Genomic DNA, 56,637 nt, shown 5'->3' on the forward strand with positions numbered 1-56,637 from the left:
TTGCCCGGCAACTCAACGAACGGCCAAGGAAAACGCTCGAATACCAAACACCCGCAGAGCGCTTTCAAGCCTGTGTTGCCGCCACCCGTTGAACCCACCACACAAAGCGGACAGTCGTTTAACGAACACCGGCTTCTGCCAGGCGTTGAATCAACCGGATTTGCGCTTGGCCCTGACCTTGGGAGCAGGCAATTCCTGGAATGTGATACGAACGATCTCGGCAAGCCACTCACTGTCATCCCACTGTTCCGCGTCGATCAGGAGACAGGGCTTTGCACCGGGATACGGAGGTGCTTCTTCCGCGCCGGCAGCGAATGCCGCCCTCCAACCGTGGACTTTACGAATAGGTGGTCGTCGCAGACCAATGCGACCATTTTCCCATCACAATAAATGCCGAATTCGCCAAACATCGCCTTGGCTGTAACGGTGCCCCCGCCTGCCATCTGCTCAACAAGGAATTCGACGGTTTTACGATCAGACGCCATAAGGCGATATCGCTGGTCCTGATGGAAAGGTCGAGGGTCAATCGACCCTTTGCGGCCACTCAGGGTGCAAATCCTGATCGCCAAGTGCGGAAGGTCCGGTATCGCTGAAACCCGCCATTCGTTCATTGGATGGTGAGCAACGGCCGGAAAGACTGACATTGGGACCTCGGGCCTACGCAGTTTTGCGGTTTCCAACGCAGGAAAGCAAACCATCCAAGATTGAAAAACCCCGAGCCGAAAGGCTTCGGACGTTGGGTGTTTTAATGATCCGGAACTTTAAACCTTCACGATCAGCGCCCTGGTGTGCGATCAGCATGTTCAGGTTTTCGCCGCCATGACTGCAAGCGGCCATGAGGACGTACGAAGTCGCCTGCGCCGGCGATACGGTCCACTGCTTGAGGATGAGGCGATCGTTCGGGCAGGGTTTGATTGGAGCGAGCCATTGGCGTGCGCGATGGTCTCGGCGAGCAGCTCGCGGTAATAGCAGTACCGACCAAACTAGGTCGTTCATTAGAGGTGCGAATGTCGGGATCGGACAGGAGCAGTGGCGGGACCTAGGGACGCTTCCGCCCGGCAGTTATCTGCGGTTGACGCGGATAGCTGCGGATCAGTAGTCCCGCAGGTAGCTACAGCTGCTGATGTTCCTTCCTCTCGCGTAACCTTTCGTTATGGTGGAGAAATGGACATTGAGCGACGCACCGTACTCACGGGCATGGTGGCATTCTCGGCAGTTGGACCAGCTGCCGCAGCAGAAAAAGGGGACGCCATGTACGGATTGATCAGCAAGATGACTGCACGCCGCGGGGAGTGGGACGCCCTTTCGGCGATTCTGATAGCCGGCGTTGCCGGAATGCCCGGCTGTTTAAGCTACGTCGTCGCCGCTGATCCGACGAATTCGGACATCATCTGGATCACTGAGGTTTGGGAATCGAAGGACCTGCACGCGGCTTCCTTGGCGCTTCCCTCGGTGCGAGACGCGATCATGAGAGGACGTCCCCTCATTGCGGGAATGGAGAGGGTAGCCGAGACGTCGCCGGTTGGCGGCTTCGGCCTCGGTACCCAAAGGTAGCAATGAACTACGGCAGGTCATTTGCCCTGCTTGCATCGACAGCCCGCTGATGAGTGGCGGCGAGTGCCTCATCTTGACGCGCAATCTTGATCGCCGCAGGGCGGCCGGCAATCCGCGCAGCATAGGAACGGAAAGTGTCGTTGCCGGGTATCAGCTTGAACGCGATCATCCAGTTCAATGCGCCGCCCCACAATATGTCCGCAGCGCTGAAATCGTCCCCAAGCAGATACGGCCCGCTCCGCAACTGTTCTTCCAGCGTGTTTACGACATGATCGTAGTCGCCATAGGGTGACATTGCTGAGGGCCCGGGCTCGCGGCCTAGTGCCTTGTCGGTCACTGCAGGTTCAAGGCACGCAGCATAGTAGACGAGCCACCGGAGGTAGGAGCCTCGGCGACTATCGTCGATGGCTGGAGCCAGCTTCGCATTCGGGAACAGATCGGCAAGGTAGATAAAGATCGCAACTTGCTCCGTTACGAGCACCCCGCGATGCAGGATCGCAGGCACCTTGCCGAGCGGGTTGACCGCGAGGAAATCAGGTTTTCGTTGCTCGCCTGCTTTGATGTTCAAAATGGCCAGCTTATAGGCCGCGCCGAGCTCCTCCAGAAGCGTTAGAACGCCGGCGGAGCGCGATTGTGGCGCGTGAAATAGGGTAATTGGCTCGATTGGGTTCATGGCGGGTTTCCTGATCGGTGTCGACAAGCCGTTATCGAACCGCCAAGCTGACATCTTCTGTCAGGTATGCGGATAGTTTTAAACGATGCGGGCGACCCGGCTGCTTAAGATCCTTATGACCCTTCAGGCACGGCGCCGGGTGTCGGCCTCCGCACTTGCCGAAGAGTGCGAAGTATCGGTCCGGACGATCTACCGCGACGTGGATGCACTCAGTTCGGCAGGTGTACCGATTTACGCCGATCGTGGTTCGGAAGGCGGGTATCGGTTGCTTGAAGGGTATCGCACGCGCCTGAACGGCGTGTCGGAGCGGGAGGCGCAGGCAATGTTCCTGTCGGGACTTCCCGGGGCAGCCGACGCTCTCGGACTAGGTGCAACGCTGGTGACCGCACAACTCAAGCTGTCGACGGCGCTACCGGAGTCGATGCGGTCGTCAGCGGATCGTACGCGGACGCGGTTTCATCTCGATGCGCCGGGGTGGCTCGATAGAGGCGAAACGCCCGAGCACCTGCGGACCGTATTTGAGGCAGTGTGGCACGATCGGCTTATCGACATCCGCTACCGGAGCTGGAAATCCGAGCGGCGCCGACAGGTAGCGCCACTTGGTCTCGTCTTGAAAGCGGGCGCCTGGTATTTGATCGGATCAGTCGGGGCGAGCGTTCGCACTTATCGTATCAGCCGAATTTGCGAACTGGCATTGCTCGACGAGCATTTCGAACGGCCTGCGGCTTTCGATCTTGCCGATTACTGGCGAGAGAGCACGGCAAGGCTGGAGGAAGAGCTTCATTCCGCCTCGGCCGTCGTCCGACTGACACCGGCAGGCATCAAGATGCTGCCGGCGTTCCTATCCCCGTATGCGCAGTTGGAGATGGTACTCGGCGATGAGGATGACGCAGGTTTTCGGGTTGCCACGCTTCCAGTCGGCTCTATCTCCCATGCCTGCTCCGAGCTTCTACGATTTGGAACCGATGTCGAAGTGATTGGGCCGCCCGCGCTCCGGGAACATATGATAAAAGTGATCGATCAGCTCGGCCGGTCATACTTGCGACCCTGATTGACGTAAAATGGATTTCCCATATTCTGTTGGGTTTCACGGCGCGCTTCGCGCGACCGCTCTTCAGCATTCCAGACATGGAGCGCGGTGGCGGTGGGCTGAGTTGCGGGTATCTCCACGATCCGATCGTCAAAGTGGCCGTCTGAAGAACGCTTTGGGCCTGAGTAGCAGGAGCGCCTTGAGGCACCTACCGATACAGACGTTCCAGCTTCACCGGCGGAATGACCAACTTTTCACTAAAACCGGGCATTTTTTTGGGCCTTCCGTCCGCGATCCCACTTATGCTGCGCGCGGCTGACAGGCGCCATGAGAGCCATTTAGGCGATGCGCGCCGAGCTCGATCAAGGGTAGCGACGAATGCTCTTGAAGCGGCTGAGCGATAGCCGCGCTCTTCGCGCAAAGGTCCACGCTGACGCGTTTCCGTGGGGCGTCTGTTGCGATGCGGACGGCGCCATTGTCGATGCGTCGCAGAACTGGGCGGCGGCCTAGGTCGAAGTCAGGAGCGCGCCGTGGTCTTTCAGGTGGGTGCGGAAACGCGCGCGATAGGCCGCCATTACTACGTCGCGGACGCTAGGACGCTCTTTCACGGCGCGTCGCCATGATGCGACACGGCTCAGGCTGCCGAAAATGTCGTGAAGGACACCGTCTCCCAGGATGTCGAAGTAGCGAAATACTGGGGCGGTTACCGCATCGACCATGCTGAAGCCAGCGCCGGCGAAATAGGGTCAGTCCGACAGAACTGCCTCGAAGCGCTCCAGCTTCTTCCTGAAATCAGCGGCTTTGTTCGTGGCGACGGTCTCATCGACGGCGTTCAGATATCCCCAAGCGTCCATCAGCATCGCAGACGAGAACTCGATCCAGGCGCGGTGTTGCGCGCGCGTCAAGGGATCGGTTGGATGAACGGGGTGATCGGAATAGACCTCCTCCAGGTATTCGCAAATGGCCATGCTCTCAAACAGTACGACCGGCCGGTCCTGGTCGCGCTCGACTTTGAGCAGCGGCACCTTGCCGGCGGGGGAGATGGCGAGAAGCCAGTTGGGCTTGTTGTTGAGATCGATCTGAATCTGCTCGAAGGGAATGTTCTTTTCTTGCAGTACGATGGCGACCCGTTGCACGAACGGGCAGAGCGGATGACTGATCAGCGTCAGACTTGAGTTCGTCATGGCGACTTCCTGTAGAGAGAAGGGGCGGCCCGGCTCGAGGCAGATCAAGCCGGCCGCCACGGCCAATTACTGCGCCACGAATTCTCGCGTGGTGATGGCGTTGGCATAGAAAGTCGCGATCTCGGCCACAAAGTCATCATGCTGCTTGCGGCTGTAGCCGGCTGAAGCGTCGTAGATGACGTTGGTGTTGTAACCGAGGTCGTGGGCGTTGCGCATCGAGGATTCGACGCACTGCCGCAGCGAGAAGTCAGCGAGATAGATGTCGAAAATGCGATTATTGCGCAGATAGTTGTCGAGCGTGGTGCCGACGAAGACGCTGCTCCCGCAGCCGCGCTCGCGGACGACGAATTCGCCCTCCGCGGGCTCGAAGCCTGGGAAGAAGGCTGCCTGCTCGCCCAGGAACGATCCATAATCGCGCATCATCTTGCGCAGCCCATATTTGCCCTCGCCCAGCACCTTGAACTCGGGCTCGAACTTCAGCGAGGCGTGGATCACATGCATGCCGCGACGGCGGGCCTCAGTGAGCGCGACCTTCGAATTGGCGATCGCGACGTCAACCTGCTCACGGTCCTCGAACGAGGGATAGATTCCGCCTGTCGGCGAAAGCCAGTCATTGACATCTTCGATCAGGATCAAGGCGCTCTTGGGTTCGGTGTTCAGCCGTTCAAGGTGCGCCCGCCGTCGACGATGATCTCGGCGCCCAGAGTCCAGGCGGATTCGTCGGAGGCGAGGTAAAGCACCGCCTTGGCCACTTCCTCGGGCGTGCCGAAGCGGCTGAGCGGGATGCTGGCTGCGATCGCCTGGGTCGCCTGCTCGCGATGGGCGTCCGGAATCCCCAGCTTGTCGTAGAGCGGGGTTTCGACAGGGCCGGGGCTGACGGCGTTGAAGCGCACGCCCCGGCCGATCAGCTCGGTCGAGAGCGTCTTCGAGAAGCTCAGGAACGCGGCCTTGGTCGCGGCGTAGACCGAAGAGTTCGTCATGCCGATATGGGCGTTGATCGACGTGTTCAGGACCACGGACGCGGGATTGGCGAAGACCGGCAGCAGCGACTGGATCAGGAAGTAGGGACCCTTGACGTTGATCGCGAAGGATCGGTCGTAGGCATCTTCGGTCCACGCCTCGATGGGCTGCCAGACCGACACGCCGGCGTTGATGAAGGCGACGTCGAGTTGGCCATATTCGGCGGCGATGGCGGCGGCAAGCTCGCGCTGCGCTTCGACGCTGGAGGAATCGGCGGCGAGCACAGTGACGTCCGAGCCGAACTCGGCCCGGGCGTTGGCCAGCCTGTCGCGGTTTACGCCCGTGATGATGACGCGCGCGCCCTCGGCGAGGAAGCTCTTGGCGGTGGCGAGGCCGATCCCGCTCGTGCCGCCAGTGATGAGAGTGCGTTTGCCGGAAAGGCGAGACATCGGATGCTCCTTGAGAAACAGCGAGGCGATTGGGTTCGGCTCGGTGATCTCAAGATGCATTCATGCGCGATATATGATAAGTCAGTCGTTCCGCATATAATTCATACTGTTTGCGCATGATCGGACGAGATGGACCGTCTACTTTCCATGGAGTGTTTCGTCAGGACGGTCGAGACCGGCGGTTTTTCGTCCGCCGCGCGCGACCTCGGGCTGAGCCAGCCGAACGTGAGCCGCAATGTGGCGGCCCTGGAGACGCATCTTCGGCAGCGGCTCTTGCAACGATCCACCCGCAAACTGCACCTGACGCCCGAAGGCGAACGCTACTATGTCGAAGCTCGCCGCATCCTCGACGCCGTGAACGAAGCCGAGTCTGCGCTGAAGAGCGAGGCCAGTCCCTCTGGTCTGCTCCGCGTCGCTTGCCCAACGGCCTTTGCTCACGCGTTTCTGATGCCCCAAGTCCCTGAGTTTCTGCGGACCTACCCGGGTCTCGATCTCGACCTGCAGATTTCCGATCGTTTCGTGAACCTCATCGACGACGGCGTCGAGCTGGCCCTGCGGATCGGACACCTCAGCGACAGCGCCTTGCGCGCACGGCGTGTCGGCCTTTTCACGCGCATTTGCGTGGCGGCGACGGATTATCTCGACGCGCGCGGCACGCCCGAAACGCCGGGCGACCTGATCAACCATGACTGCATCGTCTATTCCCTGCTGTCGACGGGCGCGACCTGGCGCTTCGCCGACTTGGAAGTTACGGTGTCCGGCCGACTTCGCGTGAGCGCCCCACAAGGCGCGCGCGAGGCCGCCCTGGCCGGCCTGGGCGTCGCCCTTGGGCCGCATTGGCTGTTCGAGGACGGCCTCAGGAGCGGTCGCCTCAAGCGGATCCTCACCGGATATGAGGCCACCCCCGTTCCCATACACATCCTCTACGTCGCCAACCGCCTTCTTCCGCGTCGCGCCACGGTGTTCATGGATTTCATGGCCGCAGCGTTTTCCAAGGTCGAGACGCTGAACGTCGACCGTTTGCCTTCCGGTTGCGGTGACGACCGGTGGCCCGCCGTCTCGGAAGCGGACAGGTAACTAGCGGCCCAGTTCCGGTCGCAATTCGCGCCCAGCGAGCCGACCGTTGAGTGACGGCTTATGGTAATGAACCAGCCGCTGGACTCTCCGCGGAACGGAAGAGTTGTCCCAGGCCTTGCCCATCACAGCGGACCCTTTATCGTGGTTCAGCCATCAATTTTCCAACCTCAAGTCAGGATGTTCCGCGTTCTCGATTGCTGCCGCCCGCGCCGCATACAACGGTAGGCACACCATCACTCCGGCGTGTCGTCATTTTCGACCTTGGCCTGCGCTGCGAGTTTTGCGTCGATCGCTTCCAGCGCTTTGATGAAACGCTCATGCGCCAATTGCGCCTTCGGCATCAGCTTTGGGCTGATACCCCCGGCGGCGAGAATCTCGGCGCGAACCTCCATCATCTTTTGCGCCTTCTTAATCGCATTGACCGCCACCAGGTCTTTGGAGATCGAGACGTAGCGGGTCGGTAGCCCAAACCGAGGATGGGTGCGAATTGCCTTGTCATCCGGCACGAACACGATGCGCGGTTCCCCACCAACCGTAGGGGTAACGTCGCGCCGGGTGCCGTCCTGTTGCTCCCATATCGCGTGGTGCTCTGCCTCCAGCCATACGCCAGGCTTTTCCCAAATGATCCATCCCATGATCGCCTTGCCACCATGAGCGCGGATCGCCCGATCGACGTTATCGAAGCACTCGGTTTGCATGCTTCCCTCTAGAGGCTCCACCTCGATCCACTCGGGCACACCCTTGAGTGCGATGCGAGCAAAGCGGATGACCTGGTCGTCGATTTGGGCAGGAGCGATCGGTTTCATGGTCGGGCATCTATGCCTCACTCACATTTCCAGCAAGACGCACTCGCCAGACTGAAAGGGCGCCTGGCAGACCTGTCGACTCTCAAAGGCTTGATGCCGTGCTCGCCGTTCCGTGCTCGCCCCTGCCCGGTCGTTCAGCACCCAATTTTACGCTCTCAGGTGCGGACTGGCAGCTTTCCCATTTTGGATGCCTTCGACTGGCCGATAGGCGACCGTCGGGTACTGGGCCTGGTTGTGGAGATAGCTAACGCTTAGGCGGCGTCGGCCGCCGACCAAAAAAGTTATCCTGAAGGGGCGGTATGAATGAAGGGTTTCACCGAAAATGGCCGCCGCCGTCCCACTTGCCTGGCAATTGCCTCACTACGCCTCAACGTGAGGGGGCCACAGGTTGCTTTCACAAGCGGCTCATCGGAAAATCTGCGACTGACAGTCTAAAGAGCCGAATTTCGGTGGCGATCAACCCGCGGCGCTCCATCCTCCGCCAAGGGCACGAAACGATGCAATCGCGCCTCGCGTTGCTGCGGCGCGCGCCTGGATCGCGCCATCGCGGGTTTCGAGCAGGCGACGGTCGGCATCCAGCACCTCGATCAGGCTTGCCATTCCGCCCTTGTAGGCGGCCATGGAAGCGTCTCGCGCCCGTGACAGCGAACCTTCGCCCTGGACGAGGGCCGTCGCGCGCGCTTCCTGTTGCAGCAGTGTGGAGAATGCGTCCTCGACATCCTGCGAGGCGCGCAAAACCGTCAGGCGGTAAGCCGCCAGCGCTTCGACATTGCGTCCCTTGGCGGCCTTGATCTCGGCGTCGACCCGCCCGAAATCAAACAGCCGCCAGCGCAGGCCAAACACGCCATTGGCCTGCGTGGCATTTCCGGTAAACAGCCCGCCTGCAGCCGTGGTCGCCGTTCCCAACAGGGCGCTCAGAGAGAATTTCGGATAATATTCCGATACCGCCACACCAATGCGCGCGTTGGACGCCGCAAGCGTGCGCTCCGCAGCTATGATGTCGGGGCGACGGCGCAGCAAGGCGGCCGGCCCTCCGGCCGTCGAGATCGCAGGCGGTGCTGGGACTGGCGTCGAGGCTGCAAGTTCGGGGCGTGTCGTGCCGGGCTGAACGCCGATCAACACGTCGAGTGCATTCATCGCCATGTCGAGCTCGTTCTGCAGAGCCGGGACGGAGGCGCGGACCTGCGCCAAAGCGCCTTCCGCTTGCCTCAACTGCAATTCGGCAGCCACACCCTTGCGATATTGGAGCGCCACAAGGTCGACCAGCCGCTGCTGGGTTTCGAGTTGCAAACGCGCGACATCGAGCCGCGCCTGCAACATTCGGATGGCAACATAGGTATCGGCGATTTGCGCCGCGACGGATAGGCGCGCGGCAACCGCGCCGGCTTGTGACGCCTGCCAGTCGGCGCGCGCCGCATCGCGAGCTGCGTCGCGCCCTCCAAACAGGTCGATTTCCCAGCTGACACCGAGGTTCAGCTCATAGGTCTCGGTCGACCGCTCGAACTGGGGAAAAGCACTGCCGATCCGTCCGATAGGCGTGTCACGGGACTGATAGACCTCACCGGCCTGTCCGCTGACCTGACCCGAGGGCATCAGCGCGGCATCCGCACCCTTAAGCGCCGCGCGCGCCTGGACGACGCGTGCGGCCGCCTGCTGGAGATCAAGATTCTGCGCCAGTCCCCGTTCGACAAGACTTGTAAGCAGCGGATCATCGAACGTGCGCCACCATGCAACCAAGTCTGCGGATTCCGATGCGGACGATCGCGCCTCGACCGCAGGTCCGCTCGTAAAGGCGGCCGGCTGTATCGACACCGGGGCTACATAGCGTGGCCCAACTCCGCAGCCGGCAAGAAGGACGGAGCCGCCTACGGCGGAAAGAATCGAGTTCAGGGGACGCATCGCTTCCTCAGGACGCAAATGGCAAGATATGACTGATATATATAATGGTCACTCGTTGTCAATCATGGCCTATGTCATTATGCTTGAGCGATGAGCAGCAGCACCTACACCAATGACTCCCCGGTCCGAGGGCCCGCAGAACATGCCGTGCGCGACCAGATCATCGCGGCGGCGCACGAATGTTTTGCCCGCTATGGCTATGCCAAGACTACCGTGGCCGACCTCGCCAAGGAGATCGGATTCTCAAAAGCCTATATCTATCGCTTCTTCGAGTCGAAGCAGGCGATCGGGGAAGCAATCTGCGGTTCGCGACTGGAGCAGATCTTAACAGAGGCGCGCGCTGCGATCGATCAAGGCAACAGCGCGACAGATCGTCTTCGTCGCATGTTCAAAAGCTTGACAACCCGAAGCGTTGACCTTTTTTTCCATGATCGCAAGATTTATGACATCACGGCCCATTCTGCCGCTGAGCAATGGGGTTCGTCCCTGGCATACAAGCAGACGCTCAACCACATGCTTGCCGAAATCATCAAGAGCGGCCGAGAAAGCGGCGAGTTCGAGCGCAAGACGCCGCTCGACGAGACTTGCAGGGCGATCTTCCATGCCATGACGCCCTTTGTCGATCCGCTCCATCTCGAGCGCAATCTCGACCTGCTTCCCGAAGCTCCATCTGAAGTGATGAGCCTCATTCTGCGCAGCCTCGCGCCGTGACAATGACTAGTGACCCATTGACATAATGGTTACACGACAACAATGCTCCTCCAAAGTTTGGAGGATCCAGCCTTGTCGAGTCGTTTTCTAGGAGCAGGCCTTTGCGTCCTTGCTCTCCCGCTTTCCCTCGCAGCATGCAGCAAGGCGGATGGCGACCCGCGTACGGAGCCGCCCCTGGTAAGGGTGATGACGTCCGCGTCGCAGGGCGGAATCAATCGCGAATTCACCGGCATCGTCGCAGCCCGTGTGCAGAGCGATCTGGGTTTCCGGGTCGGCGGCAAAGTGATCGAACGCCTCGTAAATGCCGGACAGTTCGTCCGGCGCGGCCAGCCGCTTATGCGGATCGATCAGACCGATCTCGCGCTTGCAACGCGGGCATCGCAAGAAACGGTGCAGGCCGCGCGTGCACGCTCGGTGCAGACCGCAGCTGACGAGAAGCGTCTGCGCGACCTCGTCGGCGCGGGAGCGGTCTCGGCTTCCACTTACGATCAGGCAAAGGCCGCAGCGGATTCGGCCCGTGCTCAGCTCGCGGCGGCGGAAGCGCAGGCCCGGGTTTCGCGCAACGAAGCGAATTACAGCCTCCTCATGGCCGATGCCGACGGCACGGTCGTCGAGACGCTTGCGGAACCTGGGCAGGTGGTGGCAGCAGGCCAGATTGTTGTCCGGCTGGCCCGGTCCGGCCCACGCGAAGCCCTGGTGCAATTGCCAGAGACGATCCGACCGGCGACCGGCTCGACGGCCCGTGCCCGCACTTATGGCGGCGCGACGGGGCCGGCGCGCCTGCGTCTTCTTTCCGATGCTGCCAATCCGGCGACGCGCACCTTCGAAGCCCGCTACGTTCTCGAAGGCGCACCGGCGGACGCTCCGCTCGGATCGACGGTTACTGTTTCGCTGGCGCAGCCCGGAGATGCGTCATCGACCGTGGTGCCGCTCGGCGCAATTCGGGACGAGGGCAAAGGTCCCGGTGTCTGGGTGATCCGCTCCGGCTCGCCCGCGAGGCTCGCGTGGCGGCCTGTGCGGATCGCGGCGGTCGGTGAGGAGACTGCGACGATCGCATCGGGCCTCAAGGCAGGTGAACGCTTCGTTGCCATGGGAGCCCACATGCTGCACCAGGGTCAGGCCGTGCGCACTGCGCTGGTGCCGGGAGCCGCGCAATGAGCGAGCATGCGCCCGAAAAGCGGGGTTTCAACCTCTCCGCGCTCGCCGTGCGCGAGAAATCCGTTACTCTCTTCTTCCTGATTGCCATCGTCGGTGCAGGTATCTTCTCCTTCCTCAGCCTTGGCCGGGCGGAAGATCCCAGCTTCACCATCAAGGTCATGACCGTGGTTACCGCTTGGCCTGGCGCGACCGCACAGGAAATGCAGGACCAAGTCGCCGAGCCACTCGAGAAGCGGTTGCAGGAACTGCGCTATTACGACCGCAGTGAAACCTTCACGCGGCCCGGCCTTGCCTTCACCACGCTGACGCTGATCGACAAGACGCCCCCGAAAGAGGTGCCGGAGCAATTCTACCAGGCCCGCAAGAAGCTGGGCGATGAAGCCGCGAAGCTGCCTCAGGGCGTGGTTGGACCTTTCATCAACGACGAATATGGCGACGTCACGTTCGCTCTTTACGCGTTGAAGGCAAAGGGCGAACCGCAGCGGCTGCTCGCGCGCGAAGCGGAGAGCCTGCGCCAGCGATTGCTCCACGTTCCCGGCGTCAACAAGATCAACATCGTCGGCGAGCGTCCCCAGCGCATCTATGTCGAGTTCGCCCAAGAGCGTTTGGCGACCCTGGGTGTATCCCCTCGCGATATCTTCACGGCGCTTGCGAGCCAAAATCTGATCACCCCTGCCGGCGCGATCGAAACGAAAGGTCAGCAAACCCTGGTGCGCCTGGATGGCGCCTTCGACGACCTGACGAAGATCCGTAATGTGCCGATTGTCACCAATGGGCGGACACTGCGCCTGTCCGACATCGCCAGTGTGACGCGCGGCTATGAGGATCCGGCGACATTCCTGGTTCGCAGCGAGGGCGAACCCGCCATTCTGCTTGGTGTCATCATGCGCGAGGGCTGGAACGGTCTCGATCTTGGCAAGTCGCTCAACGCCGAGATCGAGAAAATCTCGTCCGAGCTTCCGGTGGGCATGAGCCTGACGCCGGTGACCGATCAGGCCGTGAACATCAGCGAAGCCGTCGACCAGTTCATGCATACATTCCTGGAGGCGCTTGCGATCGTGATGATCGTCAGCCTCGTCAGCCTCGGCTGGCGGGTAGGCATCGTCGTCGCGGCCGCCGTGCCGCTGACGCTTGCGGTGGTGCTGGTCATCATGTGGGCGACTGGCCGGGTCCTCGACCGCATCACGCTGGGCGCGCTCATCCTCGCGCTTGGCCTTCTGGTCGATGACGCCATCATCGCCATCGAGATGATGGTCGTGAAGATGGAGGAAGGTTACGACCGCATCAAGGCCTCGGCCTATGCCTGGAGCCACACGGCCGCACCGATGCTGGCGGGCACGCTACTGACGGTCATCGGCCTGATGCCGGTTGGGTTTGCCCAGTCCACGGCTGGGGAATATGCCGGAAACATCTTCTGGGTAGTAGGCTTTGCCCTCATCGCCTCCTGGTTCGTGGCGGTGATCTTCGCCCCTTACATGGGCGTGAAGCTGCTGCCCAATATCAAGCCGGTCGAAGGCGGGCATTCCGCGATCTATGAGACGCCGCGCTACCAGAAGGTGCGCCGGGTCATAGGTTGGGCGGTGCGCCGTAAGAAGCTGGTCGCACTGGCGACCCTTGGCGCATTCCTTGTTGCCGGCGCGGGTATGCCGCTGGTGAAGAAGCAGTTCTTTCCCGCTTCCGACCGGCCCGAAGTGCTGGTCGAGGTGCAGATGCCAAAGGGCACTGCGATCGCCCAGACGGCGAAATCCGCCCAGGAGGTCGAGGCCTGGCTGCGCAAGCAGCCGGAAGCCAAGGTCGTCACAACCTATGTCGGACAAGGCGCTCCGCGCTTCTTCATGTCCCTTTCGCCTGAGTTGCCCGATCCGTCGTTCGCCAAGATCATCGTGCGCACGCCGGATGAGGAATCGCGTGATGCGCTCAAGATCCGCTTGCGCCGGGCTGCGGCAGATGGGCTCGCGCCTGCCGCACGCGTGCGCGCGACGCAGCTCGTGTTTGGTCCCTATTCGCCGTTCCCTGTCGCCTTCCGTGTCAACGGACCCGATCTCGCAACGGTCCGCTCCATCGCGGCCAAGGTCCAGAACGTCCTTCAAGCCGATCCCATGATGCGCACCGTCAACAGCGACTGGAGTGAGCGGGCGCCCGCGCTGCACTTCGTGCTCGACCAGGATCGTCTGCGCGCGATTGGCCTCTCCTCCAGCGACGTAGCGCAACAGCTTCAGTTCCTCTTGACCGGCGTCACCGTGAGTCAGGCTCGCGAAGACATCCGTACCGTCGATGTCGTAGTGCGCTCTGAGGGGCCCGATCGGCTCGATCCGGCGCGTATCGGCGACTACACCCTCACCGGCGCGGACGGGCAGCGCGTCCCGGTCAGCCAGATTGGCCGGATGGAAGTCCGTATGGAGGACCCGATCCTCCAGCGCCGCGACCGGGTACCGACCATCACGGTGCGCGGCGATATCGCCGATGGGCTTCAGCCGCCCGACGTATCGGCGGCGATGGCGAAGAAGCTGCAGCCGATCATCGACGATCTGCCGGTCGGCTATCATATCGACATGGCGGGCTCGATCGAGGAGGCTGGCAAGGCCAATGCCGCGCTTGCGCCGATCTTCCCTATCATGATCGTGCTGATGATGATCGTGATCATCCTTCAGGTGCGCAGCCTGTCGGCAATGTGGATCGTCCTGCTGACAGCGCCGCTCGGTCTGGTTGGGGTGGTGCCGATCCTGCTGCTGACGGGCCAGCCCTTCGGGTTCAACGCAATCCTGGGGCTCATCGCGCTCGCGGGCATCCTGATGCGAAACACGCTGATCCTCATGGGCCAGATCCACGACAACGAGCATGCCGGACTGTCTCCTTTTGATGCGGTGGTCGAGGCGACGGTCCAGCGCTCGCGTCCCGTCATCCTGACAGCGCTGGCTGCCGTGCTGGCGTTCGTGCCGCTGATCAGTTCGGTGTTCTGGGGATCCATGGCGGTGACGCTGATTGGCGGCACCTTGGGCGGGACCGTCCTTACCCTGTTGTTCCTGCCCGCGCTCTACGCACTCTGGTATCGCATCGCGCCGCCATCGGGCGATGACCGGTCGGCGACGCAGGCCACCGCGCACGGCCCGGCGCCACGGGAACGCCTGGCATGAGCAGCGCCATCTTCAGGACGAGGTCCGGTCTATCGAGAGATGTTCCATGGCAATAAGTGAAAGGTTGCGCAGCACTTGGTCGAGCCTCTGGCGCTATCTCGAGGTGCTCGACCACGCCGCTGCCTATGATCCACTCGAAGAGCAGCGGCGGTGGATCGCCGGTCTCGAGGCCCGCATTGCAGAGGTTGAGGCGGCGCTGTCGTCGGGACAAGAGGGGCCATTCCCGCCGTCTCAGCCAATATCCTGGCGCGTAGGCTGCGCGAGCTCGAAGAAGCCGAGATCATAAGCCGGCGGGCGCTGACAGCCCCTGCTGGCTGTAAGGTCTATGAACTGACCTCGCTTGGCGAAGCGGCGCACCCGGTCATCGGGACAATCGATCGATGGGCATCGGTGCTTGTCCGGCTAGGGTAGTTTGAACCAAGGTCTCAGAATAATCTGCCGAAAGAATAGCCTTTATGGTGTTATTATCATCGGAAGCCATCCGACAGCACTCTGCTCGGCCTCGGTCGATGGACACTAGCATTACAACTGGCCGAAGGGTCTGCTTTGGCTAGGTCCGGTCATAATCTGAATGTCCGCTCCCAAGCCTGCGAAAATCTCGGTCGAACGGCTTGGTTGGGCGCTATGCAGGTGTTTAATCCGAGGCGGCCTGGATGGGCATGCTTGCCGAAGCTTGTGCGGGGAAGCGCAAGGTTACCCGCAGGCCCGGTGCCGCGTCGGCAAATTCGATTCTGGCACCGTGGACCTGGGCGATGGCGGCGACCATGCTCAGGCCGAGCCCTTCGCCGGGAATGCCCGCCGAGCCTTCCGCACGGTAGAACGGCTCGGTCACGCGCGCGCGGTCGGCCGGGGCTAGGCCCGGGCCGTCGTCCGCCACGCTCAGCACCACCTCATCCGCCCGCCGGACTGCGCGGACTTCCACCCTTCCCCCGTCAGGCGCGTGCTTGAGCGCGTTGTCGAGGAGGTTCGAAATCGCCTGAAACACCATGTCGAGGTCGAGATCGGCCACCAGCGGGCGCCGCGCGAGAAGCTCCAGCTCGATCTCTCTCCGCTCGGCTTCCGGCTGGTAGAATTCGACCACGTCTTCCAGGAGTTGCACCAGATCGGTGCGCTGGAGCCGCACCGTGGCCCGGCCGCCTTCCAACCGGGAAATGCGGATCAGGGCGGCGAATATCTGGCGGAGCCGGTTGGCCTCCACGATGGCCTCGCCGATGGCGATGCGGGCTGCCGGGTCGTGGCCGAGATCGTGTTCCAGCACTTCGAGCTTGCCCGCCAGACGCGCCAGCGGGGTGCGCAGTTCGTGCGCGGCGTTGTCGGACACCCGGCGGACCGCGTCGAACAGGCTCTCGATCCGCGAAAGCATCAGGTTCAGCGTTACGCAGAGCCGGTCGAAGTCGTCGTTCGTGCCCCGCACCGGCACACGGCCGGAAAGGTCGCCTTCCATCACCTGCAAGGCCGTGGACGTGATCGTGTCGATCCGCTTGCCGATGGTGTGGCTCATCAGCCAGCCGCCGGTAAGCCCCAACGCCAGCGTGCCGCAGAGCATCCACAGCGCGCCGGTGCGCAACATGTCTTCATCGTCCACGATATCCTCGACATCGCGGCCCACGATCAGGCGCCCGCCGTCCGGCATCGTCTGGTCGCGCACCAGCGCGGAGTGGTCGATCTCGAAACCGTCCACGAACCTGTCGGCCTCGATGATGGACAAGTGCCGGTTCGGTACCGGCGCCCAGCTCGGCAGGTTGGTGGCGAGGATTTCGCCGTCCGGCGCGATCAGGGCATGGAACGGGATACGCTGGTCCGCGCGGTGCGAGCGTCGCTCCAGCGCCGCCCGCGCCGCCGCGATCCCGTGCGCGCGGTAGATCGCGGCGATCTCGCTTGCCTCGGCCTCCACCACCGAACTGACCTGATCCATCGGCCGCTCCACGCGGAACCAGTAGCCCGCGCCGATCATCAGCCCGACGGAAAGGCTGAACAGCACCGCGTAAGTCAGCGCGAGCCGGAACGACAGGCTGCGCAGCAGGCGCTTCATGGCCTTGTCACTCCGGCCGCATGACGTAGCCAAGCCCGCGGATCGTGTGGATCAGCGGCGCCTCGTCGTCCTGCGCGATCTTCTGGCGCAGCTTGGAAATGTGCTGGTCGATGATGTTGGTCTGGGGATCGAAATTGTAGTCCCACACGTTCTCCAGCAGCATCGAACGGGTCACCACCCGCCCCGCATTCCGCGCGAGATAGGCGAGAATCCGCAGTTCGCGCAGGGTCAGGTTGATCCGCCGGCTGCCCCGGGAAACCACGTGAGCAACAAGATCGATCTCCAGGTCGGCCACCCGCAAGAAGTCGCTCGGCTCGGTGACGGCGGCGCCGCGGCGACCGAGGCTTTCCACCCGCGCCAGCAGTTCCGACATCGCGAAGGGCTTGGCCATGTAATCGTCGCCGCCCGCGCGCAGGCCGCGCACGCGCTCGTCCACATCGCCCAGGGCGCTGACGATCAGGACCGGCGTGGCGTTCTCCGTCGCGCGCAGCGCCGCCAGCAGCTTGAGCCCGTCCAGCGAGGGGAGCATCCGGTCCAGAACGATGACGTCGTAGGTCTCGCAAGTGGCCTGGATCAGCCCTTCGCGCCCGTCCGCCCGATGCTCGACAATGTGCCCGGCCTCGCGAAGACCCGCCGCGACATGGGCAGCCAGACTGGCATCGTCTTCGACAAGCAGGATCTGCATATGCGGTTATCGTCGGCCCGTGATCGCAGGAACATGTGCTCGTACCGGCACCGCGCGCCCACGTCGAGTGCGGCGAGCCGAATGCAACATGGGCAAATCCAAATGTTTCCGCAATCATGGCGAGACACTGGCGCGGCATAGGCCGAGCATGAACGCAACTGTTGCAGCCGCATCGCAAGTCGTCCTCCCGCCTCCGGCCACCACCCTGAAGGGCGCCGCGCCGCGCCTGATCCATGTACTGGCAATCGGCGGCGCGCACCAGTTGCCGCATATCGTACCGGTGGCTTGCGAACTGGAACGGCGCCATCCCGGCAGCGTGACCATATTCGTCCCCAAGGCCGCCGACGTGCAGGCCGTGCGCGATCTCGCGGCGAGAATGGGCATGCCTCTGCCGGCGCTGGTGGAAATGCGCCTGCCTGCCCCGCTGAATGCACTCGTTCCCGGCTTCGCGCGAAAGATGGCGCGGCTGATCTACTGGTCGCCGCTGCTGCGCGATGCCGAACTGATCCTCTGCGCGATGCCGAACTGATCCTCTGCGCGGAACGCACCTCCACGATCCTGCCGCGCCTCTGGAAGCAGTGCCCGCCGCTGGTGCACATTCCCCATGGCGCCGGCGACCGGGCGGTCGGCTTCGAAAAACGCTTCGAACTGTTCGACCATGTGATCGTGGCGGGCGAAAAGGACCGCGACCGGTTGCTGGCTGCCGGGCTGGTGACGCCGCAACACTGCACCGCCGCCGGGCCGATCAAGCTGGCTGCGATGCTGCGCGCCGGGCTCCATCCCGCGCCGCTGTTCGACAATGGCCGCAAGACGATCCTCTACAACCCGCACTTCACCAAGAAGCTGAATTCCTTCGACGCCTTCGCCGCGAAACTGATCGATGCGATGGTGCGTGACGGGCGCTACAACCTCGTGGTCGCGCCCCATGTGCGGATGGCGGCCCGCTGGTCTGCAAACCGCCGACGCGAGTGGGAAGCGCTGGCAGTGCCGGGGCAAGTGATCGTCGACCTCGGCTCGCCGCGCTGCAACGACATGACATATACCTGCAGCGCCGATCTCTATCTCGGCGATGTCAGCAGCCAGGTCTATGAGTTCCTGATCCGCCCGAGGCCGTGCCTCTTCGTCAACGCGCACGAAGCGCAGTGGCAGGACTGCGAGGACTACGCGATGTGGCACTTCGGTGATGTGGTGGCGCCGGACGCCGATCCCGTGGCGGCCATCGACCAGGCCTTCGCCGACCACCGCGCCTATGTGGCCTGGCAGAAGGAGCGCATGCGCTATTCGATCGGCGGGCTCGACTGGAAACCGGACGGCACGCCCTTCATCGCCTCCCAGGACCCGATCCGCCTTGCCGCGGACATCGTCTCCCGCGTCGCCGGGCTTTCACCGGCCCTGGCCTGACCGCAGCTTTCGCCGTCCTTGCGCGCGGCGCGCCGCACGCAAGGAGGTAAGTGTATGCGAACCTAGCTCATGCCGCCCATCGCCCGGACATAAGCGACATTGGCGCGCAGCCGCGCCGTCTGTACGCTGATCCACGAGCGCTGCGCGTCGAGCGCGTCAGTCTGGGCGGTGACCACTTCTAGATAGTCCGAAGCGCCGTCGCGGTAGCGCGACAGGGCGATCTCGCTGGTGCGCTGCGCGGCCTGCGCCGCATCGCGCTGGGCCCCGGCCTGCGTCTCCAGGTGGTGCATCGCCGCGATCGCATCCTCCACGTCCTGGAACGCGCCGAGCACGGTAGAACGGTAGCTGGCCGCCACTTCCTCGTACTCCGCGCGAGACATCTTCACTTGCGACTTGCGCGCGCCGCCGTCGAACAGCGTCAGCAGCGCCGAAACCGGGCCGAGCGACCAGAAGGTGTTGGGCGTCCTCAGCAGGTCGCCATTCGTGGTCTGCCAGCCCCCGGCCGCGCCGAGGCCGATCGAGGGGAACCACGCCGCCTTGGCCACGCCGATGCGGGCATTGGCGGCAAAGACCCTGCGCTCGGCTGCGGCGATGTCGGGACGGCGCTGGAGCAGTTCCGAAGGCACGCCCACGGCAACGTCCGGTACGTCGAGCGGCTCGCTGCGCATAGGCAACGAGAATTCCGAAGGAACCACGCCGACCAGCGCCGCCAGTTCGTGCTCGGTCGCCGCACGCTCGTTGGCGATGGCCGAGACTTGCGCACGGGCATTACCCAGCACGGTGCGGGCGCGATTGACGTCGATGCCCGAGGCGATGCCGCCCGAATGCCGCGTGTCAGTGAGCTTGAGCGCGCGCTCGAACGCCTCGACCGAACGGCTTAGCAGGTCCGCCTGTGCATCGAGCCCCCGCAGCCGCAAGTAGGCATCCGCCACCGAGGCCTGGAGGCTGAGCCGCGCCGAGGCGAGATCGCCGCCGGATGCCACCGCCTCGGCATTGGCGGCTTTCACCGAATTGCGAACCCGGCCCCACAGGTCGAGTTCGTAGGACAGACTGCCGCCGACCACGTAGTCGTTATAGGTGCGTGCCGTACCCGTCGATAGCGGGCGGCCAGCCGAAACGCGGTCTCGCGATGCCTCCGCGCTGGCACCGACCGTCGGATAGAGATCCGAGGCGGTGACACCGGCGGCGGCGCGTGCCTGATCGTAGCGGGCGAGCGCTGCGGCCAGCGTCGGGCTGCAGTTTCGGCCCGCTTTTCCAGGTCGTCCAGCGTCGGGTCGCCGAACATCGTCCACCACTCGCCGCGCGCCTCGGCATCACGCGGGGCGGCCTGCGACCAGCCCGCCACTTCGCGGAAAGCCGGCGGAGCGGCGGTTTCGGGGGCGTGATAGTCGGGCGCCATCGAGCACCCGGCCATGGAACACCCGGCGAAAAGCAGCGCTGCGGCTGCGCGCAGCCTAGCCGCCATGAGCGGCGCCCTTTGCAGCCGCAGGGGCGGCAGGCTTCGGCGCGGCCTTCTGGATCTTCACCTGGTCGCCGCTGCGCATCGAATCCGGCGGGCTGTCCACCACTCGGTCGCCCTGCCTGACGCCGACCGAAACCACCACCGTCTTGCCAAGATCGCGCGCAATGGTGACCGGGCGCACGGTAACGCGGTCGTTCGCGCCGACCACGGCCACGCTCGGACCCTTGTCCGTATAGAGGATCGTGCTGCCCGGCAGGGTCAGGCCCTGCACGCCGCCCGCCACGTCGAAGTGGGCTTCCACGAAGGCGCCCGGCTTCAGTGCGCCTTCGCTGTTGTCGGCCTGGACCTCGACGAGGACCGCGCCGGACTGCGCATCCACCGCGCCCGCGCTGCGGGTAACGGTGCCGGGGAACTTGCGCCCCGGGAACTCGGGCAGGGTCAGATCGACGTTCACGCCCTGTATGACCTGCGCCGAATAGATCTGCGGCACCCGGACATAGACGCGCATGCGGTGCACGTCGGAAACGGTGAACAGCGGCTGCGCAGCGGCATTGCCCGCCACTACCAGCGCGCCGATCTGCGCCGAACGGCTGGTCACGACACCCGCGAACGGGGCTGAGAGGCGGGTGAAGCCGCGCGTGGCTTCCAGTTCGCGAACGCTGGCGAGCGCGGCATTGGCGAGCGCGGTCTTCGCGGCGAGATCGCCCGCCTTCTCATCCACTTCCTGCTGCGAGACGGCGTCCTGCTTGAGCATGGCGCTCCAGCGCTTCGAGGTCGTGGCGGCGAGCCGCTGGTTGGCCAGCGCGGTCTGATAGTCCGCCTTGGCCTGCGCCAGCTGCTGGTCGACTTCGGGCGCATCGAGCACGGCGAGCGTCTGCCCGGCGCCCACCTTGTCCCCGATGTCGGCCTGCCAGCTGCGGACATAGCCGTTAGTGCGGGCATAGATCGCGGCGCTGTTGAACGCCTGCGCGGTGCCCGGCAGCGCAAGGCCGCCCGCGTCCGCCGCGCTCGCCGGGGTAACGACGGCGACGGTGGGCACGGCGGCATCCTCGGCCACGGCTTCGAGATCGCGCGTGGCGCTGAGACGCGTGGCGATGCCCGCGCCGACCACGGCCAGCGCGATCACCGCGGCGCCGATGCCGACCCGCTTCAGCGTGCGGGTTTCCGGCCCCGTGGGCTGGGCGGCGAGTTCAGAGGTCGAATCATGCATGGGCGGCCTGCACTTCCTGGGGGGGCAGCCTTCTCGCGGCGACGGCCGTGGACGAAGGCAAAGACGGTGGGAACGAAGAGGAGGGTTGCGATGGTGGCACAGATCAGGCCGCCGACGACGGCGCGGCCGAGCGGGGCGTTCTGCTCACCGCCTTCGCCGAGGCCGAGCGCCATGGGGCCCATGCCGATGATCATCGCCAGCGCAGTCATCAGCACCGGGCGGAAGCGGACGAGGCCCGCCTCCATCGCCGCCTTCACCGGGTCTCCCAGCTCGGCGAGCTTTTCGCGCGCGAAGCTGACGACGAGGATCGAGTTGGCGGTGGCCACGCCCATGCACATGATCGCGCCTGTCAGCGCCGGGACCGACAGTGTGGTCCCGTCGCGAAGAGCATCCAGACGATACCCGCGAGCGCAGCCGGAAGCGCGGTGATGATGACGAAGGGATCTAGCCAGGACTGGAAGTTGACCACGATCAGCAGGTAGATCAGCACGACCGCCGCCAGCAGGCCCCAGCCGAGGCCGGAGAACGCGGTATTCATCGTCTGGTACTGGCCGCGGATAGTGATCGTCGAGCCCTTGGGCGCTTCGGCCTTCAGCTCGTCGATCGCCTTCTGCACGTCACCCGCCACGGCGCCGAGATCGCGGCCCTGCGGAGTGCCGTAGATGTCGATGACCGGGGCGATGTTGTAGTGCGAAAGGACCGGAGCCGTGGTCGAGCGATTGACCGTCGCCAATGCGCCGAGCGGTTGCGGACGGGTTCCGGCCGCAGCGCCGGAAACCGGGAGGTTCGACAGCTTGCTCATCGAATCCACCGCATATTCGGGCGCCTGTGCGACGACCGCGTACTGCACGCCGTTGTCGGGGTTCACGAAGAACACCGGCGCGGTCTGCGAGGTTCCCGCCAGCGAGTTGCCGAGGCTGGTGGTCACGTCGCGTTCGGTGAGGCCGTACTGGCCCGCGCGGGCGCGATCCACGTCGACATCGAGCTGCGGCGAATTGGCCGGCTGCTGGAGGCGCATGTCGGCAAGGCCGGGGATGCGGGCCATCTTGGCCATGAGCTTCTGGGCATAGACGCGCGAGCCTGCCAGGTCCTTGCCGGCGATCTGCACGTCGATCGGCGAAGGCGAACCGAAGTTCAGGATCTGGCTGGTGATGTCGGCAGGCAGGAACGAGAACTGGGTGCCGGGGAACAGGCGCGGCAATTCGCGGCGCAGCTTCTCGACGTAATCGCCGGTCGGCGCGTGGTCCTTGTTCAGCGTGATCAGCATGTCGCCGTCCTGCGGGCCGATGGTGCCGCTGTTGTTGTAGACGGTGTTGATCGAGCTGACTGGCAGGCCGATGTTATCGGTGATCGAACCGACTTCGGTGCGGGGAATGAGCTTGCGCACTTCCGCCGAAATCCGTTCGAACCGCAGCGCCGTCTCGTCGATGCGGGTACCCACCGGCACGCGGACGTGCATGGCGATCTGGCCGGAATCGACGGTCGGGAAGAAGTTGCTCCCCAGGAACGGCATCAGCCCGAACGAGATGACGACGATCGCGAGGAAACCCATCATGAAGGCCTTCTGGCCCTGCAATGCGCGGTGAAGAATGCCGAGGTAACCGTCCCGCAGCTTCTCGAAGCGGGCTTCGAAGCCGCGCTGGAACCGCACGAGGGGGTTGTGCGATTCCGGCGTTCCGGCGTTGTGCGGGTTCTCGTCGTGGGTCGTGTGCGGCTTCAACAGGTACATCGCCAGCGTCGGCACCAGCGTGCGCGACAGGACGAACGAGGCGATCATCGCGAAGACCACCGAAAGCGCCATCGGCACGAAGAGGTAGCCCGCGACGCCGGGCAGGAAGAACATCGGCACGAAGACGATGCAGATGCAGAGCAGCGAGACGAACGCCGGGGTGACGATCTGGGCGGCGCCGTCAAGGATCGCCTCCATCACCCCCTTGCCCTGTTCGAGGTGCCAGTTGATGTTCTCGATGGTCACGGTCGCGTCGTCGACGAGGATGCCCACCGCCAGCGCCAATCCGCCCAGCGTCATCACGTTCAGCGTCTGCCCGAACACAGCCAGCATGGCGATCGCGGCCAGCACCGCAAGCGGGATCGACAGCGCGATGATGACGGTCGAACGCCAGGAACCAAGGAACAGCAGGATCATCAGCGAGGTCAGCGCGGCGGCGATGGCGCCTTCGTGGATCACCCCGTTGACCGCCGCCTTCACGAACAGCGACTGGTCGCCCACCGGCAGGATCTTGAGGCTGTCCGGTAGGGTCTCGGCGATCTTGGGCAGGGCTCCCTTCACGCCCTCGACGATGGAAAGCGTCGAGGTCGCGCCGTTCTTGAGCACGGTCAGCAGGGCCGAGCGGCGGCCTTCGACGTGGACCACGTTCTGCTGCTGGGCGCTGCCGTCGCGGACATAGGCCACGTCGCGCATGTAGATGGTCGCGCCGTTGACGACCTTGACCGGCAGTTCGTTCAGCGCCTCGATGGAATCCGGCGTATTGTTGAGCCGCACCGAGTACTGCGTCGCGCCTATCTTGACGAAGCCGGCCGGGTTGATCTGGTTCTGCGAGGCGATGGCATTGCCGACATCGACCGCGGAAAGACCCTTTGACTGAAGCGCCTGGGGATCGAGGTCGATCTGGACCTGGCGCTGGCGGCCGCCCGAGGGGAACGGCATGGCAAGGCCCGGAATGGTGACGAGGCCGGTGCGGATCTGGTTCTGGCCGATGTCGAACAGCTGCTGCTCGGTCATGCCCTCGCCCGACAGCGCGAGCTGGAGGATCGGCACGGTCGAGGCGCTGTAGTTCAGGATCAGCGGCGGGGTGATGCCCGGCGGCATCTGACGCAGCACCGTCTGCGAAACCGAGGTCACCTGCGCGGTGGCGGTGCGAATGTCGGCGCCCGGCTGGAAGTAGATCTTGACGATGCCGGTGCCCTGAAGGGACTGGCTCTCGATATGCTCGATATCGTTGACCGTGGTGGTCAGCACGCGCTCATAGGGCGTGACGATGCGGTCCGTCATGTCCTGCGGCGCAAGGCCCGCATAAGTCCAGGCGACGGCGATGACCGGCACCTTGATTTCGGGAAAAATGTCGACCGGCGTGCGGAAAGCCGCGAGCAAGCCGCCGATGGCGATGATGATGGCCATGACGATGAAGGTCAGGGGGCGGTGCAGCGCGGTCTTGACGATACCTAGCATCGAGAACTCCATAGGCCGCCCCGCACGCAAGACGCGCGCAGGACAGGCGAATTCCTCTCCGGTTCATTTTTTGGTTGGGTTTCCCCCGCTGCGACCCTCTGCTGCACGTGACATCAGAAACGGACGGGAAATCCTGCTGGAATAGTTCAGCCCCTAACGACCTGATCCCCGTTAGAAAAATGCGCTGGACGGGATACTCTCATGAATCAATTTCATGATTGGCGGTCATGCATTCCTGGAAAGGGCGGGCCGGGTGAAGGTTATATGTGCTTTTCCGCCGGTTGCAGGAAGACAACCCGGAAATCGCCGCGCTCAACGTCCGCAAGGGTATGCTGGGTGAAGCGTATCATACCTTCATCGGGGTGGCGAAATGTTCGTGTTCCGCCTTCGCGCGCGAGCACGCTCTGCCCGTCCCACGATTCGCGAAAATCGGGACTGTTCTCCTGAAGCCATTCGACCACCCCGCGCACACGCGGATCTGCAAGGGCATGGCTGTAATCCCGGCGGAATTCCGCCAGCAGGCGCGCCGCGCGCTCCTTCCAGTCCGGCAGCAGGACGCGGGCGGCGGGATGGGTGAAGACATAGCGCAGCAGGTTGGGGGCGGCATCGCCCTCGAACAGGCCCACGAACAGGCGCCGCGCCGCCTCGTTGGCCGCGCAGACCGCCCATGCCGGGTCGAGCGCATAGCAGGGCCAGTCCAGCCGCTCGACGAGCGCCGAAATGGCGAGCGGTGCGGCCTGCCGGGCATGGGCGAAGGGATCGACCGGATCATGCCTGCCGGCCAGCGCGAACAGATAGTCCCGCTCCGCCACCGAAAGACTGAGGCCCACCGCCAGCCGCGAGAGTGTTTCGGCGGAAGGGCGCACATCCCGGCCCTGTTCGATCCACGCCACCCATGTCGTGCCGATCGCGGCACGGGCGGCAAGCTCCTCCCGGCGCAGCCCCGGAGTGCGGCGGCGGCGGTCATGCCCTTCAGGCGCCATGCTCTCACGGCGGGTGCGAACGAAGGCGCCCAGTAAACGTCGCTGCTCGTCGGTCTGCATGGTCAGCTTTATAACAGGATAACAATGTTCATTGTAACAGGCTATAATCCGGGCGAACGGGACTTCGCAAGGAGATTACCCCATGACCAACGACAATTCCCGCCAAACAGCGGCACCGCAAGACCGGCACGAACTGGTGGAAAGCCAGTTCGGCACCACCGCCGCCGCTTATGTCACCAGCAAGGTCCATGCCTCGGGCGCCGACCTCGACCGGATCGCCTTGCGCGCCCGCGAGGCCGCGCCGCGCCATGCCCTCGACCTCGGCGCGGGCGGCGGCCATGCCGGATATGCCATCGCCCCCCATGCCGGAGCCGTGACCGCCAGCGACCTTTCGCCCCGGATGCTGGACGTGATCGCGGCCGAGGCGGCCCGGCGCGGGATCACCAACATCGCGACCCGCGCGGCTCCCGCCGAAGCCCTGCCTTTCGCGGACGACAGCTTCGACTTTCTCGCCTGCCGTTTTTCCACCCACCACTGGCGCGATGCCGAAGCAGGACTGCGCGAGGCCCGGCGCGTGCTGGCACCCGGTTGCCCCGCGATCTTCATCGACGTGATCGCGCCCGCCGATCCCGCCGCCGATACGCATCTGCAGGCGGTCGAACTGCTGCGCGACCTCTCCCACGTGCGCGATTATGCGGCGGCGGAGTGGCTCGCGATGCTGGCACGCGCCGGGTTCGCCGCGAAACGGATGACCACGGCCCGCCTGCGCATGGATTTCGCGGACTGGACCGGGCGAATGCGCACCCCGCCGGAACAGGTGGCCGCGATCCGCGCCTTGCAAAGGGCCGCCAGCAGCGAGGTGTCCGCGCATTTCGAGATCGAAGCCGACGGCTCGTTCACAATCGACACGGTCCTCATCGAGACCTAGGCGGCGTAGACCGACAGGCTTGCGCGCCGCCAAAATCCGATTGCGATGGCGCCGCTCCGGACCTAAGCGAATTCTCCCTTTTAGGCCGAGACGAACGATGACGCTCCAGACCTGGTGGCTCTATGCCTTTGCCGTGTTCCTGCTTTCGGGACGCCCGGCCCGAACATGCTCCACGTCATGACACGCAGCGTCGAGTTCGGCTTCCGCCGCGCCATGGCCGCGATGGCGGGATGCATGTTGGCGATCACGCTCGTGCTCGCCGCCTCGGCAGCCGGCCTTACCGCGCTGCTCAAGGCGATCCCCGGCGCCTTCGAGGTGCTGCGCTACCTCGGCGTCGCCTATCTCGTCTATCTCGGCATCAAGTCCTGGCGCTCCGACGTTTCCCAGATCGAAGAAGGCGACGACAGGATCGACCGGCGCAGTTCGCCCTGGGCGCTGTTCCGTGGCGGCTTCGCCATTGCGATCAGCAACCCCAAGCTGCTGCTCTTCGCCGCCGCCTTCTTCCCCCAGTTCATCAATCCAGCCGAGCCCAAGGCCCCGCAGTTCGCGGTGCTCGTCAGCACTTTCGCGGTGATCGAGATGCTCTGGTACTGCACTTACGCCATGGCCGGCGGTTCGCTCTCGCGGCACTTGCGCAAGCCCTCGGTGAAGCGCGTGTTCAACCGGGTGACCGGCTCCATCTTCGTCGGCTTCGGTGCCGCGCTGCTCACTTCGCGGACCGCCTGAGTGAAAGCCTCGGCCGGTCCACGTACCGGACGCGAGGTGTTTCAGCCCCGGTGACGCGCTTCGGCGAGATCGAGTTCGCGGGTCAGCTTGCGGATGGTCTCGCTGCCGACCCGACGCTCGCGGATGAGTTCAGCCAGCGCGATCCGCTCCGCCTTGACGCCGACGAGGCGGAAATCGCGGAACAGCAGTTCCTGCGCACGGGCCGCGTCGCTTTCGTCCTCGCTCAACCCTTCGATGCGTTCGCGGTAGAAGTCCATGACGCGGCCGCCGGCGGCGGCATAACGGTCGGCATCGCCGCGGTTTTCCGCCAGCGCGTGCGTGTGCCGCTCGATCGCGCAGATCGCCGCCTCGGCCGTGGCGATGCGCGCGGCATCCTCCTCCGCCTGCTTCGACGGTTCGGCCGGCATCGTCAGGTCCTTGAGCAGGACCGGCAGCGCCAGGCTGGCAACCACCAGCGAGACGATAATGACCCCCGCCGCCAGGAAGATCGCCAGATCGCGCGCCGGGAACGGGCTGCCATCGTTCAGCGCGAGCGGCAGGGTCAGTACGCCTGCCAGCGTGATCGCGCCGCGCACGCCCGCGAACGACATCGCCGCCACCAGCCGCCAGTTCGGGCTGCTCAAGCTCACGCTTTCACCCGCCTGACGCTTGCGCAGGATGGTGAACTTGAGCGAAAGCCACACCCAGGCGAAGCGCAGCGCCGCAAGGCCCAGCACGATCGCGACGACATAAAGCCCCAGCCAGCCCGGCTCGGTATGGCCGGTCATCGCGACGGTCCGCTTGGCGCCTGCGAGAATGGCGGGAAGCTGTTCGCCCAGCAGCACGAAGATGATGCCGTTCAAGGTGAACTGGATCGTGTCCCACACCGAGTTGCGGCGCATCCGCGTGACCGCCATGGCCTGGCGCGAGATTTCCGCGAACGTCATGGTCACGCCCGCCGCCACGGCGGCAAGGATGCCGGAGGCGTGGAAGTGCTCGGCCAGCATATAGGAACCGAAGGGGATGAGCAGGCTCACCAGGATCTGCGAGCCGGTATCCTCGCCCCAGCGGCGATTGACCCAGGTCTTCGCGCGCGAGACGACCACGGTGACGGCAACGCCGATCGCAAGGCCCGCGCCCGCCACCCACAGGAAGTTGAGCGCCGCCGCGCCGGCGGAGAACGTCCCGGTCAGCGCCGCCGCGATGGCGAAGCGAAGGCAGACCAGCCCGGAGGCGTCATTGAGCAGCGATTCCCCTTCGAGGATGTGCATCATGCGCTTGGGGATCGGCACGCGCGCAGCGATGGCCGAGACCGCGATCGGATCGGTCGGGGAAACCACCGCGGCCAGCGCGAAGGCCACAGCCAGCGGAATGGCCGGGATCATCCAGTGGATGAACAGGCCCATGCCGACCACCGTAGTCAGCACGAGCCCCAGCGCCAGTTCGACGACGGTGGAGACGTCCTTGAACAATTCGTCCTTGGGAATCCGCCAGCCGTCCAGGAACAGCAGGGGCGGCAGGAACAGCAGCAGGAACAGTTCGGGATTGAGCGACACGCTGTAGGAGGTCGAGAGACCGATCACCCCGCCCAGCAGGATCTGCACCAGCGGTGTCGGCACCGACCATGGCAGCATCCTCGATATCGCGCCGCTGACGACAACTGCCAGCAGCAAGAAAAGTACGACCGAAACTGACTCCAAACCTTAATCCTTTCCTGTTTCTGCCGGGGACCATGGCGGCATGCGTTAAGGATTGCAAATCCTGCATCCGTCTTTTTGGCCCTCCGTGCGCCGCGGAAACGGTTTGAAACAAAGTTGCCGTAACCGCTTCCATCCGGGCGCCTTGGGCACTCGACGGGAATCGCGCGAGCATCTACTGCTCTGGAAAATGACATGCGCATGTCGCCGGGCCGCAAGGCCGGTGCGGCAGGCGCCAATGCCGGAACCCATACGAAAGCGCGCCGTGACGACGAAGACCGCCCTCATCATCCGGCACGTTCCCTATGAAGGCGTGGCCGGCTACCGGCAGCCGATCGAGGCCGCCGGCTACGACGTCGATCGCATCGACGTGACCGATCCGGCCTTCTCCTCGCTCGACCTGCGCGAGCCCGACCTGCTCATCATGATGGGCGGCCCCATGGGCGTCTACGAACAGGACACCCACCCCTGGATCGCCTGCCAGATGCGCCGTCTGGCGTTGCGACTGGAAGCCGGGCGGCCGACCCTGGGGGTCTGTTTCGGCGCCCAGATGATCGCGGCGGCCATGGGCGCGGATGTCTATGCCGGGCCGCACAAGGAAGTGGGCTTCCATAGCGTGACGGTCCACGAACACGTGCCTGACAGCCCGCTGCGCCATATCGCCAGCGTGCCCGTGCTGCACTGGCACGGGGACACCTTCTCGCTGCCGGACAACGTCGAACTGCTGGCCTCGAGCCACCTCTACGACCATCAGGCGTTTCGGCGCGGCCCGAACATCCTTGCGCTCCAGTTCCATGCCGAGATGGGCATGGACCCGCGTTTCGACGCCTGGATCGAGCAATGGCCGGAATCGGTGATCGAGGCGGGAGGAGACGAAGCCTCGCTCCGCGCCGCGCATGACAGCCTTGGCCCGAAGGCCGTGGCCGCCGGTCAGGGCATGATCGCGCAGTGGCTAGAAGGGCTGCGCTGAACCTGCCTCCGGCTGCGGGCCATCCGCGCCCTGCTCCTTGGGCGGCTCCGGCGGGCGAACCTCGATCTCCACGCGGCGGTTCCGGTTCCGCCCTTCGGGATCGTCGCTCCCGTCCAGCTTGCGATTGGGCGCGATCGGCCGCGCTTCGCCCATCGCGATCACCGTGATCCGCTTGCGATCGACACCCTTGCCCGCAAGGTAATCGCGCACCGCTTCCGCGCGGCGGCGCGATGCCGCCAGGTTCTCGGCGTCGGAGCCGCGCGAATCGCTGTGCCCCCAGAGTGTGACAGGCCCGCCGGCCTGGAAGGTCGGCGTGGCAAGCAGCCCATCGATGAGCGCGCGCCCGGCATCGTCCGGCTTCGCGCCCTTTGCCGGGAACGGCACGACAAGATGCACCGCTTCCAGCGGCGGCGCCTCGGTGGGGCCGACCGCCACATCGTCGCGGATGATCGATTTCTTCGCCTCGTCGGCCGCCTGCACGACGGCCTCGCTGGCGGTGGATTCGGAAATGAGGGCAGGACCGGCTTCATCCGTCCCGCTTGCTCCCGGTGTGCCTTCGCCCTGCCCGCACGCGGAAAGCGATGTGAGCAGCAGCGCCGGCAGGAGAGAGGGGAGGACCTGATACTTGGGCGCGATATTCATGCGACCGCCTCCTTGTCTTGAGTGCTTTCACGCGGCCCTTCCGGATCCCCGTGACGGGACGGGCCGTAGGAAATGATCGTGTCGCCGGGCTGGGGGGTGGGGCGCGAGGCATGTGTGAAGAAGCGGATCTTGCCGTCCTTTCGCAGGAGGAACAGCATGTCCGCCTCGTCCGGCAGTGCAGCCTGGGCATCGGCGAAATCGAACTGCTCGCTGATCCGGGTCTTGCGGAAGGTCCAGCCCAGACGCTCGCGTTCCGCGATCTCGGCAACGCCGAGGCCGGAAGCGAACATGGCGCGCCCGCGCAGCGCCTCGGGAAGGCTGCGGTGGTCCTCGTCATCCCCCATGCCGCCAAGCTGGTAGACGGAATCGCGGCCGATATCGGGCGCGAACTCACTGCAGACGAGCGCGTTGTAGGCTTCGCTGTCGGTCGTGGCGACGAGAACCTGGAACTGGGCCAGATCGAGCCGCTCCTCGGTCGATTCCGCCAGGATCTCGCCGTGATAGGTGGATATCCCGGCCTGTCGCGCCGCCGAAAGCCGCTGCCAGCTCGTATCCGCGATCATGACCGGCACGTCGAGCTGGCGAAGCTGGTCCGCCAGCGACAGGCTCCACGGCGTGCTGCCGACCACCAGCAGCCCCTTCTTGGTCGCACCCGTGACCTTGAGCCAGCGCGCCACGAAACGGATGCTGAAACCATGCGCCACGATCGTCGCGACCACCACGGAGAACGACAGCGTCACCAGAATGCTGCCGTCGCCGTAGCCGAGTTGGTCCAGCCGGAGGGCAAAGAGGCCGGACATCGCAACCGCCACCACGCCGCGCGCGCTATCCACGCCACCAGCAGGCGCTCGTTCCAGGGAATCTTGCTGAAAGACAGGCTGAGCAGCACGGTCGCCGGGCGAACCAGGAACAGCAGCGCCAGCAGGTAGGCGATGAAGCGCCACTCGAACTGGCGCAGCACACTGAAATCGAGCGAGGCCGAAAGCAGCACGAAGACGCCGGAAATGAGGAGAACGGTGACGTTTTCCTTGAACGGATGAATGTCGCGCAGGCTGTCGAGCCGCATGTTCGCTATCGCCACGCCCATCACCGTCACCGCGAGCAGGCCGGTTTCCTGCTGGATCAGGTTGGAGAGGACGAACGTGCCGATCACCGCCACCAGCAGGACCGGGGCCTTCAGGTACTCGGGTACATGGCCGCGCGGGAAGGCCCAGGCGATCGCGCGGGCAACGGCATAGCCGATCAGCCCGGCGACGACCGCCGCGGCCAGCAGCGCGGCAAGGACCGAAAGCAGGGTTCCCCCCTCGTCCACCCGGCGCAGATATTCGTAGGTTATGACGGCGCAAAGCGCGCCGAACGGATCGTTGACGATCGCTTCCCACTTGAGGATCGCGCGGGGACGCGGCGCCACGTTGCTCTGGCGAAGCAAGGGGATGACCACGGTGGGGCCAGTGACCACGAGAATGCCCGCGAACAGGATCGCCACCGGCCAGACCAGCCCGGCCACGTAATAGCACGCCAGCGTCCCGAGGACCCAGCCGACCGGGATGCCTATGACCATGAGACGCGTCACCGCGCCCTCGGTCTTCCTGAGTTCGCGGAAATTGAGACTGAGGCCGCCTTCGAAAAGGATCAACGCCACGGCGACGGAAACCATCGGTTCCAGCAGGTCGCCAAATGTATGTTCGGGAACGACAAGGCCGGTGACGGGACCCGCAAGGACACCGGCGGCGAGCATGAGGGCGATGGCCGGCCAGCCGGTACGCCACGCGATCCATTGCGCGCCGATACCGAGAATGCCGATCAGCGCGAAGACAAGTGCTTGCTGCTGCATGGGGCCCTATAGACAGCCCAGAAGCCGCCGCGTCCACCCCCTGTGTCCGAAAGCCTTTTCGAAACGCCGCGTCTTTCCCGCCGCTATACCCGCCCCGCGCTGCCGCCCCAATGCAGGATCGTTGCGCAAAGGGCGTCTATCGCCGGGTTGGTCCCGCCCGGTCCGATCACCACGAACTCGATCAGGGGAAGCACGGGAAGGCCCTCGCGCGGCGCGAGGATGGACAGGCCGGGCGGCATCAGCCTGCCGGAATGCGGCATCAGGCCGATACCCGCGCGCGCCGCCGCGCTCAGTCCGGTGAGGCTGGCGCTGGTGAAGGCCACCCGCCAGCTTCGCCCCGACCGCTCCAGCACGTCCAGCGCCAGCGCGCGGGTTACGCTGGGCGGCGGATAGAGCAGGAGCGGCAGCGGCGCGTCCGGAACGAGAGGGAATTCGGGATGGCCCACCCAGACGATCGGCTCCTGCCATACCGAAGTGCCCCGCCGATCGCCCTGCCTCCGCTTGACGAAGATCAGGTCCAACTGGCCCGCGTCGAAAGCGTCGTAGAGATCGTCGCTCAGGCCCGCGCGCAGTTCGAGATCGACGTCGGGATGGCGCCGCGCGAAGGCGGCCAGCACATCGGGCAGCGCCGAAAGGACGAAGTCCTCCGATGCGCCAAGGCGAAGGCGGCCCCTCAGCGGTGCGGCGGAAAGGTGGTTCTGAAGCCGCCGGTGCCCGTCGAGGATCACGCGGGCATGGGCGAGCAGCACTTCGCCTTCCGGCGTCAGCATGACCCGGTGCGTGGTGCGGTCGATGCACCGCCGGCCCGCCCGCTGTTCAAGGCGCTGCACATGCTGGCTGACGGTGGACTGCCTGATCCCCAGCATCCGGGCAGCACCCGTGAAGCTGCCAAGTTCGGCAACGGCCACGAAAGTTTCCAGCAAGTCCACGGGGATCAGGTCCATAGTCATCATGATACATGATGACTGTTATCCATTCTATCGGAATTGTGAATTTAACAGGCCGTCCCTAGTTCAGCCGGGCACTTCGATTCCTACGGAAAGACACGCCCATGACCACGATCCGCAAGGCGCTCTCCCGGCTGCCTGTCGACCGGTTCCTCCTGCTGCTGATCGCCACCGTTGCGCTGGCCGCGCTGCTGCCGGCGCGGGGCAGCGCGGCGGGTCTGGTCGATAAGGGCGTGACCGGCGCCGTGGCGCTGCTCTTCCTGCTTTACGGTGCCCGCCTTGCGCCGCAGGCGATCTGGTCCGGCATGGCTAACTGGCGGTTGCAGGCCCTTGTCTTAGCCAGCACGTTCACCCTGTTTCCGCTGATCGGCCTCGGGGTCGGCCTGATCGCACGGGGCCATCTGCCGAACGATGTCGTCACCGGGCTGCTGTTCCTTTGCCTGCTGCCCTCGACGGTGCAGTCCTCCATCGCCTTCACCTCGATCGCCAGGGGCAACGTCCCTGCCGCGCTGTGCAGCGCGTCAGTTTCGAACCTGCTGGGCGTGGTGATTACCCCGCTCCTTGTCGCCCGCGTCCTGCCCGCCGCTACCGGTGGGTTCTCACCCAAGGCGCTGGAGGACATCGCACTCCAGATCCTGCTGCCGTTCCTGGCCGGGCAGGCGATCCGGCCATGGATCGCCGGCTGGCTGCAACGCCATCCCCGGCTGACGGCAGTGGTGGACCGGGGCTCGGTTCTGGTCGTGGTCTACGCCGCGTTCAGCGCCGGGATGGTCGCGGGAATCTGGAGCCAGCTTTCGGTCCGCGGCCTTGCGGCGATACTCGCCATCGACATTGCCGTGCTCGCGCTGGTCATCGCGCTGACCACGCTCGCCAGCCGCGCGCTTTCCTTCCCGGTGGAGGATGAGATCGCCATCGTCTTCTGCGGGTCGAAAAAGAGCATGGCGGGCGGAATTCCCATGGCCACGATCCTGTTCCCCGGGCACGCGGTGGGCATGATCGTGCTGCCGCTGATGCTGTTCCACCAGGCGCAGCTCTTCGTTTGCGCCACCCTTGCCCGGCGTTATGCGGCGCGGAGCAAGGCTCCGGTCATTCCGCCGGCTCCAGCGAAGGCATGCCCCGCGCCGCAATGACGGCGCCGGTCCGGCTTTCGCCCAGGCAGGCCGCCGTCAGTGCCTCAAGCCGGCAGCCGATATCCTCGGGCAGCGGGAAACGATCCCGGTGATAGTCCCGATGCCCGGCACCCGCCTGTTCGACGAGATCGTCGTGCATGCTGCCCATCAGCCCGTTGATCGCGCTCAGGAAGCGGGACATGCGGTAGAGGTTCTCCTCCGGTTCCAGCGTCCGGCGCGTATCGTAGTAGGAGACCTGCCGGCTGACGATCTTGCGCATGACGTGGAAGGCGTGCCCCGTTACCGGACCGCCGGCCAGGGCCCGGCCCAGCCGCGCGAACTCCCTGCGGCGGAAGGCAAGGAACCCGTCCGCATCGTCAAGCCGCACGCGCCGCAGTTCCCAAAGCACCGCCATCCACACGGGCCGAGCCATCATCAGGCGCAAGGCCATGCCGTAGCCCAGCACGGCAAGGCGCCTGCGGTTGCGGAAGGAATCCTGCAAGTGGCCCATCACCGCCACGGTGGAGCGGAACAGCAGCGGCGCCTTGTGCCTTCTGCCGTAAAGCACCAGCGCGAAACGCAGCTGCTTGTAGCGCGCGCGGATATGCTTGTAGCGGACGCGGGCATCCTGCGGCAGGTCGCCCGTCAGCACGAGCGTTCCGGCAAGATCGCGCATGGCACCGCGATCGGTCCCCGCGCGCCAGAATTCCACGCAGAGCGAGAGGCAGCGCCGCATTTCCGCTTCCGTGCAATCCACCGGGATCGGATCGGGCAGGCTGACGACGGGATCGACCACATCGTCCATCTCGACCGCCTCGAACAGCGCCTCCAGCGTTTCGGGCGTAAACACCTCTTCCCGGTTCGTCGCCCGGCTCCTGATGGACCGCACCGTCATGCCTGCGCGCCCTGCGCCATGATATGCGAAAGGCGGTGCCGCTCCCGGTAGGCCCAGACGGTGGGTATCAGCATGAACAGCGCCTTGAGGCATACCCCGGCGACATAGGCCAGGCCCGCCCCGGTGATGCCGAACATGTGGATCAGCGCGAAAAGAAGTACCGCATAGCCCAGCGCCGCGCTGCCCTCCGCCACCAGCGACGACCGCTGGCGCCCGGCCATGTAGAGCAGGGATTCGAGCGGGAAACTGGCCATCGTCACGATCAGCGAAATGGTCATGAGCTGGAGCAGGTCGTAAGCCTCGACATAGCGCTTGCCGAAAACCAGCCCGATCACCGGCTCGCCGCCGAGGATCACCACCAGCAGGATCAGGAAACCGATCGCGCCGGATATGGTCGCGCTGCGTATCGCCAGCTGCCACGGATGGCGGCTGGTCGGATCAAGACGCATGATCTCGGGATAGAAGCTGCGGGACAGCAGGTCGGCCGGCTTGCTGGCGGAATCGAAGAAGGTCGCCGCAATCTTGAACAGGCCCGCGCTCGTCGGGCCGAGCATGGCGCCGACGATGAGATTGCTCACCGGACCCCACGCCGCCCAGATCGAGTGGGCGAAGTTCGTCGTCCACACGAAGTCCCAGGCCCCGGCAAGGCGGCGGCCGGGACCGAACAGGCCGGGACGCAGCGCACCGCGAATGCCCTTCCGGCGCAGTTCCTGAACTGCCATGAACCACAGGCAGAGGTCGCCAGCGAGATCGGCGATGTACCAGGTGAGCACGAAGCCGGCGAAGCCGAAGTGCCCGAAATAGGAGATCGCACCGCCGACCGCACGCAGCAGCGGGGTCGCCAGTTGCTGCACGGCGATCTGGTCGAACCGGTCCAGCACGCGCAGGATGCCCGTGGGCGTCGCCGCCGTCATCGTCGGGATCAGCGTACAGTAAAGCATCGCTAGCCCGACATCGTCGGCGCCGATGCCGAACCATTCGGCAAGGAACGGCAGCAGGACCAGCCCGCCCGCAAGGCCGACAAGGCCGCTGGCAAGGTCGAGCCCGAATGCGAAGCCGGTCACGTCGCGCAGTTCGTCCACGTCACCCCGGCCCAGCGCCGGGGCGCCGTAGCGCACGATGAACTGCCAGGTCTGGAACTTCACCAGCGCGCCTACGCCATTGGCATAGGAATGGATCAGCACCAGCGTACCGAACAGCGCCGGGCTCATGCCGCGCCCGGCGCAGGCCAGCGCAACGAGGCCGAGCAATGCGGCCACCAGCTTGCTGGAACCGAGGTAGGAGGCATTGCGGACGATGGTGCGGAACACCCCATCGGCAAACCATTGCTTCATGGGCAGGGTCCTGATCACGCCGCGCACTCCTGCAACGGCGATGAGGCAGGCGCCTCGTTCCGGTCAAGGCGCTCCTCGATGGCGGCCTTCGCAAGCGCAAGGACCTCGGCAAGGGGCTGCTCCGATCATCTCGACGATGGGAGCGCCCTCGAACATCAGGAGCGGCACGTCCGCGATCTTGCGGGCGAGCGAGGACAGGCGGTGGTCCGGCTTGCGCGCCACCGCCACGTCGAGCGAGACGTTGAGACGGATCACGAGGTCGGGGCGGTTCACCACCATCGCCTCGTAGCGGCGGCGCTCCGAGCGGGCGAGCAAGCCCACGAGACCAGACCGGCCGGCACTGGCAAGTCCCAGCCCGTCCATCGGCCCGGGCACGCCCAATTGCGGAAAACGGTCGGCGATGATGGCATTGCCCTCCCGGCGCAGCCGCATCATCCGGCGGAAACGGCGCACGCGCCGCATCGAAAACGCATAGATCACCAGTGCCGCCAGCAGCCCGGGGCCCTTGTCGGTCTGGGCTTTCCGGGCCTTGGCATGGATCGACTTGTCGAGCTTGCCGCCCAGCAGCGGCAGGCGCGCGATCCGGCGGCCGATATTGCCGGACTGCTTGCCGAGATGACAGATCCGCGCCGGTTGCCGCTCCTCCAGCCAGGCGCGCAGTGCTTCGGTCACGGTCGACTTGCCGGAACCATCGCAACCGATAACGGCGATGAGGGGCGGAAGAGTTGTCTTGTTCATCGTAAGGCCTGAATGAAAGATCGTCGGCAAAGGATCAGCTGTGCAGCCCGTACCGCCGCAGCACGGCGAGAACGGTTTCCAGCACTTCGTGATAGGGGCGGGTCGCATCGACATCGACGATCTGCGCGCCGCCGAAGCGCAGCGTCGGCACGACGGCCAGCTTCTTCTCCAGCATGTCGCGCTGGTGATCGGACTTGCGCGCAAGGGCAGTATCGACATCGACGTTGAGGCGGATCACCACGGTCGGCCGATAGGAGGCCATGTCGTCGTAAAGCGCCCGTTCCCGCGCGGCGAGACGTTCCACCACAGCCGAACCCCTGCGTTTCCACGAAAGCCCGGGGCCATCGAAGCTGCCGGGAACTTCCGCTTGCGGATAGCGGTCGGTAATGACCTGGACGCCGCCCCGGCGGTAGTCGAGCACCTTGCGGAACCGGCGGCCCCGCGCCAGCGAAAAGCCGAACATGGCCAGCGCCGTGGCAAGCCCGGGCAGGCGCTTGTCCGGCCCTTCGTGCGCCTTCTTTGCCTTCCTCGTAAGAAACCGTTCGGCAAGTCGGCCGATCAGCGGGAGTTCGCCGATCCGGCGCCCGAGATCGCCCGTGCCGAGCCCGAGATACATCGACCGCGTGGGAGACTGCCGGTCCAGCAGCGCAACGAGATCGCGCGCAAGCGTGGACTTGCCCGAACCGTCGCAGCCGATCAGGGCCACGCAGGGCGCCAGGACGCCCCGGCTTCGCACCGGCACACTCCCGAAAGCGGATTCGAGGGAGGAATAGGACGCGATCTCTCGCGGGGACTTGTGTATCGTCATGTTTTCGTTAGCCGTTCCTGTCGCCGTCCGCAGCGTTTTCGCTTCCGGAAACGGCGCCTGCGTTCAGGTCGATCAGCGCCCCTAGGCCGCGAAGCTGATGCGAAGCTGATGGCGCAAAAAAGATCTCTCGCGGTTTGACGGGCGGCTGGAAGCTGGCGTAGTCCGGCGTTTCGCGAGCCAAGGCTCAAGCCTTCCGGTCCCGTTGCCGGGCGTTCAATCTCGCTGGGAGCCGTGCCTTGCCCCGCCTGCTGGTTGCGGAAGACGATCTCGATCTCGGCGCCGCGATGAAGCGCGCTCTCGAACTCGACGGATACGTGGTCGATCACTTCATGCGCGGCGACGAGGTTCTCGCCGCCGCCAGCGTCAGCCCCTACGACGTAATCCTGCTCGACATCGGGCTGCCGCAAATGTCCGGCCTCGAAGTGCTCCGGCAGCTTCGCTCCGCCCGCAATACTGCCCCCGTCATCATCATCACCGCGTTCGACCGCACCCAGCACCGCGTCGCCGGGCTCGATGCCGGAGCGGACGACTACGTGGTGAAGCCGGTGGACCTCGAGGAACTCGCCGCGCGCATCCGTTCGCAGCTTCGCCGCAAGGACCGCCGGCAGGATAACAGCGTGAGCATCGGCGACGTCACGCTGGATTTCGCCGGACACGTTGCCTCGCTGGCCGGAGAAGACGTGGCGCTGACCGCCAAGGAATACCGCGTTCTGGCCCTGCTCATGCGGCGCAGCCGGCGTTTCGTGTCCAAGGCCGATCTCGAGGGCGAGCTTTACGACCAGGATCACTGGGTCGAATCCAACACGGTCGAAGTCGCCATCTCCTCCCTGCGGCGCAAGTTCGGGCGCGATTTCATCCGGACGGCGCGCGGCCTCGGCTACATGGTGGGGGGGCAGGAGACGTGAGGCGGTCCTCGCTCTCCACCCGGCTCTATCGCCGCGTGCTCCTGCTACTGGCGCTGACCGGACTGGGGATGGGCACCGTAATCTACACCGTGGCCAACCGGGAGATCGGCCGCGCATCCGACGCCCAGCTCGTGAACGCCTCCCGCCTGCTCTACATGATGATGCAGGACGAATTGACAGCAGGCGTGCTGGCCGCGCGGGGAACGGGGCTGGCGGACGACGATCCGCTGCTCTCGCCCGAAGAGCGCAAGGCGTTCCACGCATCGTACGACTGGTGCATGTTCGCGGTGTTCTGGGATGGCAGGCCGGTTGCTCAGTCCGGCTGGGGAGCGCCGGTCAGCCAGGTTCCCCGAGCCGCAGGGCTCCACGATTTCACCGCGGTCGGCGATCGCTGGCGCAGCTATGGCCTGCCCGGCCGCGACCCCCGCCTGCTCGTCGTCGTGGCAGAACGGGACGCCATGCGCGAATTCTCGATGGTGCCGGTCCTGCGCAAGCTGGCGCTGCCGCTGATCCTGCTGATCGGCGCGGGCATGGTGGTTCTCTGGTGGACCCTTCGCAAGAGCCTTTCTGAAGTGGAACGGCTGGCTTCCACACTCAATGCGCGCTCGCTCGCCGATCTCACGCCGCTGGTGCCGGATGACTGGTCGCGCGATCTCGGGCCGCTGATCATAGCGCTCAACAAGCTCTTCTCGCGGCTCGATCAGGCTTACGAACTGGAGCAGGCCTTCACCGACGACGTTGCCCACGAACTGCGCACCCCGCTCGCGGCGATCCGCGCGCAGGCGCAGATCCTGCGCAAGACCGCGCCCGCCGAACTGCGGGACGATACAAGACGGCTGCTGGGCGTCGTGGACCGGGCGAACGACCTGATAGACGGGATGCTCACGCTCGCCCGGCTCAATGCCACGGCAGTTTCAAGCCGCTCGGTCGATGTCCATGCGCTGGTGGCCGATGTCGTGGCGGAAACCCTGCTGCACCTGCCCGCCGATGCGATGGAATTCACGGTCACGCCCGATCACATCGTCCGCTGGCGGTGTGATGCGGCCTCGCTCCAGATCGCGCTGTCCGCCGTGATCGAGAATGGCGTGCGCCATGCCCGCGATGGTGGCCAAATCGACATTGCAATCGTGCGCGGCGCGGATCGGCTGGTGGTAACCGTGGGGGACCGGGGCGACGGCGTTCCAGCTGCGGATCGCGAACGCCTGCTCCGCCGATTCGAACGCGGTTCTTCGGCATTTCCCGGCAGCGGCCTTGGCTTGTCGATCGCGGTGAAGGCGATGAACCTTGCCGGCGGATCGATCCGGCTGGAGGACCGGCAGGACGGCCCAGGCCTGCTCGTCATCCTCACCCTTCCCGCCGCTTCGGAGTAGATGCCGCGCGCCCGGCACAAGAGGCGTTTACTGACCAACTCCTGCCGCACCGGCGGATTTCCGCAAAAATGTGCAACGAAACACACGGTACAGCGTTCTTTATGGGCGCTGAAGTGATATTATCCGTTTTGGCAGTAATCAGCACGGGGACACGAATGCCCAAAGACGCAACGGTTTATTCGATCGATTCCACTAACGCACGGACCGCCGCGTCCAGAACGCCTTTAACCGATCAACTCAGTGCAATTCTCGCCCAGTTAAGTGAAGCCATGGTCGAAGCCGATGATATATCGCTCGATTTCAAGGGAAAACTTATGGTTCACCTCGATGTAAAGCGGGGCGAGGACCTTCCCTTGGTCGAAGCGAAGCTTTCCGCCCTGGGTGACGGCATGTTCTCGCAGGTCAGCCGCGGCGCAACGCCGCATCATCCTTTTTCGCACCGCGTGACGGCGCTCGTCACGATCTGACGCGAAAACGCCGCAGGGCTGCGCCGATCGGCGAACGCGCCGGTCGGCCTCGGGGATGCGCTGAACTCCCTTGGTGTGCGTTACCCCTGTGGGAAATCAGCCGAGCTTGGCGGCGTAGATCAGGCGTCCTTCGCCGAGATGGTCGAACGCGCGGTTAAGCAGGCTGTCCCCCACCGCAAGGCAGCCCTGGCTGCGGCCAAGCTTGCCATGAGCACCGATCATGTTCGGTTCGGCATACCAGGCCCCGTGGACAACGATCGCGCGTTCGAGCGCATTGCTGTTGGTGGGATCAAGACCGACAAGCCGCTGTGAACGACCGTGCGCGCCAAAATAATAGTCCGAAGTCAGGAACGCGCCTTCACTACTCGCGTTTGACCCGGGCCGGTTCGAAAAACGCTGAAGCCAGCCGGTATGCGCGGGATCGGACCCGCTGCCATGCGCGACATGCAGCGACGTGACCTTGCGGTTTTCAAGGTCAACCAGATGGAGACGCGGCTGCGAGGACGATGCCGAGAAATCGACGATGCCGATTCGATCTCCCTTCACGCGCCCGCCATGCCGGTTCAGCGCCGCCATGGCGGCATCGAACAGCGGCGCTGCGACCGTTTCGGGTTGATAGGGCCTACGCGGCACGGGAAGCGCCGCAGGTGCGACGGGGGCCACGGAACCCGGGCGCGGAAGCACCAGCGAAGGGGCACGCGGCCTTTCCGGAATCGCGGTGGCAATGGCGCGGGCGGCAGAGGAGGAGGTCGCTGCGAACGCGGTCGCTGCAACGATCATGTTTCGGCGGCTGAATTTCATATCCACCTCGCCATATAGCGATTCTGTCGACAAAGTCTTGGCCAGTTTCGCATCCATCGTCACAAGCTGTTGCCCAGCCACCCCAAGGCGAGAAGGGAAGGATACATCATGACGGCAGGGCGTTCCGCACATCTTTCGAGTGAGGATTATCGCCAGGCGATTGCCCTCATCATTCGCAACATCCAGAAATCCGGGGAATTATCCGATGGCCAACTGGCTACCCGTCTGGATTGCTCGAACGGCACGATCCGCAATGCGCGCAGCCGCGCCACCAGCCTCGATCCGCTGATCCTGGCCCGGATCGAACGCGAATTCGGCCCGGGCGCCATCGACCCTTTCCTCTCGCTCGCGCAAGTTCGGGCGGTTCCGCTGGCCACCGCCCGCCCGCAGATGGACCCGGTCCTCGCCATCGTCGAGGCGCTGCACCGAATCGTCGAGGCCCAGTCGGTGGACAGTGACGGCGGGTCGCGGATCACGCCGGTGGAACTGCGAAAAATCATCGAGGAACTGCGCCACGGCCGCTCCGCGCTCGACGCGCTGATCGCACGCGCCGAGGCCTGAAGGCTGTCCCGACGGGGCCGGTTCTTCAGGACAGGAGCGGTTCGTTTCAAGCGCCATCCCGCCATTCTTGCCATGGCCAGCCATCGCTCTATGAGGCGAAACCGCTAGCGCATGTGCCGAATACCCGGCGGATCGAGGGATGATGAGCGACCTGTTCGATACTGGAACCCGCCCGGGCCGGGTGCCGCTGGCAGCGCTGCTGCGACCGGCGACGCTTGACGAGGTGATCGGCCAGGAAGCGGTTGTCGGCCCCGGTTCGATCCTGCGGCGCCGGATCGCGGCGCGATCGCTGGGCAGCGTCATTCTCTATGGCCCGCCCGGCATCGGCAAGACCTCGATCGCGCGGGCCGTGGGCGCGATGCTGGGCAAGGAATTCCGCCCGCTCAACGCCACGCGCGCGGGTGTCTCCGACTTGCGCCGGATCGCCGACGAAGCGCGGATCAAGCCGGTGCTGATCTTCGTGGACGAGGTTCAGAGGTTCTCCGCAACGCAGGCGGACGATCTGTTGGCACTCTGCGAGGACGGCGTGGCCGACTTCATCGGCGCCACCACCGGCAATCCCTATCACGTCCTCACCCCGGCGCTGGTTTCCCGTTCGACTATCCTCAAGCTGGAGCCGCTCAGCATCGAGGAGATGGAGCGGGTGGTCCAGCGCGGGATCGACCATCTCGCGGGTGAAGGCATCGAAGTGTCGATGACGCCGGAGCAGCGCCGCATGGTCGCCGGGCGTTCCGGCGGCGATGCCCGCCGCGCGCTGACGACGCTCGAAAGCCTGGCGGTGGGGCACGAAGCGGATGGCCCGCTGCGGATCACGGACGAGATGCTGACGGAAGCCTATGTCTCCGCTCCGATCAACCACGACCGTTCCGGCGATGCCCATTACGACATCGTTTCGGCCTTCATCAAATCGATGCGGGGTTCGGACCCCGACGCCACGCTCTACTGGCTCGCGCGCCTGATCCACGGCGGCGAGGATCCCCGTTTCATCGCACGGCGGATCATGATCCATGCGTCCGAGGACGTCGGCCTGGCCGACAATACCGCCCTCCAGACCGCCGTTGCCGCAGCGCAGGCGGTGGAAAAGATCGGCTATCCCGAGGCCCAGATCGTCCTCGCCCATGCCGCGCTGCACATCGCCCGTGCACCGAAATCGGGCTCGGTCACGCGCGGAATATCGCAGGCTCTGCATTTCGTCGGCTCGCAGCCGCCCGCAAGCGTGCCCCTTCATCTGCGCGATGCCCATTACAAGGGCGCCGCCGCCCTGGGCCATGTCGGCTACAGGTTCCCGCATGACGACCCGAGGGGCTGGGTCGAACAGGAATATGCGCCGGGCCTCGCCAGAGGCGCATTCTATCAGAGCGACGCCCGTAGCGCCCCCACCTTCGAGCGCCGGGCGGACGAATACTGGACCCGCACCACCGGTACGCCGCAGCCCCGCCGCCTTCCCGGCGACGATCCATCGGCCTGACAGGCGTTCACCCCCCCACGAGTTCCCGGATGCGGGCGGTGAGGGTTTCGACCGCGAAGGGCTTGGTCAGCACTCTCATCCCGGGTTCGAGATAACCGTTGCCGATCACGGAATTCTCCGCATAGCCGGTGATGAACAGCACTTTCAGGTCCGGGCGCACCACCCTGCCAGCGTCCGCCATCTGACGGCCGTTCATCCCGCCCGGAAGGCCGACGTCGCTCACCAGCAAGTCGATCCGCACATCGGACTGGAGCACCTTCAGACCGGCGGCACTGTCCGCCGCCTCGATCACGGTATAGCCAAGGTCTTCCAGCACGTCGGTAATCAGCATCCGCACGCTGGGCTCGTCATCGACGAGCAGCACGGTCTCGCCCGCCTCTGCGCCTGGCAGCGGGGATTCGACAGCGCTGCCGCCCTCTTCCACCGCATCACCGTAATGGCGGGGAAGATAGATGCAGACGGTGGTTCCCTCTCCCACCTCGGAGTATATCCGCACTTGTCCGCCCGATTGCTTGGCGAAGCCATAGATCATCGATAGACCAAGCCCGGTGCCTTGCCCGATCGGCTTGGTGGTGAAGAACGGGTCGAACGCCTTGGCGATCACGTCAGGCGTCATGCCGGTGCCGGTGTCCGTGACGCATAGCGAAAGATACTGGCCTTCGGGCATGTCATGCGTGCGCGCGCCATTGCGGTCGAGCCACTTGTTCGCCGTCTCGATAGTGATCCTGCCGCCATCCGGCATCGCATCGCGAGCATTGATGCAGAGGTTGAGGACCGCGTTCTCGAGCTGGCTCGGGTCTACCAGCGTCAGCCACAGCCCGGCTGCCCCCACCGTTTCAACCGCGATCGACGGCCCGACCGTGCGCTGGATGAGATCGGTCAGCCCGCTGACCAGGGCGTTCACGCTGGTCGGCCGGGGATCGAGCGTCTGGCGGCGAGAGAAAGCCAGCAGCCGGTGCGTGAGCGCGGCGGCACGCCGCACCGAGCCCTGCGCCGCCACCACATATTTGTCCACGTCGGCAAGGCGCCCCTGCTTGAGGCGGATTCCGACCATTTCCAGCCCGCCGGAAACGCCGGCCAGCAGGTTGTTGAAATCATGGGCGAGGCCGCCCGTGAGTTGCCCAACGGCCTCCATCTTCTGAGACTGGCGCAGTTGTTCCTCCGCCTTCATCAGTTCGGCCGAACGCTCGGCGACGCGCTGCTCAAGCGTTTCGTTCAACGCGCGCAGCGCCGCTGCGGCCCGGTCGCGCTCTTCCTCCACAGCGCGGCGCTGATCCACATCGAGCAGGACCCCCGGGAAGCTCAGCGGCGTGCCATCCGGCGCGTGATCGACCCGCCCGTTCGCTTCGATCCAGTAGTAGTGGCCATCGCTGCGCCGCACGCGGTACTGATGCGCATAGCCGCCGCCACGCGCGATCGCATCGCCGATGGCCTCGGCAAATCCGGCCCGGTCGTCAGGATGAACGGTAGCGGCCACTTGATCGAGGCTGAGCCCTTCGCGCGCCAGTTCCGGGTCCAGACCGACCGCGCGGGCGAACGGTTCGTCCACCGTGAAGCGGTCCGTCGGCAAGTCCCATAACCAGGTTCCGATGATCGCGCCCGCAGACAGCGCAAGCTGAACGCGTTCGATGTTCTCGCGCGCTAGTGCCTCGCTGGCCCGCATGGCCTGCTCGGCCCGCCTGCGCGCCTCGATATCGCGGAACAGCACGGACACCTGCTTGCGTTCCGGCGGCTCGACCCGCGCCGCCGAGACTTCGATGTGCCGCCCCGCCGCCGCGAAATATCGCTCGAAGCGCACGGGCTCGCCGGTCTCCAACACCCTGCCGTAAAGCTCCAGCCAGCCGTCCGCGCCGGTCGGGTCCACTTCGCGAAGCGTCATGCCCACCACGCCGGAAATGCCGGAGTGGCGCTCGTATCCGGGATTGGCCTCGACATGGACATAGTCGCTCATCGGGCCATGGGGGCCGTCGATGAACTCGATGATGCAGAAACCGTCGTCGATGGCTTCGAACAGGGCGCGGTACCGGTCCTCGCTGCGTCCCAGCGCAGCGATCGCCTGCCGCTTCGCGGTAATATCGCGCGCCACGCCCACAAAGCGAAGCGGCACACCGGCATCATCGAACTCCATGACACCCTTGCGGGTAATCCAGCGCACATCCTCGCCTTCGGCCGCGCGCACGCGGTACTCCACTTCGCCCGAAGCCTCGCCGCGACTGCGCGATGCGGCCGTGGATGCGAGATGACGGTCTTGCGGCACGATCCGCGTCTCGATCACCGAGGCGGGATAGCGGTCCTGCACCGGCATTCCATAGAGACGGCAGAACTCGGGCGTGGGGATCAGCACATCCTCGGCGATCTCGACGGTGAAGAGGCCGATGCCTCCTGCCTCCTGCGCCTGCCGCAACCGCGTCTCGGCGGTAGCCAGATGCTGCGCGGCAAGGTGCTCCTCGGTCCGGTCCCTCAGAACCTTGACATAGCCGATGTGCCGTCCGGCCTCATCGCGCAGGGGCGACATCTCGCCGCTTCCCCAGAAACGTTCGCCGCCGCGTCTTTGATGCCAGCGCTCGTCCGAACCGCCGCCCCTGGTCGCCGCGTCGGCCATCTCGCGCTCCGGCACGCCGGCCTCGCGGTCCTCATCCGTGAACACAGTCGCGATGGGATGGCCCACGATCTCCCTCTCGGACCAGCCGAACAGGCTCTCGGCCCCGGCGCTCCAGTCGGTGATCATGCCCTGAAGGTCGGTCACGACGATTCCGAAATCGCGCGCACTGTCGACGATGGCGCGATGGCGCGCCCGTTCGCCGTCGGCCTCGATCGCGGCCCGGCGCAGTTCCAGCGCGGTCATCGTTTGCCTTGCCAGCACCCGCAGTGCCTGTTCCTGCACCTCGTCCAGCGCCCGGGGCTCATAGTCGAGCACGCAGAGCGTTCCGATCGGCAACCCCTCCCCGGTCTTGAGCAGGGCGCCCGCATAGAACCGCAAGTGCGGCTCGCCGGTGACAAGGGGATTGCACTCGAACCTGGCGTCTCGCCGCGCATCGGGAACGAGGAGAAAGTCCTCTTCCAGCAGGGCCTTGGCGCAGAACGAGGTTTCCAGCGGGGTTTCCCGGACCCCAAGCCCGACCTCGGCCTTGAAGAACTGGCGCCCATCGCCGATGAAATTGACGACCGCGATCGGCGTCCCGCAGATCGCCGCCGCCAGGGACGCCATTTCATCGAACGCCTGTTCGCGGGGGCTATCGAGCACATCGTACCGGGCCAGAGCCGCCAGACGCATCAACTCTTGATCGGCAACTTCGTTCATGCGGCGTGGCTCTGGCGGTCCTGAGAGATAGGTAAAGTCGGGTCGTCGGCGCGCGATGTCCAATCGGCATCCGCAGGAAAACCTGCGGGAGGCCTGCTGGTTTCATCTCCGGCATAAAAACACGGCCCGAGGACCGAACGGCGGCATACCGCAAAAATCCATCCGTTCCCCATGACTTGAACGAAGGAGGATCGTCCGGCAATGCTCCTCAACCGAAGATTACCGGAATGTCGCTCGCGGCATGCCGGTTTAGGTGGTATCGATCATAAAAGAACCCAGGCCCGGAAAAAATGTCTTCCACTGCCGCTGCGAGCGCTAAAGATTCAAAGGCCCGCCCTACGGGCCGAGGCAGGCCCTCGCGCCAACAGTCCGCCGCGATCACCGATGCGATCATCCAGACCGCAACCGCGCTCTTCCTCAAGGAGGGCTTTGACGGCACCTCGATGGAAGCGGTGGCCCATGCCACGCAGATTCCCAAAACCACGCTTTACAAGCGTTACCCCGACAAGCTGGCGCTTCTGAACGCCGTGCTCGTCGCGCGGGTGGCGTCCTGGTCCGAAGTGACCTCGCGCGACAATGCACGTCTCGGGAACGACCTGCGCCAGCGTCTCATCCAGCACACCTCGACGATGCTGCTCTGGACCACCAAACCCGAAGTGCGCGCCTTCAGGCGGCTGGCGCTGAATGCCTTCGGCAGATCCGAAGGATCGATCACAGATTTCTTCGGATATACCGAAATGGTGGCTTATCTGGTCGCGGAAATCCGCGTCTACGGTCCGCCTTCGGGGATCGAGGCCAAGGCCCCGGAACGCATCGCGCAGGCCATAATGGCGATGGTAATCGGCTGGGTGAACACCCGCGCCGCCACCGGCCCGGTCACCGCGGCGGATGCCCGCGCGCAGGCACAGTTCATCATCGACGTGCTGATCGACGGGCACGCCCGCTGGTAAGGCCGATCGCCCGCTGCCCGTAGACCTTCACCGCTTGACCCCCTCATAACGGCGAATTTCCGCCATTTTCGAGCCATGGGCAAAAACTACGCAAAGTCGCGATTGACTAGTTCAACTTTTGAATCAATATTCTCCCCATAACAGAAAACAGTTGGGAGAAACTCCGATGAACGCCCTATGGCGCATTGGCGCGGTGACCTTGGCGACCGCGGCGGTTGCCACGCCGCTGCTGGCTGCACCGGCCGACACGGTCCGCTCGCGCATCGCAGGTTACCGGGAACTCGGCGCGGCCTTCAAGGCAGTGAACGACGGCCTGCGAGGCGGCGAAGTGCAGACGGTGCTGATCGCCCAGTCCGCTCGGGAAATCCGCAATGCCTCTCGCGGCCAGTACGAATGGTTTCCGGCCGGGAGCGGGCCGCAATCGGGCGCCAAAACCCGCGCCAAGGGCGAAATCTGGGTTCAGCCCGCCAAATTCAGGACCGCGCAGGACGCTTTCGCCAAGGCTGCCGACGATTTCCAGCGCGCGGTCGCCGGGAAGGACGTCGCGGCAATACGCACGGGCGCACAGAAACTTGGAGCTACGTGCAAGGGCTGCCATGACAGCTTCCGCGCGCCGGAGAGCTGAGATGGCGCCTCGCATCGCCTGCGGGCTCGCGATCGCGCTGCTTGCATTCGGCGCGGCGCCGACAGTTCATGCCCAGCCCGCCGACCTTCCGATTGCTCCGGCGGACGGTACGCCCTTGCCCAAGGGGGTACGGGTGAAGAAGTCGGCGACGGCAGTGTCTATACCGATGCCGCGGCCATACGCTTTATGGAATGGACATGCGCACCGTCCTGCGCTGGGCACCCGATCCCGCCCGCTTCTGCGCGCAGGACTGCGCGCGCGAATGGGCACCCCTGCTCGCGCCGCCGGGAACCAAGCCGAACATCCGCTATCCGATGGGTTTCGAAAAAGCGGCAGAAATGCCCCCCGCCGAGGATCAGATCACCGATCCCCGCAAGGCGCCCGACTGGACAGTGATCGAGGGCGCCGCAGGTCCGCAATGGGTCTACAAGGGGTGGCATCTCGTCTTCACCCGGCGCGCGGCAGGCGGCAGCGCGCCGCCGCCGGACGACATAACGTGGAACACGCTCAAGTTCGTGCCGGCCCCACCGCGCATCGCCGCGCCGGGCTTTGTCGCCACCGCCTACTTCGGCGGCGCCTATGCCCTGACGGACCGGGACGGCCGCGTCCTGTTCACCGGGCACTGCGCCGCGCCCTGCGCATGGCGCCCGCTTCCTGCGCCAATGGCCAGCGGCGGCTTGGGCGACTGGAAGGTCAGCCTTTCCGGCGACCGCGCGGAATGGACGTTCAAGGGTCAGCAGGTTTTCGTGAGCGAGGAATCCGATCCGCATGCCATCCCGCGCGGGGGCCGGATTCTGAGGCCGCAGACCAGCAGCGGAGAGAACCGATGAAACATGCGACGTCAAGGCGCGCGCCGCTCCTCTGTACCGCAGCGCTGGCCTCCATCGCCGCGATCGGCATGGCCGCAGCCAGCATGTTGCAAGGGCCGGCCCTGGCGGAGGCTGTGCCGGCAAACCTGCCAGCTCCCCCACCGGGCGGCGTAATGGGCTTCGTGGTGCAGGACTTCGTTCCGCCGGTGATCCAGGGCAGTGACGCCTGCCCGAGCGGGGTGAGCCCCAAGATCCGGGAAGCCTATCTGGAATCGCTCCCGCCCGAGGAACATGCCCGGCTGGAACGCAAGGAAAACGAGCCGGAGTTGACCAGGCGCTGGCAGGCAACGGTGTTCGGCCTCGGCGGCACCAACATCTGTTCACAACCGGACCAATTCGACCGCCCGCTGCTACGCACCGTGCAAAGCATCCATGCCGGCGGCGTGGATCTGGACAATGACGCGCCCGGAGAAAGCTGCGCGCACGAGGAATTCACCGCTCCCGACGGGCGAACCGGCATCGACAACCAGGAATACCGCGTCATGGGCTGCACCCTCGAATGGCGCGGGAAGGACGGCATCGGCGGCGATCAGCTTACCGGAATGCGTCAGTTCCATGCCTCCGGCGAATGGACGCAGGTGATCCTCCTGCGCGGTGTCGACAGTCTGGAGCATGACGAGGACGTGGAAGTGATCTACGCCAACACGCCGGACCGTCCCCAGCTCGACAATCACGGCAATTTCCTGCCCGGCTACAGCTTCACCGTTTCCGACAAGGCGCCCCGGCACCGCAACGTCCTGCGCGGCCGCATAGAGAACGGGGTGCTGACCACCGAACCGCGCGACATCAGGCTGGCCCAGACCTGGGGCCAGGGCGGCGCCCGCGATATTCGCGGCGCCCGCACCGTTTACGATTTCCGCCATGCCAAGCTTCGCCTGGTCTTCCAGCCCGACGGGTCGCTGCGCGGGCTGGTCGGCGGATACCGGCCGGTGTTCGACGTGATCCAGAGCCCTGCGATCGGGGGTGCCGGCGCAGCGCTCGCCGCCGGCATCGATTGCGCGGGAACGCTCAAGACCCTCCGCAAATATGCCGACGGCATTCGCGATCCGAAGACGGGCAAGTGCTCCGGCGTCTCCAGCGCCATGGACCTGCGCGCGGTACCCGCCTTCGTGAACGACGTGCCATCCCCTGCTGCCGGGAGCCATGCCCTGTGACCCTCTTTCGCATAGCGCCGCTGGCGATCGCCGCGGCCACCCTTGCCGGTGTGGTCTCGCTGGCAGGCACGGCATCGACATCCGTGCCTGCCATGGCCGAAGCGAATGCCGCCCAGACCCTGTTGCAGGGCCCTCAGGTCGTTGGCATGCGCAGGCTGACCGAGGCCCAGTACCGCAATACGATCGCGGACATCTTCGGCAGCGACATCCGCGTTGCCGGCCGGTTCGAACCGATCGTCAGGCCTGCGCACCAGTTGATTGCCAGCGGCGCGCGCACGCGGCGATCACGCCTGCCGGGCTCGAACAGATGGACGGCATGGCGCGCGATATCGCCCGGCAGGTCTTCGATGAGGCACACCGCGCCCAGTTCATGTCCTGCACGCCCGCCGATCCGGCCGCGGCCGATCCCGAATGCGCGCGCCGCATTCTCGCGCCGATCGGGCGCCTGCTGTTCCGGCGCCCGCTGACCGCACAGGAAGAGGCGCTCTACGTAAAGATCGCCGGAGAAGGCGCTGCGCCTACGCGCTCCTTCACCAAGGGCCTTGAACTTGCGCTCGGATCGATGCTGGTCTCGCCGTGGTTCCTCTATGTGGTGGAGACGGCGGAGCCCGACCCGGACCATGCTGGCGGAATGCGGCTCGACAACGCCTCGCGCGCCGCGCGCCTCAGTTTCATGTTGTGGAACTCCAGCCCCAACGCCGCTTTGCTCGACGATGCGGCGGGCGGGCGGCTGACCGATCAGGCCCAGCTTGAAAAGGTGGTGACGGCGATGGTCGCCTCGCCCCGCTTCGAACAGGGGCTTCGGGCCTTCTTTTCCGACATGCTGCTGTTCGAGAAGTTCGACGAACTCGCCAAGGACCCGGTGATCTACCCCTATTTCAACCAGGACGTCCTTCAGGCGCTTCCCGAACAGATGCTGCGCACGATCACCACCCAGCTTCTCGATGGCGACGGCGATTACCGGGAACTGTTCACCACCCGAAAGACATGGATGAACCGGCCGCTGGGCGCGCTCTACCAGGTGCCGGTGAGCAAGTCGCAAGGCTGGGTTCCCTATGAATTCTCGGCCGGTTCGGACCGTTCGGGCCTCCTCGGACTGGCCGGGTTCCTCGCCATGTACTCGCACTCCGGCCGCAGTTCGCCGACCTTGCGCGGCCGGGCGATACGCGAGTTGCTGCTCTGCCAGCCGGTGCCGAACCCGCCGGGCAACGTGAACTTCACCGCCGTGCAGGACGTGACCAACAAGGCCATGCCCACTGCCCGCATCCGCCTTGATGCCCACACCACCGACCCCGTATGCGCAGGTTGCCACAAGATCACCGATCCGATCGGCCTTCCGCTGGAGAGGTTCGACGGCATCGGCGCCTTCCGCACCCGCGAGAATGACGCGGCGATCGATGTCGGCGGCTCGTTCGACGAGGCCAGCTTTTCCGGTGCCGACGGCCTGGGCAAGGCCATCGCGGCCAGCCAGGACGCGACGATGTGCGTCACCTCGCGGGCGCTCGAATATGCAACCGGCCGCCCCAGCGAGGACGGCGCGCTCGTCGAAACGCTGGAAAGCCGCTTCGCGGCGGACGGCTACCGCCTGCGCAAGCTGATCGAACGGGTCGCGACGATGCCGCAGGCCTATGAAATTCCGGGCGATCCACTGAAATCCGAGGCCACTCACGTGGCGACAAGACGCTAGCGAGAGGACCAACCCATGGCATTCGACCTGTCTCGGCGCACCGCGCTCAAGGGCATCATGAACGGCGCGGCGATCACCGTGGGCGTTCCCCTGCTCGATATCTTCCTGGACGGCAACGGCGAGGCGCTTGCCGCCACCGGCGCGCCGCTTCCGGTCCGTTTCGGCACCTGGTTCTGGGGGCTCGGCGTCAATCCCACCCGCTGGTTCCCCGACAACGCCGGTCCGGGATACGACCTGAAGCCGGAGCTGGAGATCATCAAGCCCTACGCGCACAAGATCAATATCCTGGGAAATTTCAACGTCATGCTCGATGGCGCACCGAACCTTCCCCACACCTCCGGAGGCCCGGCGATCCGCACCGGGCGCGCGCTCACCGCGGAAGGCGGCCTGCCGGGCGAAAGTTTCGACGTGACCATCGGCGACAGGATCGGCACGCGAACCCGCTTCCGCAGCCTGGAAACCTCCGCATCTGGCGACCCGCGCAATTCGCTCAGCGGGCGCGGCGGCGGCAACCTGAACCCTTCGGAAGGCTCGGCAGCCGGGCTCTATCGCCGTCTTTTCGGCACCAGCTTCAAGGACCCCAACGGCGCGACTTTCACGCCCGATCCGGAAGTCATGGCCCGCCGCAGCGTGCTTTCGGCCGTCAGCGAACAGCGCCAGTCGCTCGAGAGCGCAGTGGGCGCGGCCGACAGGCAGAAGCTGGACCAATATTTCACGTCCGTCCGGCAGTTGGAGAACCAGCTTGAAGTGGAGCTGAAGAAGCCTGAACCGCTACAGGCGTGCCTTGTCCCCAAGCCGGTCGAGGATCGCCCGGTCAATGCCGAGATCGAGAACGTCGTCACCAACCACGCGCTGATGACGGACCTGCTGGTCATGGCGCTCGCCTGCGACCAGACCCGCGTATTCAACATGATGTTCAACAACGGCGCCTCCTCGCTGACCCGGATCGGCAGCACGATCACGCATCACCAGCTCACCCATGAAGAAGCGCTCGACAACCGGCTGGGCTACCAGCCCGAGGCCACTTACTTCCTGAGCCGGATTTTCGAGGCCTGGACCTATTTCGTTGCCGCGCTCGACAAGGTGCAGGAAGGGCCGCGCACCCTGCTCGACAACACACTGGTCTTCGCCCATTCCGAAACCGAGTTCGCCAAGTTCCACACCATCGACAATATCCCGATGATGACCGCAGGCAGCGGCGGCGGTCGTATCAGGACGGGGATCTACGTCGACGGGCTCGGCTCTCCGGTCAGCCGCGTGGGCCTCACGCTCCAGCAGGTCATGGGGGTGCCCGTGGACAAATGGGGGGCGCAGAGCATGGAGACCGGCAAGTCGATCGGCGAGATCGTCGCATGAAGGGCGCGTCGATCATGCTGGCGGCCTCGGCCCTGCTCGCCGCTCAGGCCGCACAGGCGGGCGAGCCTGCCGCCCTTCCCCCCGCGCGGCTGGTGGGCACGGTCCTCAACGCAGTGGCGATCGAACGCGAACTGGCGTTCTACGAGAACGCATTCGGGCTCAAGGTCGGCATGACGCTCGATCACGGCACCCGGCGCGAATATATGCTGCGGTTCTCGGCGGACCCGGGCGAAGCCGGGCTCATCATCGTGCATGACACCGCGCCGGAAGCGCCCGCACGGCTTGCACATGGCAACGCCTTCGATCGCATCGTGCTGCGGGTGAGCGACATGGATGCGCTGGTCCGCCGGCTCGACGCCTCCGGCACCGCGCACCAGCCTGTGCGCGCGGCTGCGCAGGGCTACCGGGTGCTACTGCTCCAAGACCCGGAAGGCTATCCGCTCGAAATCATCCAGAGCAGCGCCGCCGCACGGGAGCCCGGCCAATGACCCCCTCGCGCAGAGAGTTCCTCGGACGGGCGCTGACTTTCGCTTCGCTCGCCGCCGCAGGTTTGGTCGCATCTGGAGGAGCGCTGGCCCAGCCGCCGGCCGGTTCCTGCTACGATCCCGCCGCCCTGCCCTTCAGCCAGAAGAGCCGGCGCCGCGCGCTGGGCTATCTCGATGCATCGGCCGACCCTGCCCGGCGCTGCGGAAGCTGCGCCTTCTTCACGGCCGCCGCGCCGGGGTGCGGAACCTGCCAGATGCTGTCGGGCGGACCCGTCAACGCAGGCGCCGTCTGCAACTCCTTCGCACCGAAGGCCGCGAAGTGAGCGCCCGCCCCGGCGTCCGGGTCTGGGACCTGCCCACCCGCCTGTTCCACTGGCTGCTCGCCGCGCTTTTCGCGTTCTCCTGGTGGAGCGCGGAAAACCGCGAGATGCAGTGGCATTATCTGTCCGGGATCACATTGCTGGGGCTGCTCGGCTTTCGCCTGATCTGGGGCTTCGTGGGCGCCAGCACCGCACGTTTCGCAGGATTGCTCCGTTCCCCGCTGCGCATCGCGGATTACCCGCGCGGCCAGCACGCGAAGGAACCGGGCCACAACCCGCTCGGCGGCTACAGCGTCATCGCGCTGCTGCTCCTGCTGGGCGCGCAAGTGGGCAGCGGGCTCTTCGCCACCGATGTGGACGGGCTTGAATCCGGCCCGCTGTCCTTCCTCGTCAGCTTCGATCAAGGCCGCATGGCGGCGGACATCCACGCCGTGAGCTTCAACGTGCTGCTTGCCCTCATCGCGCTGCACCTGATCGCGATCGTGTTCTACCTCGTCTTCCGCCGGCGCAATCTCGTAGGGCCGATGGTGACCGGCCGGGACCGGTCTCTTGACCGGGAAACCACGCCGATGCAGCCCGCGTCCCCCACGGCCTTTGTCATTGCCGCCGCTCTTGCTACCTTGCTCGCCTGGTCGGCCAGCAAGGGTTTCGGTTTGTGACGAGTACGACACGGGAAGAACTGCTCAGGCGGGCATTCTCGAAGCAGGAAACAGATGATGCTGCAGAAGGCGATCTGCCCAGCGGGATCGAGTGGGTGGATATCGCCCCGGTCATCGAGGGGCTCGTTTTTGCCGGTCGCCCTATCGGAGCAGCCACCCAGAACGTCACGGCACGGTACGACCTTGGCCCCCGCGGATGCTATATCCTCAGCGCCATTTCGCGCGGCATCACTTATCCGCTCGACCTCGCCTCGCTGCTGAGGGTCGGCCGTAGCCTGGTGACGGCCGAACTGAACCGCCTCACCGCAGCCGGGCTCATCGAATCCGTGCCGGGCAAGGACGATCGCCGCCGCAGCGAACTCAGCCTTACGCCCGAAGGAGACCGCGCCTGCGTGGAAGTCCGCTCGGAACTGCACCGCCTCATCAGGGGCAATCTCTCAGGGTACACGGTCGAACATGTGCGGCTTTTCGCCCGGATGCTGGCCGATGTGTGCCGGACCGAACCGCCCGATCCCGGTAAGGACAGGTAAAAAAGCGGGGCGGATGGTTGCCCACCCACCCCAGTCGGAGGGACGCGTTCCTTTCCGCGCCTTATCTTGAACCGAATGCGTAGCGCACGTTGATGCCGAATTCCCGCGGCGGGGTCATCGTCACGCCCGTGTAGGTGCTGGTATAGGTTTCCGCCGTCGGCCCGGTGAAGATCGGTCCGTTCGGCCCCATTCCGCCGAAGCCGAGCTGCCGGTAGCTGGTGCTGAGCGGCGTGGTCCGGCTCAGGGCCTTTTCCGTCTCGAACAGGTTCTTGGCGTAGAACGAAACCTCCCAGGCGCCGTTCGGATCGCGGATACCGGCATAGAGGTTGACCAGCGCATAGGCGCTCACATCGTCGTAGATATTGGTCGGATCGGTCTGCGACTTGCCATTGTAGGAGACCAGCCCGCGCAAGTAACCGTCAACCCGGTCGGATACCGGCACGCGGTACTCGCTCTGGAGCGTGGCGGAGAACGGCGACTGGAACGCCGAACGCTGCGTGACCTGGCAGGCCGCAAGGTTGTCAGCCCCGACGGCGGCCTGCAATTCGCCCACCGTCGGCGCGACGTCACGACATCGGGAACCCCGTCGCCGTTGAGGTCGTTGCAGGCGATCGTGCCGTTCTTGACCTTGCCGAGCGAGTAGCTGGCCACAAGGCCGAGGTTCCACCGATCCGAGATATCGAAGGAAAGATCGCCCTCGACACCGTTGACCTCGACCGGGACCGCGCCAACGAAGTTGAACTGCGCCACTTCCTGATGCGTGCCGATGACCTGACCCGAAGAATCGCGATCGGCGACGCGGTTGAGATAGTAGACCCCGCTGCCGGGCACGCGGTAGGGGAAGTTCTTGAACTTCTGGTGATAGCCGGAGACGTTGAAGCGCATCCGCCCATCGAGGAAGGTGCTCTTCAAGCCGATTTCATA

50 protein-coding genes and 4 pseudogenes (1 of these 54 only partly in view) are annotated in these 56,637 nt (G+C 65.1%); 29 read left to right on the forward strand and 25 right to left on the reverse strand.

Annotation, left to right across the window (positions count from 1 at the left end):
* Positions 1–257: 257 nt before the first annotated feature.
* The gene (locus ADT71_RS35685; protein WP_369818242.1) at positions 258–698 is read right to left on the reverse strand and encodes a TfoX/Sxy family protein; all 441 of its coding nucleotides are present in this window, start codon (positions 696–698) and stop codon (positions 258–260) included.
* Positions 699–1,164: 466 nt separating this feature from the next.
* On the opposite strand from ADT71_RS35685, the gene ADT71_RS12610 reads away from it, so the two are divergent.
* Positions 1,165–1,554, forward strand: a complete 390-nt coding sequence (locus ADT71_RS12610; protein ID WP_197283008.1) for a putative quinol monooxygenase — start codon at positions 1,165–1,167, stop codon at positions 1,552–1,554.
* A 7-nt stretch (positions 1,555–1,561) separates the two neighbouring features.
* Here ADT71_RS12610 and ADT71_RS12615 read toward each other — a convergent pair whose 3' ends face one another.
* Positions 1,562–2,227 (reverse strand): glutathione S-transferase family protein, encoded by a 666-nt coding sequence (locus ADT71_RS12615; RefSeq protein ID WP_054437405.1) that lies wholly within the window; start codon positions 2,225–2,227, stop codon positions 1,562–1,564.
* 85 nt (positions 2,228–2,312) lie between these two features.
* On the opposite strand from ADT71_RS12615, the gene ADT71_RS12620 reads away from it, so the two are divergent.
* Positions 2,313–3,278, forward strand: a complete 966-nt coding sequence (locus ADT71_RS12620) for a YafY family protein (RefSeq protein ID WP_054437317.1) — start codon at positions 2,313–2,315, stop codon at positions 3,276–3,278.
* A 725-nt stretch (positions 3,279–4,003) separates the two neighbouring features.
* Here the strand turns inward: ADT71_RS12620 and ADT71_RS32115 are convergent.
* Genes ADT71_RS32115 through ADT71_RS12635 form a run of 3 tightly spaced genes read right to left on the reverse strand, consistent with a single transcriptional unit; the run spans position 4,004 to position 5,850 of the window.
* Positions 4,004–4,501, reverse strand: coding sequence for a glutathione S-transferase family protein (locus ADT71_RS32115; protein ID WP_231635856.1), 498 nt, complete (start codon positions 4,499–4,501; stop codon positions 4,004–4,006).
* 6 nt (positions 4,502–4,507) lie between these two features.
* On the reverse strand, positions 4,508–5,077 hold the full coding sequence (locus ADT71_RS12630) for an isochorismatase family cysteine hydrolase (protein WP_197283011.1): 570 nt from the start codon (positions 5,075–5,077) through the stop codon (positions 4,508–4,510).
* 20 nt (positions 5,078–5,097) lie between these two features.
* On the reverse strand, positions 5,098–5,850 hold the full coding sequence (locus ADT71_RS12635; protein WP_054437410.1) for an SDR family oxidoreductase: 753 nt from the start codon (positions 5,848–5,850) through the stop codon (positions 5,098–5,100).
* Positions 5,851–5,979: 129 nt separating this feature from the next.
* Between ADT71_RS12635 and ADT71_RS12640 the strand changes: the two genes are divergently transcribed.
* Positions 5,980–6,927, forward strand: coding sequence for a LysR family transcriptional regulator (locus tag ADT71_RS12640; RefSeq protein ID WP_054437318.1), 948 nt, complete (start codon positions 5,980–5,982; stop codon positions 6,925–6,927).
* Between the two features lie 233 nt (positions 6,928–7,160).
* Here the strand turns inward: ADT71_RS12640 and ADT71_RS12645 are convergent, their stop codons facing one another.
* Complete coding sequence (locus ADT71_RS12645; RefSeq protein ID WP_054437320.1) at positions 7,161–7,733, reverse strand: hypothetical protein; 573 nt, start codon at positions 7,731–7,733, stop codon at positions 7,161–7,163.
* Positions 7,734–8,189: 456 nt separating this feature from the next.
* Positions 8,190–9,632 carry an efflux transporter outer membrane subunit gene (locus tag ADT71_RS12650; RefSeq protein WP_054437322.1) on the reverse strand — a complete coding sequence of 481 codons (1,443 nt, stop codon included), beginning with the start codon at positions 9,630–9,632 and terminating at the stop codon, positions 8,190–8,192.
* Positions 9,633–9,722: 90 nt separating this feature from the next.
* Here ADT71_RS12650 and ADT71_RS12655 point away from each other — a divergent pair, with 90 nt between their 5' ends.
* The 4 genes from ADT71_RS12655 (at position 9,723) to ADT71_RS35690 (ending at position 15,046) form a co-directional block, all read left to right on the forward strand.
* The gene (locus ADT71_RS12655; RefSeq protein WP_054437324.1) at positions 9,723–10,343 is read left to right on the forward strand and encodes a TetR/AcrR family transcriptional regulator; all 621 of its coding nucleotides are present in this window, start codon (positions 9,723–9,725) and stop codon (positions 10,341–10,343) included.
* A 186-nt stretch (positions 10,344–10,529) separates the two neighbouring features.
* Entirely contained in the window at positions 10,530–11,501 is a 972-nt protein-coding gene (locus ADT71_RS12660; protein ID WP_231635847.1) for an efflux RND transporter periplasmic adaptor subunit, read from the forward strand.
* Positions 11,498–14,635, forward strand: a complete 3,138-nt coding sequence (locus ADT71_RS12665) for an efflux RND transporter permease subunit (protein WP_054437326.1) — start codon at positions 11,498–11,500, stop codon at positions 14,633–14,635. The genes ADT71_RS12660 and ADT71_RS12665 overlap by 4 nt, the downstream gene beginning before the upstream one ends.
* A 219-nt stretch (positions 14,636–14,854) precedes the next feature.
* Complete coding sequence (locus tag ADT71_RS35690; protein ID WP_082370327.1) at positions 14,855–15,046, forward strand: winged helix-turn-helix transcriptional regulator; 192 nt, start codon at positions 14,855–14,857, stop codon at positions 15,044–15,046.
* A gap of 223 nt (positions 15,047–15,269) precedes the next feature.
* Here ADT71_RS35690 and ADT71_RS12670 read toward each other — a convergent pair whose 3' ends face one another.
* A complete protein-coding gene (locus tag ADT71_RS12670; protein WP_054437328.1) occupies positions 15,270–16,667 on the reverse strand; it encodes a sensor histidine kinase KdpD in 1,398 nt (465 codons plus the stop codon).
* 7 nt (positions 16,668–16,674) lie between these two features.
* A complete protein-coding gene (locus ADT71_RS12675; protein WP_054437330.1) occupies positions 16,675–17,352 on the reverse strand; it encodes a response regulator transcription factor in 678 nt (225 codons plus the stop codon).
* A 148-nt stretch (positions 17,353–17,500) separates the two neighbouring features.
* Here ADT71_RS12675 and ADT71_RS12680 point away from each other — a divergent pair, with 148 nt between their 5' ends.
* Together ADT71_RS12680 and ADT71_RS12685 are read left to right on the forward strand one after the other, a co-directional pair.
* Positions 17,501–17,881 carry a hypothetical protein gene (locus ADT71_RS12680; protein WP_054437332.1) on the forward strand — a complete coding sequence of 127 codons (381 nt, stop codon included), beginning with the start codon at positions 17,501–17,503 and terminating at the stop codon, positions 17,879–17,881.
* A 62-nt stretch (positions 17,882–17,943) separates the two neighbouring features.
* Positions 17,944–18,753: a hypothetical protein gene (locus tag ADT71_RS12685; protein WP_054437335.1), complete on the forward strand. Its 810-nt coding sequence runs from the start codon at positions 17,944–17,946 to the stop codon at positions 18,751–18,753.
* A 62-nt stretch (positions 18,754–18,815) separates the two neighbouring features.
* Here ADT71_RS12685 and ADT71_RS12690 read toward each other — a convergent pair.
* The 4 genes and pseudogenes from ADT71_RS12690 to ADT71_RS12705 form a co-directional block, all read right to left on the reverse strand.
* Positions 18,816–20,218 (reverse strand): annotated as a pseudogene (locus ADT71_RS12690) (efflux transporter outer membrane subunit).
* Positions 20,208–21,425 carry an efflux RND transporter periplasmic adaptor subunit gene (locus ADT71_RS12695; protein WP_054437337.1) on the reverse strand — a complete coding sequence of 406 codons (1,218 nt, stop codon included), beginning with the start codon at positions 21,423–21,425 and terminating at the stop codon, positions 20,208–20,210. Before ADT71_RS12695 ends, ADT71_RS12690 begins: the two are co-directional and overlap by 11 nt.
* A pseudogene (locus ADT71_RS12700) lies at positions 21,365–24,615 on the reverse strand (efflux RND transporter permease subunit). The gene ADT71_RS12695 and the pseudogene ADT71_RS12700 overlap by 61 nt, the downstream one beginning before the upstream one ends.
* Positions 24,616–24,875: 260 nt before the next feature.
* The gene (locus tag ADT71_RS12705; RefSeq protein WP_054437339.1) at positions 24,876–25,658 is read right to left on the reverse strand and encodes a helix-turn-helix domain-containing protein; all 783 of its coding nucleotides are present in this window, start codon (positions 25,656–25,658) and stop codon (positions 24,876–24,878) included.
* A gap of 82 nt (positions 25,659–25,740) precedes the next feature.
* On the opposite strand from ADT71_RS12705, the gene ADT71_RS12710 reads away from it, so the two are divergent.
* Together ADT71_RS12710 and ADT71_RS12715 are read left to right on the forward strand one after the other, a co-directional pair.
* Complete coding sequence (locus tag ADT71_RS12710) at positions 25,741–26,526, forward strand: class I SAM-dependent methyltransferase (RefSeq protein WP_054437341.1); 786 nt, start codon at positions 25,741–25,743, stop codon at positions 26,524–26,526.
* Positions 26,527–26,623: 97 nt separating this feature from the next.
* Positions 26,624–27,252, forward strand: a pseudogene (locus ADT71_RS12715) (LysE family translocator).
* 41 nt (positions 27,253–27,293) lie between these two features.
* On the opposite strand, the gene ADT71_RS12720 reads toward ADT71_RS12715, so the two are convergent.
* Positions 27,294–28,931, reverse strand: coding sequence for a Na+/H+ antiporter (locus ADT71_RS12720; protein WP_082370324.1), 1,638 nt, complete (start codon positions 28,929–28,931; stop codon positions 27,294–27,296).
* Positions 28,932–29,193: 262 nt separating this feature from the next.
* Here ADT71_RS12720 and ADT71_RS12725 point away from each other — a divergent pair, with 262 nt between their 5' ends.
* A complete protein-coding gene (locus tag ADT71_RS12725; protein ID WP_231635848.1) occupies positions 29,194–29,898 on the forward strand; it encodes a glutamine amidotransferase in 705 nt (234 codons plus the stop codon).
* Here the strand turns inward: ADT71_RS12725 and ADT71_RS12730 are convergent.
* The 3 genes and pseudogenes from ADT71_RS12730 to ADT71_RS12740 all read right to left on the reverse strand — a co-directional run bounded on the left by ADT71_RS12730 (position 29,881) and on the right by ADT71_RS12740 (position 33,327).
* On the reverse strand, positions 29,881–30,540 hold the full coding sequence (locus ADT71_RS12730; RefSeq protein WP_054437346.1) for an OmpA family protein: 660 nt from the start codon (positions 30,538–30,540) through the stop codon (positions 29,881–29,883). The genes ADT71_RS12725 and ADT71_RS12730 overlap by 18 nt on opposite strands.
* Positions 30,537–32,374: pseudogene (locus ADT71_RS12735) on the reverse strand (cation:proton antiporter). The gene ADT71_RS12730 and the pseudogene ADT71_RS12735 overlap by 4 nt, the downstream one beginning before the upstream one ends.
* Before the next feature lie 83 nt (positions 32,375–32,457).
* The gene (locus tag ADT71_RS12740) at positions 32,458–33,327 is read right to left on the reverse strand and encodes a LysR substrate-binding domain-containing protein (RefSeq protein ID WP_197283012.1); all 870 of its coding nucleotides are present in this window, start codon (positions 33,325–33,327) and stop codon (positions 32,458–32,460) included.
* Positions 33,328–33,425: 98 nt separating this feature from the next.
* Here ADT71_RS12740 and ADT71_RS12745 point away from each other — a divergent pair, with 98 nt between their 5' ends.
* Positions 33,426–34,451, forward strand: a complete 1,026-nt coding sequence (locus tag ADT71_RS12745; protein WP_054437349.1) for a bile acid:sodium symporter family protein — start codon at positions 33,426–33,428, stop codon at positions 34,449–34,451.
* Here ADT71_RS12745 and ADT71_RS12750 read toward each other — a convergent pair.
* The 4 genes from ADT71_RS12750 to ADT71_RS12765 are packed head-to-tail and all read right to left on the reverse strand — an operon-like array spanning position 34,408 to position 38,205.
* Positions 34,408–35,325 (reverse strand): hypothetical protein, encoded by a 918-nt coding sequence (locus ADT71_RS12750; protein WP_054437351.1) that lies wholly within the window; start codon positions 35,323–35,325, stop codon positions 34,408–34,410. The two genes, ADT71_RS12745 and ADT71_RS12750, sit on opposite strands and share 44 nt — an antisense overlap.
* A complete protein-coding gene (locus ADT71_RS12755; protein ID WP_231635849.1) occupies positions 35,322–36,677 on the reverse strand; it encodes a lipopolysaccharide biosynthesis protein in 1,356 nt (451 codons plus the stop codon). The genes ADT71_RS12750 and ADT71_RS12755 overlap by 4 nt, the downstream gene beginning before the upstream one ends.
* A 45-nt stretch (positions 36,678–36,722) precedes the next feature.
* Positions 36,723–37,397, reverse strand: a complete 675-nt coding sequence (locus ADT71_RS12760; protein WP_231635850.1) for a nucleoside triphosphate hydrolase — start codon at positions 37,395–37,397, stop codon at positions 36,723–36,725.
* A 34-nt stretch (positions 37,398–37,431) separates the two neighbouring features.
* A complete protein-coding gene (locus ADT71_RS12765; protein ID WP_197283013.1) occupies positions 37,432–38,205 on the reverse strand; it encodes a hypothetical protein in 774 nt (257 codons plus the stop codon).
* A gap of 236 nt (positions 38,206–38,441) precedes the next feature.
* Between ADT71_RS12765 and ADT71_RS12770 the strand changes: the two genes are divergently transcribed.
* From ADT71_RS12770 to ADT71_RS31360, 3 genes are all read left to right on the forward strand, one after another.
* A complete protein-coding gene (locus ADT71_RS12770; RefSeq protein WP_054437353.1) occupies positions 38,442–39,110 on the forward strand; it encodes a response regulator transcription factor in 669 nt (222 codons plus the stop codon).
* Positions 39,107–40,480: a HAMP domain-containing sensor histidine kinase gene (locus ADT71_RS12775; RefSeq protein WP_054437355.1), complete on the forward strand. Its 1,374-nt coding sequence runs from the start codon at positions 39,107–39,109 to the stop codon at positions 40,478–40,480. The genes ADT71_RS12770 and ADT71_RS12775 overlap by 4 nt, the downstream gene beginning before the upstream one ends.
* A gap of 155 nt (positions 40,481–40,635) precedes the next feature.
* Entirely contained in the window at positions 40,636–40,947 is a 312-nt protein-coding gene (locus tag ADT71_RS31360) for a hypothetical protein (RefSeq protein WP_132469519.1), read from the forward strand.
* Between the two features lie 96 nt (positions 40,948–41,043).
* On the opposite strand, the gene ADT71_RS12785 is transcribed toward ADT71_RS31360, so the two are convergent.
* Complete coding sequence (locus ADT71_RS12785; RefSeq protein ID WP_054437418.1) at positions 41,044–41,748, reverse strand: murein L,D-transpeptidase catalytic domain family protein; 705 nt, start codon at positions 41,746–41,748, stop codon at positions 41,044–41,046.
* 108 nt (positions 41,749–41,856) lie between these two features.
* Here ADT71_RS12785 and ADT71_RS12790 point away from each other — a divergent pair, with 108 nt between their 5' ends.
* On the forward strand, positions 41,857–42,309 hold the full coding sequence (locus ADT71_RS12790; RefSeq protein ID WP_054437358.1) for a hypothetical protein: 453 nt from the start codon (positions 41,857–41,859) through the stop codon (positions 42,307–42,309).
* A gap of 142 nt (positions 42,310–42,451) precedes the next feature.
* On the forward strand, positions 42,452–43,777 hold the full coding sequence (locus tag ADT71_RS12795; protein ID WP_054437420.1) for a replication-associated recombination protein A: 1,326 nt from the start codon (positions 42,452–42,454) through the stop codon (positions 43,775–43,777).
* A gap of 7 nt (positions 43,778–43,784) precedes the next feature.
* On the opposite strand, the gene ADT71_RS12800 is transcribed toward ADT71_RS12795, so the two are convergent.
* A complete protein-coding gene (locus tag ADT71_RS12800) occupies positions 43,785–47,078 on the reverse strand; it encodes a PAS domain S-box protein (protein WP_132469520.1) in 3,294 nt (1,097 codons plus the stop codon).
* A gap of 290 nt (positions 47,079–47,368) precedes the next feature.
* On the opposite strand from ADT71_RS12800, the gene ADT71_RS12805 reads away from it, so the two are divergent.
* The 11 genes from ADT71_RS12805 to ADT71_RS12850 all read left to right on the forward strand — a co-directional run bounded on the left by ADT71_RS12805 (position 47,369) and on the right by ADT71_RS12850 (position 55,713).
* Complete coding sequence (locus ADT71_RS12805; protein WP_054437360.1) at positions 47,369–48,028, forward strand: TetR/AcrR family transcriptional regulator; 660 nt, start codon at positions 47,369–47,371, stop codon at positions 48,026–48,028.
* A gap of 166 nt (positions 48,029–48,194) precedes the next feature.
* Positions 48,195–48,653, forward strand: coding sequence for a cytochrome c (locus ADT71_RS12810; protein ID WP_054437362.1), 459 nt, complete (start codon positions 48,195–48,197; stop codon positions 48,651–48,653).
* Between the two features lie 197 nt (positions 48,654–48,850).
* Positions 48,851–49,483, forward strand: coding sequence for a hypothetical protein (locus ADT71_RS12815; protein WP_156336580.1), 633 nt, complete (start codon positions 48,851–48,853; stop codon positions 49,481–49,483).
* The gene (locus ADT71_RS12820) at positions 49,480–50,676 is read left to right on the forward strand and encodes a hypothetical protein (protein WP_054437365.1); all 1,197 of its coding nucleotides are present in this window, start codon (positions 49,480–49,482) and stop codon (positions 50,674–50,676) included. Before ADT71_RS12815 ends, ADT71_RS12820 begins: the two co-directional genes overlap by 4 nt.
* A complete protein-coding gene (locus tag ADT71_RS33600) occupies positions 50,673–51,143 on the forward strand; it encodes a DUF1587 domain-containing protein (RefSeq protein WP_231635851.1) in 471 nt (156 codons plus the stop codon). The genes ADT71_RS12820 and ADT71_RS33600 overlap by 4 nt, the downstream gene beginning before the upstream one ends.
* Positions 51,047–52,363, forward strand: coding sequence for a DUF1588 domain-containing protein (locus tag ADT71_RS12825; RefSeq protein ID WP_231635857.1), 1,317 nt, complete (start codon positions 51,047–51,049; stop codon positions 52,361–52,363). The genes ADT71_RS33600 and ADT71_RS12825 overlap by 97 nt, the downstream gene beginning before the upstream one ends.
* 15 nt (positions 52,364–52,378) lie before the next feature.
* Positions 52,379–53,719 (forward strand): DUF1552 domain-containing protein, encoded by a 1,341-nt coding sequence (locus ADT71_RS12830; protein ID WP_054437367.1) that lies wholly within the window; start codon positions 52,379–52,381, stop codon positions 53,717–53,719.
* Positions 53,716–54,207 (forward strand): VOC family protein, encoded by a 492-nt coding sequence (locus ADT71_RS12835; RefSeq protein ID WP_054437369.1) that lies wholly within the window; start codon positions 53,716–53,718, stop codon positions 54,205–54,207. Before ADT71_RS12830 ends, ADT71_RS12835 begins: the two co-directional genes overlap by 4 nt.
* Entirely contained in the window at positions 54,204–54,527 is a 324-nt protein-coding gene (locus tag ADT71_RS12840) for a high-potential iron-sulfur protein (RefSeq protein WP_132469522.1), read from the forward strand. The genes ADT71_RS12835 and ADT71_RS12840 overlap by 4 nt, the downstream gene beginning before the upstream one ends.
* Positions 54,524–55,183, forward strand: a complete 660-nt coding sequence (locus tag ADT71_RS12845) for a cytochrome b/b6 domain-containing protein (protein WP_054437371.1) — start codon at positions 54,524–54,526, stop codon at positions 55,181–55,183. The genes ADT71_RS12840 and ADT71_RS12845 overlap by 4 nt, the downstream gene beginning before the upstream one ends.
* A complete protein-coding gene (locus tag ADT71_RS12850; RefSeq protein WP_054437373.1) occupies positions 55,180–55,713 on the forward strand; it encodes a MarR family winged helix-turn-helix transcriptional regulator in 534 nt (177 codons plus the stop codon). The genes ADT71_RS12845 and ADT71_RS12850 overlap by 4 nt, the downstream gene beginning before the upstream one ends.
* 61 nt (positions 55,714–55,774) lie before the next feature.
* On the opposite strand, the gene ADT71_RS33605 is transcribed toward ADT71_RS12850, so the two are convergent.
* Positions 55,775–56,155 (reverse strand): TonB-dependent receptor, encoded by a 381-nt coding sequence (locus tag ADT71_RS33605; protein ID WP_231635852.1) that lies wholly within the window; start codon positions 56,153–56,155, stop codon positions 55,775–55,777.
* Positions 56,059–56,637, reverse strand: the final stretch of a protein-coding gene (locus ADT71_RS12855) for a TonB-dependent receptor (RefSeq protein WP_231635853.1). Its footprint extends 1,557 nt past the window's final position; only the last 579 of its 2,136 coding nucleotides appear in the window; its start codon lies beyond the right edge, outside the window — the gene reads right to left on this strand; the stop codon is at positions 56,059–56,061. Before ADT71_RS12855 ends, ADT71_RS33605 begins: the two co-directional genes overlap by 97 nt.

Origin of the sequence: Novosphingobium sp. ST904 (genome assembly GCF_001298105.1) — a bacterium.
In the GTDB taxonomy this organism is placed as follows: domain Bacteria; phylum Pseudomonadota; class Alphaproteobacteria; order Sphingomonadales; family Sphingomonadaceae; genus Novosphingobium.

What these genes read in the sequence shown, in the direction of transcription:
- ADT71_RS12680 (WP_054437332.1), top strand. Translation starts at nt 17,501, where the DNA reads ATGAACGCAACTGTTGCAGCCGCATCGCAAGTCGTCCTCCCGCCTCCG.
- ADT71_RS12705 (WP_054437339.1), bottom strand. Translation starts at nt 25,658, where the DNA reads ATGCAGACCGACGAGCAGCGACGTTTACTGGGCGCCTTCGTTCGCACC.
- ADT71_RS12800 (WP_132469520.1), bottom strand. Translation starts at nt 47,078, where the DNA reads ATGAACGAAGTTGCCGATCAAGAGTTGATGCGTCTGGCGGCTCTGGCC.
- ADT71_RS12655 (WP_054437324.1), top strand. Translation starts at nt 9,723, where the DNA reads ATGAGCAGCAGCACCTACACCAATGACTCCCCGGTCCGAGGGCCCGCA.
- ADT71_RS12790 (WP_054437358.1), top strand. Translation starts at nt 41,857, where the DNA reads ATGACGGCAGGGCGTTCCGCACATCTTTCGAGTGAGGATTATCGCCAG.
- ADT71_RS12760 (WP_231635850.1), bottom strand. Translation starts at nt 37,397, where the DNA reads ATGAACAAGACAACTCTTCCGCCCCTCATCGCCGTTATCGGTTGCGAT.
- ADT71_RS12610 (WP_197283008.1), top strand. Translation starts at nt 1,165, where the DNA reads ATGGACATTGAGCGACGCACCGTACTCACGGGCATGGTGGCATTCTCG.
- ADT71_RS31360 (WP_132469519.1), top strand. Translation starts at nt 40,636, where the DNA reads ATGCCCAAAGACGCAACGGTTTATTCGATCGATTCCACTAACGCACGG.
- ADT71_RS12635 (WP_054437410.1), bottom strand. Translation starts at nt 5,850, where the DNA reads ATGTCTCGCCTTTCCGGCAAACGCACTCTCATCACTGGCGGCACGAGC.
- ADT71_RS12645 (WP_054437320.1), bottom strand. Translation starts at nt 7,733, where the DNA reads ATGAAACCGATCGCTCCTGCCCAAATCGACGACCAGGTCATCCGCTTT.
- ADT71_RS12660 (WP_231635847.1), top strand. Translation starts at nt 10,530, where the DNA reads ATGACGTCCGCGTCGCAGGGCGGAATCAATCGCGAATTCACCGGCATC.
- ADT71_RS12650 (WP_054437322.1), bottom strand. Translation starts at nt 9,632, where the DNA reads ATGCGTCCCCTGAACTCGATTCTTTCCGCCGTAGGCGGCTCCGTCCTT.
- ADT71_RS12835 (WP_054437369.1), top strand. Translation starts at nt 53,716, where the DNA reads ATGAAGGGCGCGTCGATCATGCTGGCGGCCTCGGCCCTGCTCGCCGCT.
- ADT71_RS12620 (WP_054437317.1), top strand. Translation starts at nt 2,313, where the DNA reads ATGCGGGCGACCCGGCTGCTTAAGATCCTTATGACCCTTCAGGCACGG.
- ADT71_RS12745 (WP_054437349.1), top strand. Translation starts at nt 33,426, where the DNA reads ATGACCACGATCCGCAAGGCGCTCTCCCGGCTGCCTGTCGACCGGTTC.
- ADT71_RS12615 (WP_054437405.1), bottom strand. Translation starts at nt 2,227, where the DNA reads ATGAACCCAATCGAGCCAATTACCCTATTTCACGCGCCACAATCGCGC.
- ADT71_RS35685 (WP_369818242.1), bottom strand. Translation starts at nt 698, where the DNA reads ATGGTTTGCTTTCCTGCGTTGGAAACCGCAAAACTGCGTAGGCCCGAG.
- ADT71_RS12730 (WP_054437346.1), bottom strand. Translation starts at nt 30,540, where the DNA reads ATGAATATCGCGCCCAAGTATCAGGTCCTCCCCTCTCTCCTGCCGGCG.
- ADT71_RS12830 (WP_054437367.1), top strand. Translation starts at nt 52,379, where the DNA reads ATGGCATTCGACCTGTCTCGGCGCACCGCGCTCAAGGGCATCATGAAC.
- ADT71_RS12665 (WP_054437326.1), top strand. Translation starts at nt 11,498, where the DNA reads ATGAGCGAGCATGCGCCCGAAAAGCGGGGTTTCAACCTCTCCGCGCTC.
- ADT71_RS12640 (WP_054437318.1), top strand. Translation starts at nt 5,980, where the DNA reads ATGGACCGTCTACTTTCCATGGAGTGTTTCGTCAGGACGGTCGAGACC.
- ADT71_RS12710 (WP_054437341.1), top strand. Translation starts at nt 25,741, where the DNA reads ATGACCAACGACAATTCCCGCCAAACAGCGGCACCGCAAGACCGGCAC.
- ADT71_RS12810 (WP_054437362.1), top strand. Translation starts at nt 48,195, where the DNA reads ATGAACGCCCTATGGCGCATTGGCGCGGTGACCTTGGCGACCGCGGCG.
- ADT71_RS12670 (WP_054437328.1), bottom strand. Translation starts at nt 16,667, where the DNA reads ATGAAGCGCCTGCTGCGCAGCCTGTCGTTCCGGCTCGCGCTGACTTAC.
- ADT71_RS12695 (WP_054437337.1), bottom strand. Translation starts at nt 21,425, where the DNA reads ATGCATGATTCGACCTCTGAACTCGCCGCCCAGCCCACGGGGCCGGAA.
- ADT71_RS12840 (WP_132469522.1), top strand. Translation starts at nt 54,204, where the DNA reads ATGACCCCCTCGCGCAGAGAGTTCCTCGGACGGGCGCTGACTTTCGCT.
- ADT71_RS12815 (WP_156336580.1), top strand. Translation starts at nt 48,851, where the DNA reads ATGCGCACCGTCCTGCGCTGGGCACCCGATCCCGCCCGCTTCTGCGCG.
- ADT71_RS12795 (WP_054437420.1), top strand. Translation starts at nt 42,452, where the DNA reads ATGAGCGACCTGTTCGATACTGGAACCCGCCCGGGCCGGGTGCCGCTG.
- ADT71_RS12785 (WP_054437418.1), bottom strand. Translation starts at nt 41,748, where the DNA reads ATGAAATTCAGCCGCCGAAACATGATCGTTGCAGCGACCGCGTTCGCA.
- ADT71_RS12805 (WP_054437360.1), top strand. Translation starts at nt 47,369, where the DNA reads ATGTCTTCCACTGCCGCTGCGAGCGCTAAAGATTCAAAGGCCCGCCCT.
- ADT71_RS12750 (WP_054437351.1), bottom strand. Translation starts at nt 35,325, where the DNA reads ATGACGGTGCGGTCCATCAGGAGCCGGGCGACGAACCGGGAAGAGGTG.
- ADT71_RS12765 (WP_197283013.1), bottom strand. Translation starts at nt 38,205, where the DNA reads ATGACGATACACAAGTCCCCGCGAGAGATCGCGTCCTATTCCTCCCTC.
- ADT71_RS12675 (WP_054437330.1), bottom strand. Translation starts at nt 17,352, where the DNA reads ATGCAGATCCTGCTTGTCGAAGACGATGCCAGTCTGGCTGCCCATGTC.
- ADT71_RS12825 (WP_231635857.1), top strand. Translation starts at nt 51,047, where the DNA reads ATGTCCTGCACGCCCGCCGATCCGGCCGCGGCCGATCCCGAATGCGCG.
- ADT71_RS12740 (WP_197283012.1), bottom strand. Translation starts at nt 33,327, where the DNA reads ATGATGACTATGGACCTGATCCCCGTGGACTTGCTGGAAACTTTCGTG.
- ADT71_RS12820 (WP_054437365.1), top strand. Translation starts at nt 49,480, where the DNA reads ATGAAACATGCGACGTCAAGGCGCGCGCCGCTCCTCTGTACCGCAGCG.